42 protein-coding genes, 2 tRNA genes and 1 pseudogene (1 of these 45 only partly in view) are annotated in these 57,671 nt (G+C 66.9%); 20 read left to right on the forward strand and 25 right to left on the reverse strand.

From position 1 onward, the window contains the following. Nucleotides 1-225: 225 nt before the first annotated feature. A complete protein-coding gene (locus OC373_RS16040) occupies nt 226-576 on the forward strand; it encodes a helix-turn-helix transcriptional regulator (protein ID WP_257785241.1) in 351 nt (116 codons plus the stop codon). Between the two features lie 15 nt (nt 577-591). On the opposite strand, the gene ung is transcribed toward OC373_RS16040, so the two are convergent. From ung to rhlB, 5 genes are all read right to left on the reverse strand, one after another. Continuing rightward, the gene (ung, locus tag OC373_RS16045; protein ID WP_070426084.1) at nt 592-1,311 is read right to left on the reverse strand and encodes a uracil-DNA glycosylase; all 720 of its coding nucleotides are present in this window, start codon (nt 1,309-1,311) and stop codon (nt 592-594) included. Beyond that, nucleotides 1,308-2,150: a response regulator gene (locus OC373_RS16050; RefSeq protein WP_261998074.1), complete on the reverse strand. Its 843-nt coding sequence runs from the start codon at nt 2,148-2,150 to the stop codon at nt 1,308-1,310. The genes ung and OC373_RS16050 overlap by 4 nt, the downstream gene beginning before the upstream one ends. A 7-nt stretch (nt 2,151-2,157) precedes the next feature. Further along, nucleotides 2,158-3,108 (reverse strand): permease-like cell division protein FtsX, encoded by a 951-nt coding sequence (gene ftsX / locus OC373_RS16055; RefSeq protein ID WP_070426086.1) that lies wholly within the window; start codon nt 3,106-3,108, stop codon nt 2,158-2,160. Continuing rightward, nucleotides 3,105-3,791 (reverse strand): cell division ATP-binding protein FtsE, encoded by a 687-nt coding sequence (gene ftsE / locus OC373_RS16060; RefSeq protein ID WP_019183511.1) that lies wholly within the window; start codon nt 3,789-3,791, stop codon nt 3,105-3,107. The genes ftsX and ftsE overlap by 4 nt, the downstream gene beginning before the upstream one ends. A gap of 105 nt (nt 3,792-3,896) precedes the next feature. Further along, entirely contained in the window at nt 3,897-5,609 is a 1,713-nt protein-coding gene (gene rhlB, locus OC373_RS16065; RefSeq protein WP_070426087.1) for an ATP-dependent RNA helicase RhlB, read from the reverse strand. Between the two features lie 559 nt (nt 5,610-6,168). Between rhlB and trxA the strand changes: the two genes are divergently transcribed. Continuing rightward, nucleotides 6,169-6,498: a thioredoxin TrxA gene (gene trxA, locus OC373_RS16070; RefSeq protein WP_019183509.1), complete on the forward strand. Its 330-nt coding sequence runs from the start codon at nt 6,169-6,171 to the stop codon at nt 6,496-6,498. Between the two features lie 222 nt (nt 6,499-6,720). Then, nucleotides 6,721-8,517, forward strand: a complete 1,797-nt coding sequence (gene rho, locus OC373_RS16075; protein WP_261998075.1) for a transcription termination factor Rho — start codon at nt 6,721-6,723, stop codon at nt 8,515-8,517. Between the two features lie 81 nt (nt 8,518-8,598). On the opposite strand, the gene OC373_RS16080 is transcribed toward rho, so the two are convergent. Next, nucleotides 8,599-11,130: a glycoside hydrolase family 3 protein gene (locus OC373_RS16080; protein ID WP_261998076.1), complete on the reverse strand. Its 2,532-nt coding sequence runs from the start codon at nt 11,128-11,130 to the stop codon at nt 8,599-8,601. Nucleotides 11,131-11,473: 343 nt separating this feature from the next. Between OC373_RS16080 and OC373_RS16085 the strand changes: the two genes are divergently transcribed. Then, nucleotides 11,474-12,481 (forward strand): LacI family DNA-binding transcriptional regulator, encoded by a 1,008-nt coding sequence (locus tag OC373_RS16085; RefSeq protein WP_261998077.1) that lies wholly within the window; start codon nt 11,474-11,476, stop codon nt 12,479-12,481. A 9-nt stretch (nt 12,482-12,490) separates the two neighbouring features. Here OC373_RS16085 and OC373_RS16090 read toward each other — a convergent pair whose 3' ends face one another. Further along, nucleotides 12,491-13,768, reverse strand: a complete 1,278-nt coding sequence (locus OC373_RS16090; protein WP_046273074.1) for a sugar MFS transporter — start codon at nt 13,766-13,768, stop codon at nt 12,491-12,493. Nucleotides 13,769-14,189: 421 nt separating this feature from the next. On the opposite strand from OC373_RS16090, the gene OC373_RS16095 reads away from it, so the two are divergent. From OC373_RS16095 to OC373_RS16105, 3 genes are all read left to right on the forward strand, one after another. Next, entirely contained in the window at nt 14,190-17,201 is a 3,012-nt protein-coding gene (locus tag OC373_RS16095; protein ID WP_019183504.1) for a TonB-dependent receptor, read from the forward strand. A gap of 111 nt (nt 17,202-17,312) precedes the next feature. Then, on the forward strand, nt 17,313-18,329 hold the full coding sequence (locus tag OC373_RS16100) for a cupin-like domain-containing protein (RefSeq protein WP_261998078.1): 1,017 nt from the start codon (nt 17,313-17,315) through the stop codon (nt 18,327-18,329). A gap of 216 nt (nt 18,330-18,545) precedes the next feature. Next, entirely contained in the window at nt 18,546-20,132 is a 1,587-nt protein-coding gene (locus OC373_RS16105; RefSeq protein WP_261998079.1) for a sensor domain-containing diguanylate cyclase, read from the forward strand. A gap of 36 nt (nt 20,133-20,168) precedes the next feature. Here the strand turns inward: OC373_RS16105 and OC373_RS16110 are convergent, their stop codons facing one another. The 8 genes from OC373_RS16110 to OC373_RS16145 form a co-directional block, all read right to left on the reverse strand. Then, nucleotides 20,169-21,044, reverse strand: coding sequence for an energy transducer TonB (locus OC373_RS16110; protein ID WP_261998080.1), 876 nt, complete (start codon nt 21,042-21,044; stop codon nt 20,169-20,171). Nucleotides 21,045-21,101: 57 nt separating this feature from the next. Next, the gene (aceK, locus tag OC373_RS16115) at nt 21,102-22,814 is read right to left on the reverse strand and encodes a bifunctional isocitrate dehydrogenase kinase/phosphatase (protein ID WP_261998081.1); all 1,713 of its coding nucleotides are present in this window, start codon (nt 22,812-22,814) and stop codon (nt 21,102-21,104) included. A 183-nt stretch (nt 22,815-22,997) separates the two neighbouring features. Further along, nucleotides 22,998-25,223 (reverse strand): NADP-dependent isocitrate dehydrogenase, encoded by a 2,226-nt coding sequence (locus tag OC373_RS16120; RefSeq protein WP_261998082.1) that lies wholly within the window; start codon nt 25,221-25,223, stop codon nt 22,998-23,000. 1,005 nt (nt 25,224-26,228) lie between these two features. Continuing rightward, nucleotides 26,229-26,774, reverse strand: coding sequence for a hypothetical protein (locus OC373_RS16125; RefSeq protein WP_261998083.1), 546 nt, complete (start codon nt 26,772-26,774; stop codon nt 26,229-26,231). Between the two features lie 509 nt (nt 26,775-27,283). Continuing rightward, a complete protein-coding gene (locus OC373_RS16130; protein WP_019183498.1) occupies nt 27,284-27,787 on the reverse strand; it encodes a hypothetical protein in 504 nt (167 codons plus the stop codon). A 39-nt stretch (nt 27,788-27,826) separates the two neighbouring features. Next, nucleotides 27,827-28,120 (reverse strand): LysM peptidoglycan-binding domain-containing protein, encoded by a 294-nt coding sequence (locus tag OC373_RS16135; protein WP_070426094.1) that lies wholly within the window; start codon nt 28,118-28,120, stop codon nt 27,827-27,829. Nucleotides 28,121-28,214: 94 nt separating this feature from the next. Beyond that, entirely contained in the window at nt 28,215-29,033 is an 819-nt protein-coding gene (queF, locus tag OC373_RS16140; RefSeq protein ID WP_070426095.1) for an NADPH-dependent 7-cyano-7-deazaguanine reductase QueF, read from the reverse strand. A 169-nt stretch (nt 29,034-29,202) separates the two neighbouring features. After that, nucleotides 29,203-30,534 carry a M20 family metallopeptidase gene (locus tag OC373_RS16145; protein WP_070426096.1) on the reverse strand — a complete coding sequence of 444 codons (1,332 nt, stop codon included), beginning with the start codon at nt 30,532-30,534 and terminating at the stop codon, nt 29,203-29,205. Nucleotides 30,535-30,764: 230 nt separating this feature from the next. On the opposite strand from OC373_RS16145, the gene OC373_RS16150 reads away from it, so the two are divergent. The 8 genes from OC373_RS16150 (at nt 30,765) to OC373_RS16185 (ending at nt 46,181) form a co-directional block, all read left to right on the forward strand. Beyond that, the gene (locus OC373_RS16150; RefSeq protein WP_261998084.1) at nt 30,765-32,003 is read left to right on the forward strand and encodes an efflux RND transporter periplasmic adaptor subunit; all 1,239 of its coding nucleotides are present in this window, start codon (nt 30,765-30,767) and stop codon (nt 32,001-32,003) included. Nucleotides 32,004-32,091: 88 nt separating this feature from the next. Further along, nucleotides 32,092-35,331 carry an efflux RND transporter permease subunit gene (locus tag OC373_RS16155; protein WP_019183493.1) on the forward strand — a complete coding sequence of 1,080 codons (3,240 nt, stop codon included), beginning with the start codon at nt 32,092-32,094 and terminating at the stop codon, nt 35,329-35,331. A 34-nt stretch (nt 35,332-35,365) separates the two neighbouring features. Continuing rightward, the gene (locus tag OC373_RS16160) at nt 35,366-38,491 is read left to right on the forward strand and encodes an efflux RND transporter permease subunit (protein WP_019183492.1); all 3,126 of its coding nucleotides are present in this window, start codon (nt 35,366-35,368) and stop codon (nt 38,489-38,491) included. A gap of 243 nt (nt 38,492-38,734) precedes the next feature. Then, nucleotides 38,735-40,804 carry a TonB-dependent receptor gene (locus tag OC373_RS16165; protein ID WP_261998085.1) on the forward strand — a complete coding sequence of 690 codons (2,070 nt, stop codon included), beginning with the start codon at nt 38,735-38,737 and terminating at the stop codon, nt 40,802-40,804. Between the two features lie 146 nt (nt 40,805-40,950). Next, entirely contained in the window at nt 40,951-43,128 is a 2,178-nt protein-coding gene (yccS, locus tag OC373_RS16170; protein ID WP_070426101.1) for a YccS family putative transporter, read from the forward strand. Between the two features lie 170 nt (nt 43,129-43,298). Then, nucleotides 43,299-45,188: an MFS transporter gene (locus OC373_RS16175; protein WP_261998086.1), complete on the forward strand. Its 1,890-nt coding sequence runs from the start codon at nt 43,299-43,301 to the stop codon at nt 45,186-45,188. Between the two features lie 214 nt (nt 45,189-45,402). Beyond that, the gene (locus OC373_RS16180) at nt 45,403-45,762 is read left to right on the forward strand and encodes a CD225/dispanin family protein (protein WP_019185331.1); all 360 of its coding nucleotides are present in this window, start codon (nt 45,403-45,405) and stop codon (nt 45,760-45,762) included. Further along, a complete protein-coding gene (locus tag OC373_RS16185) occupies nt 45,762-46,181 on the forward strand; it encodes a DUF2752 domain-containing protein (protein WP_261998087.1) in 420 nt (139 codons plus the stop codon). The genes OC373_RS16180 and OC373_RS16185 overlap by 1 nt, the downstream gene beginning before the upstream one ends. Nucleotides 46,182-46,190: 9 nt before the next feature. Here OC373_RS16185 and ampE read toward each other — a convergent pair whose 3' ends face one another. The 5 genes and pseudogenes from ampE to OC373_RS16210 form a co-directional block, all read right to left on the reverse strand. Next, complete coding sequence (gene ampE, locus OC373_RS16190; RefSeq protein ID WP_019185329.1) at nt 46,191-47,084, reverse strand: regulatory signaling modulator protein AmpE; 894 nt, start codon at nt 47,082-47,084, stop codon at nt 46,191-46,193. A 120-nt stretch (nt 47,085-47,204) separates the two neighbouring features. Beyond that, nucleotides 47,205-48,110: an NAD(+) diphosphatase gene (gene nudC / locus OC373_RS16195; RefSeq protein WP_070426105.1), complete on the reverse strand. Its 906-nt coding sequence runs from the start codon at nt 48,108-48,110 to the stop codon at nt 47,205-47,207. Between the two features lie 69 nt (nt 48,111-48,179). Then, on the reverse strand, nt 48,180-48,569 hold the full coding sequence (gene erpA / locus OC373_RS16200; RefSeq protein WP_019185327.1) for an iron-sulfur cluster insertion protein ErpA: 390 nt from the start codon (nt 48,567-48,569) through the stop codon (nt 48,180-48,182). A gap of 150 nt (nt 48,570-48,719) precedes the next feature. Beyond that, nucleotides 48,720-49,085 (reverse strand): annotated as a pseudogene (locus OC373_RS16205) (polymer-forming cytoskeletal protein); the annotation flags it as partial. A gap of 4 nt (nt 49,086-49,089) precedes the next feature. Next, the gene (locus tag OC373_RS16210; protein WP_019185325.1) at nt 49,090-49,839 is read right to left on the reverse strand and encodes a DUF6776 family protein; all 750 of its coding nucleotides are present in this window, start codon (nt 49,837-49,839) and stop codon (nt 49,090-49,092) included. Nucleotides 49,840-50,020: 181 nt separating this feature from the next. Between OC373_RS16210 and OC373_RS16215 the strand changes: the two genes are divergently transcribed. The 3 genes from OC373_RS16215 to OC373_RS16225 are packed head-to-tail and all read left to right on the forward strand — an operon-like array spanning nt 50,021 to nt 54,882. After that, nucleotides 50,021-50,647: a DUF4126 domain-containing protein gene (locus OC373_RS16215; RefSeq protein ID WP_019185324.1), complete on the forward strand. Its 627-nt coding sequence runs from the start codon at nt 50,021-50,023 to the stop codon at nt 50,645-50,647. Nucleotides 50,648-50,704: 57 nt separating this feature from the next. Beyond that, on the forward strand, nt 50,705-52,564 hold the full coding sequence (locus OC373_RS16220; protein WP_261998088.1) for an EAL domain-containing response regulator: 1,860 nt from the start codon (nt 50,705-50,707) through the stop codon (nt 52,562-52,564). 2 nt (nt 52,565-52,566) lie between these two features. Beyond that, nucleotides 52,567-54,882: an ATP-binding protein gene (locus OC373_RS16225; RefSeq protein WP_261998089.1), complete on the forward strand. Its 2,316-nt coding sequence runs from the start codon at nt 52,567-52,569 to the stop codon at nt 54,880-54,882. A 1-nt stretch (nt 54,883) separates the two neighbouring features. On the opposite strand, the gene bfr is transcribed toward OC373_RS16225, so the two are convergent. From bfr to OC373_RS16240, 3 genes are all read right to left on the reverse strand, one after another. Then, the gene (bfr, locus tag OC373_RS16230; RefSeq protein WP_070426108.1) at nt 54,884-55,354 is read right to left on the reverse strand and encodes a bacterioferritin; all 471 of its coding nucleotides are present in this window, start codon (nt 55,352-55,354) and stop codon (nt 54,884-54,886) included. A 146-nt stretch (nt 55,355-55,500) separates the two neighbouring features. Next, nucleotides 55,501-55,707: a (2Fe-2S)-binding protein gene (locus tag OC373_RS16235; RefSeq protein WP_019185320.1), complete on the reverse strand. Its 207-nt coding sequence runs from the start codon at nt 55,705-55,707 to the stop codon at nt 55,501-55,503. Nucleotides 55,708-55,823: 116 nt separating this feature from the next. Continuing rightward, nucleotides 55,824-56,453 carry an RNA pyrophosphohydrolase gene (locus OC373_RS16240; RefSeq protein ID WP_019185319.1) on the reverse strand — a complete coding sequence of 210 codons (630 nt, stop codon included), beginning with the start codon at nt 56,451-56,453 and terminating at the stop codon, nt 55,824-55,826. A gap of 121 nt (nt 56,454-56,574) precedes the next feature. Between OC373_RS16240 and OC373_RS16245 the strand changes: the two genes are divergently transcribed. After that, nucleotides 56,575-56,651: transfer RNA gene (locus tag OC373_RS16245), tRNA-Met, on the forward strand. Between the two features lie 49 nt (nt 56,652-56,700). Then, a tRNA-Gln gene (locus OC373_RS16250) sits at nt 56,701-56,775 on the forward strand. Between the two features lie 256 nt (nt 56,776-57,031). Here OC373_RS16250 and rpsI read toward each other — a convergent pair. After that, nucleotides 57,032-57,424: a 30S ribosomal protein S9 gene (gene rpsI / locus OC373_RS16255; protein ID WP_019185318.1), complete on the reverse strand. Its 393-nt coding sequence runs from the start codon at nt 57,422-57,424 to the stop codon at nt 57,032-57,034. A 2-nt stretch (nt 57,425-57,426) separates the two neighbouring features. Then, a protein-coding gene (gene rplM / locus OC373_RS16260) for a 50S ribosomal protein L13 (protein WP_017354548.1) crosses the window boundary here: on the reverse strand, nt 57,427-57,671 show its 3' portion. Its footprint extends 184 nt past the window's final position; the window shows 245 of its 429 coding nt (coding positions 185-429); the start codon falls outside the window, past its right edge — the gene reads right to left on this strand; the stop codon is at nt 57,427-57,429.

Raw genomic sequence — 57,671 nt, forward strand, 5'->3', positions numbered from 1 at the left:
TGGCCGGCTTGAGGGATTAACTACGTGCACGCAGGTAAACCGTCAAACCGGCCGTGTCGCGTGCAGGGGGAAGTTTCACTGTCGCTCGTGGATTCATCGGCGGAGCGATTGCAACGGCAAGGGCGGCAAGCAGTTCTGTACAGACCGAAAAAAGAATCGCTGCCCGGTAAGTATCGATAACCATCCACTGTTCAAGGAACGAGAAAGGGGAAGGCCATGTTGGCGATGTCGGATCGAATTCGCGCAGCACGCACCAGCGCAGGGATGTCACAGACGCAGTTGGCAGTGGAAACCGGGGTCAAGCGCAGTGCCGTCGCGCAATGGGAGCGCCGGGGAGGAACGCATCCGAGTGTGTCGCACCTGGTGCACATCGCCGTCAGTACGCGGGTGCGATTCGAGTGGTTGGCCACCGGTCGCGGCGTGTGCAAGGCCAGCGGGGAGGAACTGATGTTGACCGCGCCCGCACAGGACTACGTGCGCGATGACCTGGAGGGCAACATCCTGTCGCTGCTGCGGCGGTTGCCACCGCGCAAGCGGCAGGTGGCGCAGTCCATCATCGAGATGCTGGCCGTGTAGGCCACGGCCGGGCGCTCAGGCCGGCAGTTCCAGCGCGGCACGCGGCGGCAGCGACCAGTCGATGCGCGCGTTGCCGCGGCGCTGCAGGTACTCATTGGCCATCGAAAAATGGCGGCAGCCCAGGAAGCCGCGATGCGCCGACAGCGGCGAAGGGTGCGGTGCCTTGAGCACGCGGTGCCGGCCGGTATCGATGACCTTGCCCTTCTGCTGGGCGTAGCTGCCCCACAACAGGAACACCAGGCCCTCTCGCTCGCGGTTGAGCGTATCCACCACATGGTCGGTGAAGCCCTCCCAGCCACGCCGCTGGTGAGAGCCGGCGTTGCCCGCCTCCACCGTCAGCACCGCATTGAGCAGCAGCACCCCGCGGTGCGCCCACGGCAGCAGGCAGCCGTGGTCCGGGCGCGGGATGCCCAGATCGGCCTCGATCTCTTTGTAGATGTTGAGCAGCGACGGCGGTACCGGCACGCCCGGCATCACCGAGAAGCTCAGGCCGTGCGCCTGGCCGTACCCGTGATACGGATCCTGGCCGAGGATGACCACCTTGACCTGGTCGAAGGGCGTGGCATCGAAGGCGGCAAAGATCTGCGGGCCCGGTGGGAACACCTGGGCTCCGGCCGCTTTGCGCTGGCGCAGAAAAGCGGACAACTCCCGCATGTCCGGCCGCAGCAGGTAATCACCGATACGCGTCTTCCAGCTCGGTTCGAGCTGGATGCTGGGTACTACATCGTCATTCATCGCACTGCAGGCTTGTCGTTGAGGCGGGACAGACGCAGCTGGAACAGCACCTTGGTGATGAGCAGCCGCTCTTCGATCGGCTTCTGCACCAGATCGTTGGCACCGGCCTGGAGCAGACCGGATTGATTGTGCGGGTTGCCGTCGCCGGTCATCACCAGCACCGGCAGGCGGCGTTTGCCGTAGCCGAAATCCACGCGGACGCGCTGCACCACGTCGCGACCACTGAGCTCGCCCTTGAGCGTGACATCGGTCAGCACCAGGTCGATGCGATGGCTGCTGCGGCCAAGCGACTCGGCGGTGAGCAGCGCGAACGCATCTTCGGCGGTCAGCACGTGCAGCACGTTCAGGCCCTGCCGTTCGAGCATGCGCTTGGTCGCCTCGGCGACGACGCGGCTGTCTTCAACGTACAGGATCGTCGCGCCGGGAATCGTCTCCGGCTGCACATAGCCGCGGATGAAGGTGGCCAGCGCTTCGTGACCGAGCGCCTTGTCGAAATAGTCGGTGACGTACTCGGTGAAGCGACGCTGCTCCAGATGCTGCTGCGCATCGCCGGAGACCACGATCACCGGTACGTAGGCCTGCCCCGCGGCGTCGCGCACGATGCGCGCCAGGTCGAGCCCGTCGCCATCGCTCAGCGTGAGCGAGGTGGTGACCAGGCTGACCGGGCCGGCATCCAGCGCCGCCCGCGCCTCGGCGATGCTCGCACAGCCCACCACCTCCACCGCCGGCAGTTCGCGTTGCAGCACATCGGCGATCAACTTGCGGACCAGCCGGGAGCCATCGACGACCATCACGCGCGGTGCGTCGTCGACGAGGTGCTTGAGGGCTTGCGGAAGCATGCGGGGCTCAGGTTTCGGTGGGACGGGTCTGGCGCAGGAAATGTCCCGTCACCAGCCAGGCGCCCAGCCAGCCCAGCACCACGGTGCCGAGCAGCACGAACGAGGAATGCAGCAGGTCCAGACCATGCAGCACGAACGGGCTGCCATAACTATGCGAGAGCGCGGCCAGCGGCGGGCGCAGCGCCAGCCCGGCGGCACCGATCAGGGCCAGCGCCACCGCGCCGGCGCCCAGGCCGTACCACGCGCCCAGGTACAGGAACGGGCGACGGATGAAGCCATCGCTGGCACCGAGCAGCTGCAGCACGCCGATCTCATCGCGGCGGGCCTGGATATCCAGGCGCACCGTGTTGCCGACCACCAGCGCGGCACCGAGCCCGAGCAGCACCGACAACACCTGCACCAGGCGCGTGCCGAAGCCCAGCCAGCCATCCAGCCGCTTGCGCCACAGTGCATCGTGCTGCACCAGGTCGGCCTGCGGCAGGGCTTCCAGCGACTGCGCCAGGCGCGCGTCATCGGCGCCCTCGCCCGGGGTCACGATCAGCAGCGTCGGCAGCGGGTTGTCGTGCAGCGCATCGATCGCTTCGCCGAGCCCGGCACTTTCGCGCAGCTCCTGCAGCCCCTGCTCCGGCGTCTGCACGGTCACCTTGGCCACGTCGGCGCGGGCGCGCAAAGTCTCGGCGACCTGGCCGGCCGCATCGGCCCCGGCATCGGTCTTGAGGAACAGATTGATGTCGCGCGACTGCTGCACGCTGCCGGCGAAGTGCTTGAGGTTGTCCAGCGCGATCGACAGGCCCAGCGGCAGGGCCAGCGCCAGCGCCATGACCATCACCGTGAGCAGGGTCGCCCACGGCTTGCGCCAGGCGCGGCCGAGGCTGAAGACCACGCTGTGGCCATGATGGTGCAGCCACACGCCCAGGCGCGAAGGCGCGGCGGTTTCCTTGGTCACCGGAGTATTCATTCGGCCAGGTCCTGCGGCGAGATGTCATCGACCAGGCGGCCGTGGTCCAGGATCAGCACGCGCTTGCGCATGCGCCGCAGCAGGGCCAGATCGTGGCTGACCACCAGCACGCTGGTGCCGCGGTCGGGCAGTTCGGCGAACAACGCCATGATTTCTGCCGCCAGGGTCGGATCGAGATTGCCGGTTGGTTCATCGGCGACCAGCAGCTTGGGCTCGCCGACAATCGCACGGGCGATGCCGACGCGCTGCTGCTCGCCGGCCGACAACTGCGAGGGGAGCGCTTTTTCGCGATGACCCAGGCCCATCCGTTCGAGCACCGAGCGCACGCGCTTGCCGATCTCGTTGCGGCGGGTGCCACGCAGGATCAGCGGCAGGGCGACATTCTCGGCGATGCTGCGGTCCATCAGCAGGCGGTGGTCCTGGTAGACCGCACCGACCTCGCGCCGATGCCGCGGAATACTGCCGCCGCGCACCTTCAGCAGGTTGCGCTCATCGAAGATCACCGCGCCGCGGCTGGGCCGCTCGTCGAGATGGATCAACTTGAGCAGGGTGCTCTTGCCCGCACCGGAATGACCGGTAACGAACAGCATCTCCCCGGGGGCGACATCGAAGCTGACGTCCACCAGTGCCTGGTGGCCGCCGGCATATTGTTTGCTGACATTGTCAAAACGCAGGACGCTCATCCCCTGATTATGCAGGACGAGCGTGGCGCGTAGGTAACGGCAACCTGATGGGGGGTCTGATCGGTAGCGCCGGCCAGCGGCCGGCACTGCCTCAGCCGTCAGGTCTTACGAACCGGAGAGCATCCGGCGGATCTTGCGGCCCAGGCGGGTCAGGAACGAGGCGCCCGGATCGGCGGCCGGCGTGCCGCGCATCGGCTTGGCGGTCACCTGCACCGGGGTCACCGGGCCGGTGGCTGCCGCGCCTTCGGCACCTTCGACCGGACGGCCGTGGCGGCGACGACGACGCTTGCGCGGGGCGCGCTCGCCTTCCACGGCGGGGCTGCCCTCGGCGGACGGGGCGGCGGTCGGTGCGAGCTGCGACTTGGCCACGGCATCGGCGGCGGCAGCCACCGGCTGCTCGCCTTCCACGCGCGGCTTGCGCTCACGGCGCGGCTTGCCATCGGCACTGCGCTCACCCGGGGCGCGGCGCTCGCCGCGGCCACCGGACGGCTTGCCGCCGCGGCTGCTGCCACCGCCACGACGCTGCTCTTCCGCCGCACGCGCTTCGCGCGCTTCACGGAAGATCTGGCCGACGCTCTCGTTCTCGTCGCCCTCGGCATCACCCTCGCCTTCGGGCGACGGTGCACGCGGCGCGCGCGGAATCGGGGTGAGGATTTCGCTGGTGACCGGCTCGACCGGAATCTTCTGGTCGATGTAGGCCTCGATATCCGGCAGGCCCATCGCGTAGCGCTCGCAGGCGAAGCTGATCGCATCACCCTCTTCGCCCAGCCGCGCGGTGCGGCCGATGCGGTGCACGTAGTCTTCCGCATCGAACGGCAGGTCGTAGTTGTAGACGTACTTGATGCCGTCGATGTGCAGGCCGCGGGCGGCCACATCGGTGGCCACCAGGATTTCCAGCTGGCCCTTCTGGAAGCGGTTGAGCAGGCTTTCGCGCTTCTTCTGCGGCACATCGCCGGACAGCACGCCGACGCGGTAGCCAGCCTTCTCCAGCGAACGCGCGACGCGCTCGACGAACACCTTGGTATTGACGAACACCATGGTGCGGGCGCCTTCGCTGCGCGAGAGCAGGCCCAGCAGCAGCGGGATCTTCTCTTCGTCGGCCGGGAAGTAGATGCGCTGGCGCACGCGGGCGGCGGTGATCGATTCGCTCTCCACCACCAGCTTCTGCGGCTCGTTCATGTGCTCATAGGCCAGCTCCAGCACGCGGTGGCTGAGCGTGGCGCTGAACAGCAGCGTCTGGCGCGTGGTGCGCTCGGGCATGCGGCGCAGCAGGAAGCGGATGTCCTTGATGAAGCCCAGGTCGAACATGCGGTCGGCTTCGTCGAGCACGCAGATCTCGCAGGCATGCAGCGAAACCACCTTGTGCTGCTTGACGTAATCGATCAGGCGGCCCGGGGTGGCGATGATCACGTCCACGCCCTGCTGCAGGATCTCGCGCTGCTTGTCGTAATCCACGCCACCGTAGACCAGCGCGAAGCGCAGGCCGAGGTCGGAGCCGAACTTCACGGCGTCCTTGTGGATCTGGATGGCCAGCTCGCGGGTCGGCGCCAGGATCAGCGCGCGCGGATCTTCCGGCTTGCGGTCGGCCAGCGCCGGGCGGGTCAGCAGGCGGTTCACCACGGCGACCAGGAAGGCCAGGGTTTTGCCGGTGCCGGTCTGGGCCTGGCCGGCGACGTCGCCGCCGGGCAGCGCGACCGGCAGGGTCAGCGCCTGGATGGGCGTGCAACGGGTGAATCCGGCTCCTTCAAGGCCGGCCTGCAGGGCCGGATGCAGCTCGAAGGAGGAGAAGGTCAAATCGGTCAGCGGTTTGTCGCTCATGAGTCCGTCTTGGTAAGGCCATCCCGGCAGAGGTGCGGGGTGGCTTGCAATCTTGGGGGGCACCGTCGCAAACGGCCCCTGCGCCGGGATTGGCAGGGCCGGACTCCAGGTCCAGGGCGCCGCACAATGCCCCAGTTTAGCGCAATGTCGGCGTCAAACCGGGATCACCCGTCGCGCAGCGCCATGAGAATGCCCGCCCGGCGTGCTTTTTGCGGCAGGTTTCAGGCCTTGGAAGGCTCTCCACCTCGCATTCACCGGCCCTGCCGCCGGTTGAACGGGGTGGCGGGAAGGGCTGGAAGCGTCGTGCCGGCCCCCGCATATCAACCAGGATCGTCGCGATAACGCAGGTGGGCGATCACGGGACGCTTCTTTCCAACCAGCGTCTGTCCGGTCACGGCGATAGCGGTACACTGCGCCCCGTGAGCGTCCAGGCATCCGCCGAACGCACCGCTGGCCGCCCGCGGCCACGAGGCACCAGACGAGGGTGACGCCCGGTTGGCGTTGCCCAAATTCAACTTCCTCCGGCCCTGCCGGGTGCATTACCAGACGAGAAACCAAGATGAGCGACAAGGTTGTACATGTCGGCGACGCCGACTTTGATAGCGCAGTGCTGAATTCCAAGGAACCGGTGCTGGTCGATTTCTGGGCCGAATGGTGTGGTCCCTGCAAGATGATCGCCCCGGCCCTGGACGAACTGGCCGACGCCTACAACGGCCGCGCCAAGATCGCCAAGGTCAACGTGGACCAGAACCGTGCCCTGGCCGCCAAGTACCACGTGCGCTCGATCCCGATGCTGCTGGTGTTCAAGGACGGCGAAGTCCAGGCCCAGCAGATCGGTGCCGTCGGCAAGGCCCAGCTGGCCGGCATGCTCGACAAGGCCCTGGCCTGATCGCTGCAGGCAGCCGGCCCCGCCCGGCTGCCACGCGGGCCCATCGCCCGCATGAATGACCCCGCCCCACCCGGCTTGCGCGCTGCCGCGAGCCGGTGTTAGTGTCGGCATATCCGGCCGCATTCGCGCGCCGCATCTTCTGGACGCAGTTTCCTTCCAGATCCTTTCCCAACGTTCGCCGCCCTGCCGGGCGCTCGCACCTTCTAGCGAGGAATCCAGCACTTGTCCGATATCACTACTTCCGAACCCGGGAGCGCCGACGCGCCCGCCGAGAAGCGCGTGCGCAAGCCGCGCGTCGCCAAGGCCGCCGCCAACACCGCTGCCGAGGCAGGTTCCCCCCCCTCACAACCCGCTCTGCCTCTGGCTGCCGCGTCTGACGCGCCGGCGCCGGCTGCTGCTCCTTCGGCAGCCCCGCAGGCATCGGCGCCGGCAGCTCCTGCCGGTGGCGACGCATCGCCCTCCCAGGGCGGTGGTCAGCAGGACACCGGCGACGGTGGCCAGCGCAACCAGAATGGCCGGCACCAGAACCAGAACCAGCAGGGCGGGCAGAACCCGTACCAGCAGGGTCAGGGCCAGAACCAGGGCCAGGGCCAGGGCCAGGGTCAGGGCCAAGGCAACCGCCGCGACCGTTTCCGCAATCGCCGTGACCGCAACCGCGGTGGCGATCGCTACAACGATGACGGCATGCCGCAGGACAACGGCGAACAGCAGCCGTTCGTGCGCAGCCAGCAGGCCAACGTGCCCGAAGGCTTCCCGGTCTATTCGCTGAGCGACCTCAAGCGCATGCCGGCGCAGAAGCTGCTGGAAATCGCCGAGCAGCTGCAGATCTCCGAAGGCGTGGCCCGTGCCCGCAAGCAGGACGTGATCTTCGCCCTGCTCAAGGTGCTGACCCGTCATGGCGACGGCGTCGCCGCCGACGGCGTGCTGGAAATCCTGCCCGACGGCTTCGGCTTCCTGCGTGCGGCCGAAGCCAGCTACCTGGCCGGCCCGGACGATACCTACATTTCGCCCAGCCAGATCCGCCGCTTCAACCTGCGCACCGGCGACCACCTGTCCGGCCGCATCCGCTTCCCGAAGGACGGCGAACGCTACTTCGCGCTGTCGATCGTGGACACCATCAACGGTGAGCCGCTGGAAGCATCCAAGAACAAGGTGCTGTTCGAGAACCTGACCCCGCTGTTCCCGCGCAAGCGCTTCACCCTGGAACGCGGCAACGGTTCGTCCGAAGACATCACCGGCCGCATCCTCGATCTGATGGCACCGCAGGGCAAGGGTCAGCGTTCGCTGATCGTCTCCCAGCCCAAGGCCGGCAAGACGATGATGATGCAGCAGGTGGCCACGGCGATCACCACCAATCATCCGGACGTGCACCTGATCGTGCTGCTGATCGATGAGCGCCCGGAAGAAGTGACGGAAATGCAGCGCACCGTGCGCGGCGAAGTCATCAGCTCCACCTTCGACGAGCCGGCCGCCCGTCACGTGCAGGTCGCCGAAATGGTGATCGAGCGTGCCAAGCGCCTGGTCGAGCACAAGAAGGACGTGGTGATCCTGCTCGACTCGATCACCCGCCTGGCGCGCGCCTACAACAACGTGGTACCCAGCTCCGGCAAGGTGCTCACCGGTGGTGTGGATGCCAACGCACTGCACCGTCCGAAGCGCTTCTTCGGCGCCGCGCGCAACGTGGAGGAAGGCGGCAGCCTGACCATCATCGCCACCGCGCTGGTCGATACCGGCAGCAAGATGGACGAGGTGATCTACGAAGAGTTCAAGGGCACCGGCAACAGCGAAGTGCACCTGAGCCGCCGCATCTCTGAAAAGCGCGTGTTCCCGGCGATCGACATCAACCGCTCGGGCACCCGTCGCGAAGACCTGCTGATCGAACCGGAACTGCTGCAGAAGATCTGGATCCTGCGCAAGCTGCTGCATCCGATGGATGAAATGGCCGCGATGGAATTCCTGCTCGACAAGATGAAGAACACCAAGTCCAACGACGAGTTCTTCGGTTCAATGAAGCGCTGATACGCGTTTCAGGCGAACAGACAAAGGCCCCGCATCGCGGGGCCTTTTTCGTTGAGGGGGATGTCCGGGCAGAGCCCGGCGCTACGGGCAGCGCACCCCGCCCGCCGCGTTGTCTGCATCCACCGATACGCGCACCTGGGTGAACGCCGCCGCGAAGGGCGTGTCGGCGCTCACCACGAACGGTGCTTCCACCGCACCCAGGTCCACGCCCTGCTTGGCAAAGCACGCCAGCGGCACGGTCACGGTCTGCTTCTGCCCCGGCGAAAGCCTGGCCAGGACCGGCGCGATATCCACGCCGCCCTCGCAGCCGGTACCGCACTGCATGGTCACCTTCACCGGCGACACCGGGCGCTGCACCAGCTGCACATCGAACTGCAGCGCGCCGTGGTTGCGTGCCAGCGCACCCAGGTTGCGCCGCGAGGAACTGCGTGCGATCAACTGCGCCGGCGCCAGCCAGGTCACTTCCTTGGCATCCTGCTGGGTATTGATCTGCACGGTGCGTACCTGCACTACCGGCGCGGCGGCCGGCCAGCGCAACGTGGCGTTGAGATCGTTGCCCAGCGGCTGGGTGGCACCAGCGGCCGCCACATGCAGCGCGAACGGCGGCGTGTCGGCCCGGTTGAAGATCGGCAGCGTGGTGACCTCGCCGCAGTTGTCCGGGTTGGCTTCGGGCAGGCGGTCGACCTTGCCCGGGGTGCGGTAACTCAGGCCGTGGCCAAGCGCGAACAGCGGCGGCTGCTTCGGATCCGGACGGTCGATCGGCGCCGGGCACGGCACGCCCGGCCACGGGAAGCTCAGGCGCCCGCGGAAATCACGCGCGGGCTTGCCGTCCTTGCCAGCCACCAGCACGTCGGTGATGCCCTTGCCTTCGGTACCCGGCAGCCACGCCGCCACGAAGGCCTGGGAGTGGTTGAGCAGGTCGTTGGTGTACATCGGGCGCCCGGAGAAGTACACGGTCACCACCGGCTTGCCACTGGCCTGGGCCGCGCGCAGCACGGCCAGATCCTGCGGATAGGCACGGCTGTGGCTGACCGGATCGGACGCGAGGATGTCGCCGTTGGTTTCGGCATATGGCGTCTCGCCGATCACGGCCACCACGACGTCGAACTGCGCGGGATCCAGCGCCGTCGCATCGGCGCTGTAGGCAACCTTCTGTGCGCCAAGTTCGGCACGCAGCGCCCCCAGCACCGAATCGCCAGTGGGGAAATCGGCATTGCGGTTCTCGGTGCCCTGCCAGGTCAGCGACCAGCCACCGGACTGATCGGACAGGTTGTCGGCACTCTTGCCGACCACCATCACCCGCGCATCGCGGCGCAGTGGCAACACCTTGGCCTCGTTCTTGAGCAGCACCAGCGACTCGCGCACGGCCTGGCGCGCCAGCTCACGGTGCTGCACGGCGGCGACGTCACCGGCATGACGGCTGTCGGACGGCTTGTGATCGAACAGGCCCGCGCGCAGCTTCACGCGCAGGATGCGGGTGACCGCATCATCGATGCGCGCCATCGGGATCTCCCCGCTCTCCACCTGGGCGATGGTGTTGGCGATGAAGGCCTTCCAGTCGTCGGGCACCATCACCATGTCGATGCCGGCGTTGATCGCCTGCGCACAGCTGTCGTTGCGGCAGCCCGGCACCTGGGCGATGCCGTTCCAGTCGGAGACGACGAAACCGTCGAAGCCCATCTTCTCCTTCAGCGCGCCGGTCAGCAGCGCTTTGTTGCCGTGCATCTTGCCGTAGTCGACGCCACCGCTGCGGTCGTTCCAGCTGTTGAACGAGGCCATCACCGTCTGCACGCCTTCGCCAAGCGCACCGTAGTAGCCCTGCCCGTGCACGTTGATCATGGTGGCCTTGTCGACCAGCGCTTCGCCCTGGTCGCGGCCGCTGTCGGTCGCGCCATCGCCGATGTAGTGCTTGGCGGTGGCAACGACATTGCCGTCGTCGCCGAAGCGCCCCTGCGCACCCCTGACGTAGGCCTGGGCGAATTCGCGTACCACGTGCGGGTCGGAGGAATAGCTTTCGTAGGTGCGCCCCCAACGTGGATCGTGCGCCACTGCCAGCGTCGGCGCGAACACCCAGTCGATGCCGGTGGCGCGCACCGCGTGTGCGGTGGCCCGGCCGATCCGCTCGATCAGCGCGGCGTCGCCGGCCGCGCCCAGCCCGATGTTGTGCGGGAACAGCGTGGCACCGTAGACGTTGTTGTGGCCGTGCACCGCATCGGTGCCCCAGATCACCGGGATCGGCGTGCGCGCATCGGTGGCCAGCGAGGCCGCCCGATACGCATCGGCCAACTGCAGCCACTGCGCGACCGTGGCGTGCTTGTCCATGCCCGGCCAGGAGCCGCCGCCATTGAGGACCGAGCCGATGTAGTACTGGCGGACCTGGTCGGGCGTGATCATCTTGATCTCGGGCTGGGTCATCTGGCCCACCTTCTGCGCCAGCGTCATCTGCGCCACGATCTGCTGCACCCGCGCCTCCAGCGCAGCATCCGGCCCGATCGCGCTGGTCACATGGGGCCAGTCCTTCAGGCGTTCACCGGTGGCCGGTGCGGCACCGGCCGTCGAGGCCAGCGCAGCCAGCAGGCAGGTAGCGAGAATCGTCTTGTTGGAGCTGGTCACTGGACATCTTCCTCTGATGAAATACGCGCGAACGGAACGGGCGGGACTGCAGCCGGGCGGCGGTCAGCGCCCCGCTCTGACAGCGCTGTCATATAAGCCCATGGCAACGCTGTCAACCGCCCGCGGCCACGCTTGCGACCGGCGTCCCGCTGCAGCGGGGGATCACCACCGGAGATGATGTCCAGGCCGTACTTGAACTGCTGCATCGCGACATGGAAAACCCGAACCCGCCACGCACGTCGCCGGCATGGCAACATCCGCCTGCATCGGCAACATCGATGTGACACACGCGCACTACCATCGGCACCTGGCCGCCCGCCCCTCCGAGAGGAACCCCCGCACCATGCGTAGTCGTATCGAGGATGTCGCCGCCGTTGCGGGTGTATCGATCAAGACGGTCTCCCGCGTGCTCAACAACGAGCCCAACGTACGCGCGGAAACCCGCGAGCGGGTGCTGGCCGCCGTGACGCGCCTGGGCTACAAGCCCAACCTCTCCGCGCGCAGCCTGGCCGGGCAGCGCTCGTATGCACTGGCGCTGGTCTACAACAATCCCTCGCGCAACTACCTGATGGAAATCCAGAACGGGATGCTGGAGGCGTGCCATGCGCACCATTACAACCTGATCCTGGGCCCGGTCGGCACGGCGCGCCGCACCCTGCCCGACCTGGCCGCGTTGTTCGAGAATTCGCGCCCGGACGGGGTGGTGCTGATCCCGCCGCTGACCGACGACGCGGTGGTGCTGGCCTACCTGGAAGAGCATGAGATTCCGTATGCGTCCATCGCACCGCGGCATCCGGACGGCTGCATCGGCGTGCGCATGGATGAGACCACCGCAGTGGTTGAACTGATCGGTCACCTGGTCGCGCAGGGGCATCGCCGCATCGGCCATATCAAGGGCCCGCGCGCGCACGGCGCCTGCCAGTGGCGTCTGGCCGGCTACCGCCAGGCGTTGCGCCAGTACGGCATCGCCTACGAGCCGGCGCTGGTGGTCAACGGGCAGTTCTCGTTCGAATCCGGCATCGAGGCGGCCAATGCACTGCTGGACCTGCCGGAGCCACCGAGCGCGATCTTCGCCGCCAACGATGACATGGCCGCCGCGGTGTTCCGCGTCGCCGGGCAGCGCGGCCTGCGCATTCCCCGCGACCTGTCGGTCTGCGGCTTCGATGACACGCCGATCGCCGGGCACATCTACCCGGCGCTGACCACCGTGCGCCAGCCGACCGCCTCCATGGGCAGGCTGGCCACCGAGCAGTTGATCGACCGCATCCGCTCCCCGGAGGCCGGGGTCATGGTCACCGTCGACCATGCGGTGCTGGTGCGCGAATCCACGCACCCCCCGCGTCGCCGCTGAGCGCCTGCCTCAGTGGCTGTGGCGTGAACCGCGCCAGGCGTAGAAGGCAATGAACAGGTAGCACAGCATCGGCAGCAGGAAGGACACCTGCAGCCCGTGATGGTCGGCCAGCCAGCCCATCGCCAGCGGGATCACCGCGCCGCCCACGATCGCCATCACCAGCAGGCTGGAGGCCTGCCCGGTCAACGTGCCCAGGCGGGCGATGGCCAGCGCGAAGATCGTCGGGAACATGATCGAGTTGAACAGGCCGATGCTGACCACGCTCCACTTGGCCAGGTTGCCGCTGCCGAGCATCGTCACCGTCAGCAGGGCGATCACGATCAACGCGAAGACCCCCAGCATGCGGCGCGGGTCCAGCCGGGTCAGCAACGCTGCACCCAGCAGACGGCCAACCAGCGCCCCCCCCCAATACAGCGACACGTAGCGCGTGGCTTCCTGCTCGGTCAGCCCCTCACCGATACCGGGCATCGAAAGGAAATTGACCAGCACGCTGCCGATCGAGACCTCCGCGCCCACGTAGAAGAAGATGGCCAGCACGCCATAGCGCAGGTGGCGATGGCGCAGCGCATCGCGCAGGCGGCCACTGCCGGTGGCGGCCGCGCCTTCCACGCCGGGAATGGCCGGCAGGCGGAACATCCAGATCGCCACCGCCAGCACGAACAGTGCGACGGCCAGGCCGAAGTACGGCAGCTGCACCGATTGCGCCTCGGCGGCGCGGTAAGCCAGTGCCTCGGCCTGCGGCAGCAGGGCCAGTTCATCGGCGGTGCGCGGCGCGGCCGAGAGAATCAGCAAGCCGCCGAACAACGGCGCGATCGTGGTGCCCAGCGCGTTCATCGACTGCGCCAGGGTCAGCCGGCTGGAGCTGGTCTGCTCCGGACCAAGCAGCGCAACATAGGGATTGGCAGCGACCTGCAGCACGGTGATGCCGGTGGCCAGCACGAACAGCGCGCCGAGGAACAGGCCATACACATGCGCCTGTGCTGCCGGCCAGAACAACAGCGCGCCCACACCGGCGATGGCCAGGCCGGCAACGATGCCGCGCTTGTAGCCCACCGCCGCGACCAGGCGCCCGGCGGGCAGCGACATCAGGAAGTACGCGCCGAAGAAGGTGAACTGGACCAGCATCGCCTGCACCCAGGTGAGCGCGAACGCCGCCTTCAGGTGCGGAATCAGGATGTCGTTGAGGCAGGTGAGGAAACCCCACATGAAAAAGATGGCGGTGACCACGGCCAGTGCAACGCCATTGCTTTGCACATGTTGTCCGCGGACGGCAGCAGGAGTGTCCATTGCATGTCCTTCCAGATTGGGAGAGCCGGCCAGTCGGCGGCCAGACATGGAACCTGCTTGGACCGCGATTGTCCAGCGCTGTCAGCCATCCGCTGCCCGTGGCCCGCGATGCTGCGGTGCGTGCACGCGAATCACTTCGCGCAGTTTCGTTCTGCACTGCACAACGCGTGTGCATCCTCCTTCCGGTGGCCGACGTCCCGGTGAAATCGGGCCACAACGCCTGCGTTGTAGTGCTTCCGCCGCGCAGGTGCCCGATGTGCAGGCAACGTGGAACGCGTGACGATGGCCAGGGAAAGCGCAGCGGGGACGTCGTTTGTTGACAACGCTGTCAACCATGGCTCCAATCCGGGCCGTGCGCACTGGAACCCGCGCCGACACAACGCAGAACCGCCACGATCGAATTCCCTGGGGAGGGATCATCATGAAGACGTACAAGGCCGTACCCCGCAAGGCGATGCTCACCTCCGCACTTCTCGCTGTCCTGGCCGGCCCGGCCTGGGCGCAGGATCCCGCGGCCCGGGAAACCTCCACGACAGCCCCGAATGGCGTCGACCCCACCACGCTGGATGCGGTGCAGGTCACCGGCATCCGTGGCAGCCTCACCTCGTCGATGAACCTCAAGCGCGACAGCCAGGGCGTGGTCGACGGCATCGTTGCCGAGGACATCGGCAAGTTCCCGGATACCAACCTGGCCGAATCGCTGCAGCGCATCAGCGGCGTGTCGATCGACCGTACCTCCAGCGGCGAGGGCTCCAAGGTGACCGTCCGCGGCATCGGCCCGGACTACAACCTGGTGCTCCTGAACGGCCGGCAGATGCCGGCGTCCAACCTCGGCAACGGCGGTGCCGGCCTGAACGGCTCGCGATCGTTCGACTTTGCGAACATCGCCTCCGAATCGATTTCGGCCGTCGAGGTCTACAAGACCACCCGCGCCGACAATCCGACCGGCGGCATCGGTGCCACCATCAACATCAAGACGCTGCGTCCACTGGAGGCGGCGCCGGTCGTCAGCCTGGGCCTGAAGGCGGTGCACGACACCTCCAACGACAACGTGCCGCGCACGCTGCAAGGGTCCAACATCACCGGTGAGCTGTCGGGCATCTTCAGCCAGACCTACGCCGACGGACGCTTCGGCGTTGCACTCAGTGCCAGCCACCAGGAACGCGATTCCGGCTTCAACCAGGCGACCGTGGCCGAAGGCTGGGCGACGCTTCGTGGCAGCGACACCACCGACTGGCGTGCATTGCCACAACCCGGCACGGGCTATGCCGACCGGATCACCAACCGCCCGGGCCCCGATGATATCTATGGCCGCCCGCAGAACTCGGCCTACAACGTCAATGCGGTACAGCGGCAGCGCACCAACGGGCAGGCCACGTTCCAGTGGAAGCCGCTGGACAACGTGACCACCACGCTGGACTACACCTATGTCGAGAACAAGGTCCAGCAGCAGCGCAGCGAACTGTCGGTGTGGTTCAACTACGGCCCCGGCGACAGCACCTGGACCAACGGCCCGGTTGCCGCGCCGATCGTCTACAGCGAAGACGTGGTCAACGGCGACGTGGCCATGGGCGGCATGAAGCTGGCGACCAAGAACAACATGGAAGCGGTGGGCTTCAACGTCGAGTGGGAGGTCAACGATGCGCTGGACATGACCTTCGACTACAACCGCGCCAGTGCCGAATCGCAGCCCGATGGCCCCTACGGCTCGGCGGGCGTGCTGGGCGTCGCCGCTTACGTGCGTGGCAAGACCACGGTCGATTACAGCGGCGACCTCCCCATCATCAACATCGCACTGCCTCCTGGTGGCATCCAGGCATCGGATGCCCTGGTGACCGGCTCGGTCTTCCAGAACAGCTACAACAAGTCTGAAGTGGAGCAGCTGCAGGCCAAGGGCGTGTTCCGCTTTGCCGACTACTCCGCGCTGGATTTCGGCGTGGGCCACACCAAGGTGGACAACCGCTCGGCGGCGGCCATCATGCAGCGAGACAGCTGGGGCGGTGTCGGTACGCCTGCGGACTACGATGACAGCATCTGGTACGCCGATGACATGGCCAAGTACTTCAAGGCGTTCTCCGGCCACAACGATCCGCGCCTGACGGGCCAGTTCCTGGTGTTCGATTTCGACCGCCTGCGCGATCGTGCCGCCCAGGTGGCCAATGGCGTGGAACCGGCCTGCCCCACCTGCTATGTCGCCCCGACGGAATACTCCGAGGACATCCGCACCACGGAAACGTCCAAGAGTGCCTACCTGCAATACCGCACTACCTTTGACTGGAACATGCCGCTGCATATCGCCGCGGGTGTGCGCTACGAAGAAACCGAAGTGGAATCGCAGGCGCTGGTGCGCGTCCCGACCTCCATCAGCTGGAATTCGCTCAACGAGTTCAACATCACCTACGCCGACGAAGGCGCCTTCGTGGGTGGCAAGGGCAAGTACGACTACATCCTGCCCAATCTCGACCTGAAGCTGGACCTGAGCGAATCGTTGGCGCTGCGCGGCAGCTACAGCCGCAGTCTCGGCCGTCCGGGCTGGACGCAGATCGAAAGCGGGCAGCGTCTGGACAACATCGTGCGCACCCAGGGCGGCACCGGCTCGCGTGGCAACCCGGCACTGGAGCCGTTGCTCTCGGACAACTTCGATCTCTCGCTGGAGTGGTACTACGGAGAGGCCAGCTACGCCTCGGTCGGCTTCTTCCGCAAGAACATCAAGAACTTCATCAGCAACACGATCGCGCGGGAGGATGCAGGCAGCCTGCACACCCCGGTGGGCGGCGCCTACTGGAACGAGGCACTGGCATCGGGCTGCGTGGCCACCGATACGGTGTGCATCCGCAACTACATCTTCACCAACCATGCCGGCGACCCGGGCGTGACCTCCACCGGCGTCAATTCCGCAGGGCAGCAGACCGGCAGCATCGTCGGCCAGCCGGGTGATCCGATTGCCGGGTTTGACGTCACCCTGCCGGCCAACCAGCGTTCGGACCACCTCCAGGGTTGGGAAGTGGCCGTGCAGCATCTGTTCGGCCAGTCCGGCTTTGGCGTGGCGGCAAACTACACCAAGGTGAAGTCCGGCCTGACCTTCGACAACCTCAGCCTGGGCGATCAGTATCCGATGATCGGCCTCAGCGACTCTGCCAATGCGGTGCTGTTCTACGACAAGAACGCCTGGCAGGTGCGTGCGGCCTACAACTGGCGCGACAAGTTCCTCAACGGCATCGGCGGCCAGGGCCCCAACCCGAACTACACCGAAGCCTACGGCCAGCTGGATCTCAACATCAGCTACGCGGTCAGCGAGCAGCTGACCCTGAGCCTGGAAGCGATCAACCTGACCGACGAGACCATGCGCACCTACTCGCGCCACACCAACATGCTGCGCTACGCCACCCAGACCGGCCCGCGGTACATGTTCGGCGTCCGTTACAAGTTCTGAGTCGGCACTGCCGAGCTGCAGCACCGGAAGGCCGCGCTCATCCCGCGGCCTTCCGCTTCCCTCACCTGCGCGCTACCGTGGGCGCCACCCGCCCCTGCCATCAGGATGCCGATGTCCGCCATGCCCGGCCCGATCGAGGAACTGCATGATCTGGATCCGGCGCAGCTGCACGCGCAGTTGCCCGGCTGGACCACGCCGAAGGTGATCCGCGGGCTGGTGGCCAGGTGGCCGCTGGTCGCCGCAGCGACCCGGTCCGCGCAGGCGGCGGTTGACCATCTCAAGCAGTTCGATCACGGCGCGCTGCCAGTCACTGCCACCACGGCGCCACCGGAGGCCCGGGGACGGGTGTTCTACAACGCGGACATGAGCGGCTTCAATTTCCGCCGCGAGCAGATCCCGTTGAAGGTCGTGCTCGATACCCTGCTCAAGTACGCGCCGGCACCGGCACCGCCGTCGATCTATGTGGCATCGACCACGCTGGACAGCTTCCTGCCTGGCTTCCGCCAGACCAATGCGCTGGAACTGGGGGTGGACGATCCGCTGGCCAGCATCTGGATCGGCAACCGCTCGCGCATCGCCGCCCACCAGGACGTGCCGGACAACCTGGCCTGCGTAGCCGCCGGCCGCCGCCGCGTCACCCTGTTCCCCCCATCGCAGGTGGGCAATCTGTATATCGGGCCACTGGATTTCACGCCGGCCGGGCAGGCGGTCAGCCTGGTCGATTTCGCCGCACCGGACCTGGTGCGGTTTCCACGCTTCAGCGCGGCACTGGCGCACGCACAGGTGGCCGAGCTGGGGCCGGGCGATGCCGTGTTCATTCCATCGCTGTGGTGGCACCACATGGAAGGGCTGGAGGCGTTCAACGTGCTGGTGAATTACTGGTGGCGGCCGGTGCCGGCGTGGATGGATGCGCCGATGAACGCATTGATGCTCTCGCTGCTGGCGATCCGCGATCTGCCGCCGGCGCAGCGCGCGCATTGGCAGGCGATGTTCCAGCATTACGTCTTCCAGGCCGATGAACACACCACCGCGCACATCCCCGAGGCCGTACGCGGTGTGCTCGGACCACTGGACCAGGCCGGCGCCGATCACCTGCGCGGCGTACTGCGCAGGCGCCTGGAACGCTGAAGGCCGCCACCGCGGTGCCCACTTCACCCACGTGGGGGTGTAATCCGCAATAATCGCCGCCCAAAGAGTTGTTGACCGCCCGGGGGCGGGGTCGTCGAAAGGCGGGCGCGGCACGCGCACCGGTTCGGCACTGTGTCGTGCGCTCCTGACTGCTTCGCTGCTGCCGTTCCATCCGCGTGTTCCGGTTGGTGCTGCACCCTGCTGCCCGTGAACCGCATGCGCCCGTTGTCCGCCCGCCTCAACCTCGGCACGTTGATCCTTGCCCTGGCCCTGCTCAGCGCGATCATCGCCCTGGCCAACACCCTGCATGCCAGCTACCGCGTGCAGCGCGAACAGTTGATCGGCAACACGCTGGAAGCCAACCGCGTGTACGCCAGCAAGCTCGCCGAATCGACCCAGAACTTCGTGCTCTCCGCTCAGCAGCAGGTGGCCTACAGCGCCACCCTGCTCGGCCAGCGCCGGCATGATCGCCAGGCGCTGGAGGCCGAGGCCGCCCGCCTGCAACTGCAGACCAACAGCTTCAACTCGGTGTTGATCGTCGATGCCGGTGGCACCGTGCTGGCCACCTCACCGCAGAGTCTTGCCCTGCAGGGCGTGCTGCTCAACAGTGCCGGCAACCGCGACGCCCTCGCCCGGCGTGCGCCGTTCATCAGCGATCCGTACCAGTCGGCCACCGGCCGGCTGCTGGTGGCGATCTCGCACCCGATCTTCTCCGCGCAGGGCCAGTACCAGGGCTACGTCAGCGGCACCATCTACCTGCGCCAGCGCAGCATCCTGCAGTCGTTGCTGGGCAAGCACTACTACCGCGATGGCTCCTACCTGTACGTGGTCGACCGCAACGGCCGCATCCTGTACCACATCGAGCAGGACCGGGTCGGCCAGTTCGCGCTGCAGAACCCGGCCGTGCAGGCAGTCACCCAGGGCCACTCGGGCGCCCAACAGGTGCGCAATACCCATGGCGTGCAGATGCTGGCCGGCTACGCCCCGGTACCGAGTGTCGGCTGGGGCGTGGTGGCCCAGCGCCCGACCACGGCCACCCTGGCATCCTTGTCGCAGCTGATGTCCTCGGTGATCTGGAATGCGATCCCGCTGGGCATCCTGTCGCTGCTGATCACCTGGTGGTTTGCGCGGCGCATCTCGCTGCCCCTGTGGCAGCTGGCGCGCAACGTGCAGAACCGCGACACCGGCATCGCGATCCGCCACGTCACCGGCATCCGCGCCTGGTACTACGAGGTCGCCCAGCTCAAGACCGCCCTGCTGTACAGCTTCAACCTGCTCCAGGACCGCATCGGCAAGCTCAACCGCGCCAGCATGACCGACCCGCTCACCGGCCTGCAGAACCGGCGTGGCCTGCAGCAGGGCCTGGAAGACTGGCAGGCGCGCGGCCAGCCGTTCGGGATCATCGCGCTGGATATCGACCGCTTCAAAACCATCAACGACCGCTTCGGGCACGCTGTCGGCGATGCGGTGATCCTGCGCATCGCGCAGCTGATGCGCAACGACGCGCGCGATACCGACCTGCTCTGCCGCAACGGTGGCGAGGAATTCCTGATCCTGCTGCCGGGCATCGATGCCGCCAAGGCTGCCCAGGTTGCCGAGCGCCTGCGCGTGCAGGTCGCCGCCGAAGTTTTCGAGCAGGTCGGCACAGTCACCGTATCGCTGGGCGTGGCCCACTACCCGACCTACCACGACGATCCGCAGCAGGCGCTGCGGCTGGCCGACAAGGCGCTGTACATGGCCAAGGAACAGGGCCGCAATCGCACCGTGGTGTACCCGCAGCCCGGCAGTCCGGGCGTTGGTTGAGGGACCGCGGGCGCGACGCCCGCGCTCCTGGCAGCCTCAGCCGCCGAGCGGCGTCAGCAGCTTCGGCGCCTTGCTGGCGGCGTCGGCCATGAACACGCCGCCGGCGGGCAGCAGGTCGGCATTGGCATCGGCGCTCAGTGCCTTGTCGCTGCGCCACGGGGCCTGCTGGTGCGGGCCGGGAATGTAGGCATCCCAGCGGCCGTAGCGCTCCACCTCATCGCTGAACGAGAATCGCACCGGCACCCGGATGGTCCAGCTCGCCTCGTCCTTCTGATCTCCGGTAGAGGGCGCCTTGAAGATCCACTTACGTGCGGCGCCCATCGACACGCGGGCCAGCTTGTCGCGCATTTTCCGCATGTTCGCCTCGTTGGCGATCACACGAAGATTGACCTGCTCGGTGGCCACATCCAGCACCTTCCCGTCGCGCCCGACCTGTATCAACAGCAGTACATCGCCACGCCCGCGCGCATTGAAGACATCCTCGGGATACACCGGCGGCGTCATCTTCACCTTGGTGACGTTGTCGGTCGAGGTTTCGTCGTACGTTTCGAAATTCGCCGCCAGCAGCGTGATCAGGCCGGTGCCATCGGGGTTGTTCTTCGCACCCAGGCGGATGGTGGCCGGGGTACGTGCCTTGACGGCCTGGCCATTCACAAGCACCGGGGCGAAACGCCACGTCTTCACGGCATTTTCGACGAAGGTGACGATGGTCTCGTCGACCTGCGCGCGCTTGTCCAGACGGAACGCTTCGACCTGCCCTTCGGTGCCGATATCGATCTCGCCGGTAAGCACCATGCTGGCTTCGGCCTGCTCGCGCACCTCGCGCTTGGTCTGTGCGTCCGCATCGGGGACCACGACCATGCCCACGCCGCTTAAGGCCAATGCCAGGGCAAGAATAGGGGAACAACGCATCGCACTCTCTCCTTGTGGATGCCTGACAGCGTAGCGCAGTGGGAATCGGGTGGACAATCAGGCCAGCCGCAGCGCCCCGGCGTACGGCGGGGTATCCGGAAAATCACCGGCCGCGAAACCGGCCTGCAGCCGCTGCCACCACGCCGGATCGAACAGATGCCCGAAGTGCTCGCGCACCGCCGCCAGCTCGGGCGCCGGCAGCCCCATGAACATCCAGAAGCGCTCGGGAAACACGTCCTGGGGGCCGATCTGGAACCATGGCTCGTCGGCCAGCGCTTCCTCTTCGTTGCGCGGCGCCGGCCAGGCGCGGAAGGCACACTCGGTGACCAGGCACAGCTCATCGTAGTCGTAGAACACGGCACGCCCATGCCGCGACACGCCGAAGTTCTTCGGCAGCATGTCGCCGGGAAAGATGTTGTTGCGCGCCATGTCGGTGATCGCCTGCGCGTAGTCGAGCGCGGCAATGCGACGCGCCTCGGCGGTCTGCTCGCGCAGGTACAGATTGAGCGGACGGAAGCGTCGCTGCACGTAGCACAGCGCGATCACCAGTTCCTCGCCCTCCTCACGCACGCTGCCGGCGCACTGGGTCAGAAGTTCCTCGCGCAGCGCCGCGGAGAAACGCGACCGCGGGAAGCGCAGGTGCCGATAGGGCTGCGCGTCGAGCAGCCGGCCGACACGGTCCAGGTTGAATACCAGCGCATACTTCTCTTCGACCTGGTGCCGGGTCATGGTCTTGGGCCAGGCGAAACGGTCGCGGATCAGCTTGAACACCAGCGGATAGCTGGGCAGGGTGAACACCGCCATGACCATGCCGGGCGTGCCATCGGCATGCACCAGCTGCTCGCCGGGCTGGTCCTGGAAGTGACGGAAGAACGTGCGATAGCGCTCGGTCTTGCCCTGCTTGGCGCGCCCGAGCACGGTGTAGATCTCATCGACCGGCTTGCCCGGCAGCAGGCTGCGCAGGAACACCACCGCATCGCCAACGGTCGCCAGGTCGGCCTGGAAGTAGCTGCGCGAGACACCGAACAGATGCGCGAGATCGCGGCGCCGGCTCAGCACCGCATCGACGCGCAGGCCGCGCTCGTCATGGACCAGTGCGATCACGCAGGGCGAGAAGCGATGCTCGCCGAAGACGCGCCCCACCAGATAGGCGCGGCGCTCACGGTAGAACACCGTATCGAGCAGTTCGATGCTGCGCACCGGGTAATCCCCCCAATGTGCCAGATCGTCCTGCAGGCGCACGGCCACCGCCGCGGCGCAGCGCAGCTGGTGTGCATACGGCACATCGAACCGATAGTCGCCGAGCACGCGCATGAACGCGTCCGCCGGGCGCGTGGGAGAGAGCGTATAGCTGTGTCGCGCGACCGGATGGGTAATGGCATCGGACGGCTCCACGTCCATCGCCATGAACTCGATCGCACCGTCCACACCGCGGGTGGCGAACAACCGCCGCGCCAGTGTGTTGTAGAAGGTCTTGTAGAGCTCGGCGTCGATCAAGCCGGCCAGCAGTGCAGCGTAGGCGGGGCGTATGCGCAGCCACAGCGCGCGCTCACCGATGTCCGCGCCCGCTGCGCGGCGCAGGGCATCGACGGTCCCGGCGATGCACAGGTCGTACAGCCCGATGCGCTCCACGGCGTCCTGCCGGGCTCCGGCCCAGTCCCTCTGTTCGAAACGCTGGCGCGCGCGCCGGCTGATCGCCGCGAAGCGCGCATGGTAGTCCTCGAAGCCATCGCGGATCAGCCGCGCCAGCGCGTCCGGCGTCGCGTTCATGCGACGCCCCGGACGGAGCAATGATGGAACCGGCAGGAACAGCGAGCGCGCATGCAGCCACTTCCAGGGAACCTGTTGCCACCATACGGCAGCGACGGGGCGCTTGCCCAGCGGGCGCGCATGAAAAAACCCGCGCCGGAGCGCGGGTTCTTCATCGATCACCGCAATGGCGGGACCGTTGCCTTACAGCGCAGCCAGCGCGCTGTTGAAGGTGCTGCTGGGGCGCATCGCGGCGCTGGCCTTGGCCACGTCCGGGCGGTAGTAGCCACCGATATCGACCGCCTTGCCCTGCACCGCGGCCAGCTCACCGACGATGGCCTGCTCGTTGTCGGCCAGTGCCTTGGCCAGCGGCGCGAAACGGGCCTTCAGCGCGGCATCGTCGTCCTGCGCGGCCAGGGCCTGGGCCCAGTACAGCGCGATGTAGAAGTGACTGCCGCGGTTGTCGATGCCACCGAGCTTGCGCGACGGCGACTTGTCGTTGTCCAGGAACTGGCCGTTGGCCTGGTCCAGGGTCTTGGCCAGCACGGTGGCACCGGCGTTGTCGTAACGGTTGCCCAGGTGTTCCAGCGAAGCGGCCAGGGCGAGGAACTCACCGAGCGAATCCCAGCGCAGGTAATCCTCTTCCACGAACTGCTGCACGTGCTTGGGGGCCGAACCACCGGCACCGGTCTCGAACAGGCCACCACCGGCCATCAACGGCACGATGGAGAGCATCTTGGCGCTGGTGCCCAGCTCCATGATCGGGAACAGGTCGGTCAGGTAATCGCGCAGCACGTTGCCGGTCACCGAGATGGTGTCCTCACCCTTGCGGATGCGGTCCAGCGAGAAGGCGGTCGCCTCCACCGGCGCCAGGATGCGGATGTCCAGGCCGTTGGTGTCGTGGTCCTTCAGATAGGTCTCGACCTTGGCGATCACCTGTGCGTCGTGCGCGCGGTTCGCATCCAGCCAGAACACCGCAGGGGTGTTGCTCAGGCGGGCGCGGTTGACGGCCAGCTTCACCCAGTCCTGGATCGGGGCGTCCTTGGTCTGGCACATGCGCCAGATATCGCCGGTCTGCACGGCGTGCTCGAACACCACGGTGCCCGCCTCATCGGTGACGCGCACGGTGCCGTCGGCCGGAATCTGGAAGGTCTTGTCGTGCGAGCCGTATTCCTCGGCCTTCTGCGCCATCAGACCGACGTTCGGCACCGAGCCCATGGTGGCCGGGTCGAACGCGCCGTGGGTGCGGCAATCATCGATCACGGCCTGGTACACACCGGCGTAGCAACGGTCCGGAATGACGGCCTTGGTGTCCTGCAGCTTGCCGTCGGCATTCCACATGCCACCGGAGTCGCGGATCATCGCCGGCATCGAGGCGTCGACGATCACGTCGCTGGGCACGTGCAGGTTGGTGATGCCCTTGTCCGAATTGACCATGGCCAGGCCCGGGCGCTTGCCGTACTCGGCAGCCAGGTCGGCCTTGATCGCCTCCTGGGTTGCTTCCGGCAGCTGCGGCAGGCGCGCGAACAGATCGCCGATGCCGTTGTTCGGATCGAACCCGGCCTGCTTGAGCACGTCGGCGTGCTTGGCCAGCACGTCCTTGTAGAACTCTTCGACCACCACGCCGAACATGATCGGGTCGGAGACCTTCATCATGGTGGCCTTGAGGTGCAGCGAGAACAGCACGCCCTTGGCCTTGGCATCGGCGATCTGCGCCTGCACGAACGAGGCCAGCGCATTGCGGCTCATCACCGCGGCATCGACGATTTCACCGGCCTTGACCGCGGTCTTTTCCTTGAGCACGACGCTGCTGCCGTCGGCCTTGAACAGTTCGATCTTCAGGCTGCCGGCGTTGGCCAGCGTGGCCGACTTCTCGCTGCCGTAGAAGTCACCGCCATCCATGTGCGCAACGTGCGACTTGGAGTCCTTGGACCACTTGCCCATGCGGTGCGGGTGCTTGCGCGCGTAGTTCTTGACCGACAGCGGCGCGCGGCGATCGGAATTGCCTTCGCGCAGCACCGGGTTCACCGCACTGCCCTTGACCTTGTCGTAGCGCGCCTTGATGTCGCGCGAGACGTCGTCGGTCGGCACGTCCGGGTAGTTCGGCAGCGCGAAGCCCTGGTCCTGCAGTTCCTTGATCGCGGCCTTGAGCTGCGGCACCGAGGCGCTGATGTTGGGCAGCTTGATGATGTTCGCATCCGGGGTGGTCGCCAGCTGGCCCAGTTCGGCCAGGTGGTCGGCCTCTTTCTGGTCATCCTTCAGGTAATCCGGGAACAGGGCCAGGATGCGGCCGGACAGCGAGATGTCGCGGGTTTCCACGGCGATGCCGGCGGTGGCGGTGTAGGCCTCGACGATCGGCAGCAGCGACTGCGTGGCCAGGAACGGGGCTTCATCGGTGAGCGTGTAGAGAATCTTGGGCGTGTTCGACATGGGGGATCAGGGCTCTCTTGCAGATCTCGTGAATGATGGCCGACGGCAATGCCGGGCCGCGTGCAACCGTGTCGCGTGCAGGGCCTGGCGCAGCGGGCCCGCACTTTCCCCGGGGACCGCGCCGACCAACGGCGCGCACGGCGGGAAACCCCCGCATTGTCGCGTTTTCAGCCCCCCGGAGCAAAGCCATCCCATACGCAAACGTACTGGAACGGTGTGATGCGTTGGCGCGCAGCAACGGCCAAGGCGGCCTTCAGGCACAGAACCGCTCACTCGGGAACCGATGCAGCCTTCTGGACACCGTCCACCCGTTCCGTGAGCGGCATTCTCCAGAGGCTTTGGTGGGGGCAGCTAACTGTCTAGGTGCTGTGGTTGCGGTTGAAACTACACACACGGAAACCGCTGATTGCTGCCGCCAACTATTTGCGCTCTGAGACGCCGGACGCCTCGGCGATCAGATGCAGTGGCATGGCACCCGATCGGTCAGCCTTCACGAAGATCTCTTGCCGAGTGAATCGACCTCAGGTGTTCTGTCACAGACGCAGTGATGAATGCCTGTTGTGCGCCGGCCCTGTTCGATCGGATGGTTTCAACGATAAAAATTGCCGTGCGACACACTGGCAGTCACGCTGGGCCCGCGGGCATTTCCATTCCGTCCAGAGCGACGGGGATGCGTTGACTCGGTAGGCGGCACTGCCTTCAATCTCTCTTGCAGAGCGGGCAAAACACCACATTGCCTTCTTCGGCAACACGTCTGTCATTGAGGTCTGCTGCGCAGCCCAGGCAGTAAAGTATCCGTTGACTGCTGTTGCCTCTGCCAGCGGATCCGCCAGTAATGAATGTAAAGGGCATTTCCAAGCCCTGTACGAAAAGTCTGGAGACGCTGGTCAAGCGATTCGAAAACAGCCGAATAAGCAGAGTGTGCGGGAGTCCATGCGCATTCAGAGGCTGTTTTCATCGCAGCATGAACAAGTGTCAAGGTGTTCCCTACATAGCCTGGGATGTTCATGAAGGTTTTGCCAGGTCGTACTCTTGAGGCGCCTTCGCACTGCTTGTCAATCTTCCTCCTTTGGCTAGTATCTGCATTGCCTCTGGCCCAATGTAGTACGACTTGATTTTCTTGAAATTGGCTTCAATAATTTTTTTGATGTGGGCGAATAAGGTTTTTGCCGCTTTGGCTTCGCTTGTTGACGATAGCTCGCCGGCGATTAGAATTTGAGGCGCGTATCGGCCCCCAGGCTGGAGCAGGATTGCGTCAGGGTTATTGGTCGGATCGGCGATGTATCTGACTTCCCCACTGGCCGTTTCTAGCTTTCTGTAACTTATGTTGCACGATTCCATCCATACAAGATAACGCGGTGCCTGGGCCGAATCTGCTGGACACGGATCATTGAAGCCTTTGATTTCTCGGAGATGGCGCGTGATCTGCACTTCGTTACTGGAATGAGAACCTGCTCTAAGCCCGAATAGTTCATTTTTAATCTGAGCTTCGCGTAAGATTTCATGTAGATCATGGCTTGTTGCGTAAAAATTCACTCGCTTGGCTTTCATACTTTTAGCCCCTGGGTTTTGGGATTAAAAAAAGGGGGGGACAGACGGAAAGCTGGTCGCTGTGAACTGTCATTTTTGTATCGATAGAGGATCTTGGACGGGGCTGTTGCGGTGTCCATATGCGTGGACCTGACTAAAAGGCAGACGCGAGGAAGCCCCGCAAACGCCCCCTCCATGCACAATTCTACTTGCGCAGCATCCCGGCGCCAGTCTATATCGCCATTCTGCGACGATATGGCGGCCGCCATATACCAAGCCTCTCGGCTTCCTCAAGAGGCTCCAGAAAAAATATGCTTTTCCACAACAGACGGGAACGTCTCACTGCAAGGGCCGCAGGGGTTCGCGCCCGGGCGCACGGGTGTGCGCGCAGCGCTCGCCTGACAACGGCCGACGCGCTTGGAATTGCTCAGGGCTCACACCATCCCGACGAAAAAGAACCATAAAAAAGACGCAGCCTCGCGGCTGCGTCCATCGTGAGCCTGTTGCCGGGAGAGAGTCGGCGTCTAGGCTTACTTGACCTCGAACTCCTGCGGCGATCCAGCCGCCTTACCATCTACCGTGACTTCCGCGCGGTACTTGCCCGCCGGCCAGCCATTGGCATTCTTGAAGGAGATGTTGGTGGTCTCGGCACCGGTGGTATTGACCACCTGGTTCTGCTCGCCGGCGACCTGCCCGTTCTGGAAGGTCAGCTTGGCCGCGACGTTGGCGTTGTTGGCGCTGCCGTCCGTGCGGATCGAGACGATGATGTCGTCCTTCGGCGCGAACAATGCGGCCGAGGTGACGGTCTTGTCCGCCGCAGCGGTCTTGCCCACGGTGACGGTCGAAACGGTCACGCCGGTGGCAGCGGTCATCGGCTGCGGCGCGGCTTCGGTCATCGGAGCCGGTGCGGCAGGCGCGGTCGCCGCCGGCTGTGCGTTGTTATCGGCGGTGTCTTCTTTCTTCTTGCAGCCAGCCAGGGCCACGGTGGCCAGAAGCGCAGCGAGAACGGCAGTACTGATGGACGACTTCTTCATGGAGGTTGCTCCCTGTGTGATGGTGGGCAGTAAAGTGGATCAGGCTTTGGGCGGCAGTTTCAGGGTCTGGCCGGGCTGGATCTTGTCCGGGTCGTCCAGCACGTCGCGGTTGGCCTCGAAGATGCGCTTCCACGCATTGGCATCGCCCAGTTCCTGCTTGGCGATCTTCGAGAGCGAATCGCCCTTCTGCACCGTGTAGGTGCCTCCGACCTTCTCCGCGGTGGTATCCACCGAGGCGGTCACACCCGAGAAATCGACCTGATCGACTTTCTGCGCGGTGGTGTCAACGCTGGCGCTGACACCGGAAAAGTCGACTTTCTTATCGGTACTCATCCATACACTCCCGTCTTGATTGACGACATGGGAGGCACGGTGTCACAGCCCTTGTTAATGGGGCATGGCGTGGATGTGAAGACGTGCGGAACGCCTACTGGCGCAGGTCGCGGACCGTCCGCGCCGGGGCAGCGATGCCCGGGCTGGCCCGCCACGGGTTGATGTCCAGCCCGCCGCGGCGGGTGTAGCGCGCTTCCACTTCCAGCCACTGTGGCTGGCAGCGCTGGGTGATCTCGCTGAAGATCCGCTCCACGCACTGCTCATGGAACTCGGCGTGTTCGCGGTAGCTGATCAGGTACTTCAGCAGGCCGTCGCGGTCGATCTTCGGGCCGCGGTAGCGCACGCTGACACTGGCCCAGTCCGGCTGGCCGGTGACCGGGCAGTTGGACTTGAGCAGCGCCGAACTCAATGTCTCGGTGACCACGTCATCGGCATCGGCGAACAGGAATTCCGGCGCCGGTGGGCCGTAGCGCTCGATGGCCACGTCGCGCTCGTCCAGCGATTCGCCCTCGGCTTCTTCCACCAGCGGTGGCACCCCGAACACGACCGTCACCACCGCCCCCGCACAGGCCGACAGATCGCGCGTGATGCACAGGCGCGCAGCCGCGTCATCGTCGAAGCGCGTGCTGTTGAGCGAGTTGAGGTACAGCTTGAATGACTTGGATTCGATCAGGTTCGGCGAGGTGCACGGCACGCTGACCGTGGCCACCGCCACGCGCGGCTTGCCGCGCCCGTCCAGCCAGCTCAGCTCATAGGCCTGCCAGCGGTCATGGCCGACGAACGGCAGCGCCGCCTCGTCCAGGCCGATTTCTTCGCGGGCGCCGCGGCGCGGGATGGGGAAAAGCAGGCCGGGATCGTACTGCGACGGGTAAGCCACCTCGCGACCGAGGCTGGAGTCCTGGGGGGTATTCATGCCGCCATTTTACGCCGGTAGGCGCGCGGCGTCCGGCGGCGAAAACGAGAGGCCGCGGCGACCGGGTGATTGCCTCCCGGCCAACGGGAGGGTCGGAACCCTCCCGCCCGTGCCGGTTCTCGCCCCGGCCAGCGGCCGGGACCTACCGTCTACCAGCCGTCGTCTGACGTCAGCCCGCGCCAGGCGCCGCAGCCGGCGTCCCATTGAGGTAATCCAGGCTCACCTGCAGCAGCGCGCGCAGGCCTACATCCAGTGCTTTCTCATCGAGCAGGAACTTCGGCGAATGGTTGGCCGGCGCCGTGGCCGGATCGATCCCCTCGCCGGTCGAGCCGACGAAGAAGAACATGCCCGGCACCTGCTGGGCATACAGCGAGAAGTCCTCGGCGCCCATCTGCAGCGGCGGCTCGTAGACATTGCCTTCGCCCACCACGGCCTGCAGGCTCGGCAGCATCCGCGCGGTCAGGGCCGGGTCGTTGACCGTGGCCGGGTTGCCTTCGGATTCGTAGATCTCGGTTTCCGCCTTGGCCCCGTGCGCGGCCGCGGTGTGCTCGGCCACGTTGCGCAGGTCGGCGAAGATCTGCTGGCGCATGCCCTCGTCGAAGGTACGGATGGTGCCGACCATCTCCACTTCATCGGGGATGATGTTGTAGCGGATGCCGCCCTTGATCGCGCCGAAGGTCACCACCGCCGGCTGCTTGGAGAGGTTGGCGCGGCGGCTGACGATGGTCTGCGCGGTGCCGACCAGGTCGGCCGTGGCCACGATCGGGTCCACCCCGTTCCACGGCGCCGAGCCATGGGTCTGGCGGCCGATCACCTTGATCCCGAACCGGTCCGAGGCCGCCATCAGCGGGCCGCCGCGCACCGCGATCTGGCCCGCGGGCACGCTGGAGAACACGTGCAGGCCGAACACCGCCTCGGGCTTGAAGTCCTTGAACAGCCCTTCCTTGAGCATCAGCGCCGCACCGCCCTCTTCCGGCGGCGGCGCGCCCTCTTCGGCGGGCTGGAAGATCAGCATCACTTCGCCGGGCAGGTTCGCGCGCATCTTCACCAGCGCGTCGGCCACGCCCAGCAGGGTGGCGGTGTGGGCATCGTGGCCGCAGGCGTGCATCACCCCGACGGTCTCGCCGCGGTAGGTGCTGGTGGCCTTGGAGGCGAACGGCAGGCCGGTCTGTTCGGTCACCGGCAGGGCGTCCATGTCCGCGCGCAGGGCGATCCGCGGGCCGGGCTTGCCGCCCTTGATGATGGCCACCACGCCATGGTGGGCGATACCGGTCTGCGGCTTCAGGCCCATCGCGCGCAGGCGCTCGGCGACCTTGGCCGAGGTGCGTTCCTCGCGGTTGGACAGCTCCGGGTGCTGGTGGAAATCGCGGCGCCAGTCGATGACCTGGGCCTTGAGGCGGGTCGCGGCGGCCGCCACTTCGGGGCGTTCGGCGGGGGCGGCGGCGGCCAGGCCGGGGGTGGCCAACAGCAGGGCGGACATCAGCAGCGACAGACGGGGCATTGCAGGTCTCCACGGGGCAGGACAACGGTCGAACCTGAATGTAGGGCATCCGGAACCGCCGCGGTGTAACTTTCTGCCCCGGCGAACGTTCATGGGGGAACCTCACCCGTCACATCCGGTCTGATCGCCCGTCCCATCCGTCATGCATGAAAGGCCACGGGCGACGAGTATGCTTTGCGCCTAGCCAACCGGGGCCCCCGCCCTCCGCCAGCCCCCTCAGGAGTTATTGAATGTCGCGTTTCTGGAAGATCGTGCTGCTGGTGGTCGCAGTGCTGGTGGTTGCCGTCATGGGTGTGCGCCTGATGGGCGGCAAGAAGGGAGACGCGGCAGGTCCGGCAGCCGAAGGGCGCCAGGGCGGTGATCCGGCCAATGCAGGCCCGGTGCCGGTCACGGTGATCGAGGCGGCGCGCCAGGACGTGCCGGTCTATGCAAGCGCACTGGGTACGGTCGCGGCGATGAACACCGTCACCGTGAGCCCGCAGGTCGGCGGCCAGCTGATCAGCCTGAACTTCAAGGAAGGCCAGGAAGTGAAGAAGGGCGACCTGCTCGCCCAGATCGATCCGCGCACCCTGCAGGCCAGCTACGACGAGGCCGCGGCGGCCAAGCGCCAGAACCAGGCCCAGCTCGCCACCGCCCGCTCCAACTACCAGCGCTCGAACTCGGCCGAGTACCGCCAGTACGTGGCCAAGACCGACCTGGATACCCAGCGCAACCAGGTGGCCCAGTTTGAAAGTGCCGTGGCGGCCAACGAAGCCAGCATGCGCGCCGCCCAGGTGCAGCTGCAGTACACCCGCGTGACGGCGCCGATCTCGGGCATCGCCGGTATCCGTGCAGTCGATGCCGGCAACATCGTCAGCGCCGGCACCGCGCTGGTGACCCTGACCCAGATCCACCCGATCCACGTCGTGTTCAATCTGCCCGAGCGTCAGCTGCCCGCCGTCCGCCAGGCCCAGGCCGCCGGCGCGGTGGCCATCGCCGCGCTGGACCGCAACGATGCGCACGTACTGACCGATGGCGGCAAGCTGGACGTGGTCGACAACCAGATCAGCAGCGACAGCGGCACCTTCCGCGCGCGCGCCCTGTTCGACAACGAAGACAATTCGCTGTGGCCGGGCCAGTTCGTCAACGTCCGCATGCAGCTGCGCACCATCGCAGGCGGCGTCGTCATCCCGACCCAGGCCGTGATGCGTGGCCCGGACGGCGAGTACGTCTATATCGTCAAGCCGGACAGCACCGTGGCCATGCAGACGGTCAAGAGCGGCGTGGAAGTCGGCGACAGCCAGGTGCAGATCACCGAGGGCCTGAAGGGCGGCGAACGGGTCGTGAGCGAAGGCCAGTTCCGGCTCAAGCCGGGCGCCAAGGTCACTGCGCTCAAGCCCGGCGAACCCCCCGCCGCACCGACCGAAGCCGAGCTCAAGGCCGCCCAGCAGCAGGGTGGCGGTGGACGCCGCGGTGGCGGTCCGCGCTGATCGCGCCCGCCCTGTGTACCTGACGCCGGCCCAAGCGCCGGCGTTCGCCTGATCCAACGCAGCACGACGCACCAGCAAGGACCCGCCCGTGGGCTTTTCGACGATTTTCATCCGCCGCCCGATCGCCACCTCGCTGCTGATGGCAGGCCTGCTGCTGCTCGGCATCCTCGGTTACCGCCAGCTGCCGGTGTCGGCGCTGCCCGAGATCGATGCGCCCAGCCTGGTGGTGACCACCCAGTACCCCGGCGCCAACGCGGTCACCATGGCCTCGCTGGTGACCACGCCGCTGGAGCGCCAGTTCGGGCAGATTTCCGGGCTGGAGATCATGACCTCCGATTCGTCGGCGGGGCTGTCCACGATCATCCTGCAGTTCTCGATGGACCGCGACATCGACATCGCCGCGCAGGACGTGCAGGCTGCGATCCGCCAGGCCACCCTGCCCTCCTCGCTGCCCTACCAGCCGGTCTACAACCGGGTGAACCCGGCCGACGCGGCCATCGTCACCCTCAAGCTCACCTCCGATACGCGCCCGCTGCGCGACGTCAACAATTACGCCGACTCCATCCTCGCCCAGCGCCTGTCGCAGGTGCAGGGCGTAGGCCTGGTCTCGATCGCCGGCAACGTGCGCCCGGCCGTGCGCATCCAGGTCAACCCGGCGCAGCTGTCCAACATGGGCCTGACCCTGGAAGACCTGCGCAGCGCGCTGACCCAGGCCAACGTCAACGCGCCCAAGGGCTCGCTCAACGGCAAGACCCAGTCCTACTCGATCGGCACCAATGACCAGCTGACCAGTGCCGCCGAGTACCGCGACACCATCATCAGCTACAAGAACGGCCGCCCGGTGCGCCTGTCCGATGTCGCCAACGTGGTCGACGGCGTGGAGAACGACCAGCTGGCCGCGTGGGCCGATGGCAAGCCGGCGGTGCTGCTGGAAGTGCGCCGCCAGCCCGGTGCCAACATCGTGCAGACCGTCGAGCGCATCCGTACGCTGCTGCCGCAGCTGCAGAACGTGCTGCCGGCCGACGTGCACCTGGAGATCTTCAACGACCGGACCGAGACCATCCGCGCCTCGGTGCATGAAGTGCAGTTCACCCTGATTCTGACCATCGGCCTGGTGGTGGCGGTGATCTTCGTGTTCCTGCGCCGCCTGTGGGCCACCATCATTCCCTCGGTGGCGGTGCCGCTGTCGCTGGCCGGCACCTTCGGGGTGATGGCGTTCGCCGGCATGTCGCTGGACAACCTCTCGCTGATGGCGCTGGTGGTGGCCACCGGCTTCGTGGTCGACGATGCGATCGTGATGATCGAGAACATCGTGCGTTACATCGAACAGGGCAAGAGCGGCCCCGAAGCAGCCGAGATCGGCGCACAGCAGATCGGCTTCACGGTGCTCTCGCTGACCATCTCGCTGGTGGCGGTGTTCCTGCCGCTGCTGCTGATGCCCGGCGTCACCGGCCGCCTGTTCCATGAGTTCGCCTGGGTGCTGAGCATCGCGGTGACGCTGTCGATGCTGATCTCGCTGACGCTCACCCCGATGATGTGCGCCTACCTGCTCAAGCCGGACGCGCTGCCTGAAGGCGAGGATGCGCACGAGCGTGCCGCCGCGGCCGGCAAGACCACCGTGTGGTCGCGCACCGTCGGCCTGTACGAGCGCAGCCTGGACTGGGTGCTCGATCACCAGCCGCTGACCCTGGCCGTCGCCGCCGGTGCGCTGGTGCTGACCGTGGTGCTGTACATCGTGATCCCCAAGGGCCTGCTGCCCGAACAGGACACCGGCCTGATCACCGGCGTGGTCCAGGCCGACCAGAACATCGCCTTCCCGCAGATGGAGCAGCGCACCAAGGCTGTGGCCGAAGCCCTGCGCAGCGATCCGGCGGTGACCGGCGTGTCCGCCTTCATCGGCGCCGGCACGATGAACCCCACGCTCAACCAGGGCCAGCTGTCGATCGTGCTCAAGGAGCGCGGCGACCGCGATGGCCTGGATGAGATCCTGCCGCGCCTGCAGAAGGCCGTGGCCGGCATCCCCGGCGTGGCGCTGTACCTCAAGCCGGTGCAGGACGTCACCCTGGATACCCGCGTGGCGGCCACCGAGTACCAGTACTCGCTGTCGGACGTGGACAGCGCGCAGGTCGCGCTGCAGGCCACCCGGCTGACCGAAGCGCTGCGCCAGCGCCCGGAACTGGCCGACGTGGACAACAACCTGTCCAACCAGGGCCGCGCGCTGGAACTGACCATCGACCGCGACAAGGCCAGCGTGCTCGGCGTGCCGATGCAGACCATCGACGACACCCTGTACGACGCCTTCGGCCAGCGCCAGATCTCCACCATCTTCACCGAGCTCAACCAGTACCGCGTGGTGCTCGAAGTGGCGCCGGAATTCCGCACCAGCACCGCGCTGATGAACCAGCTGGCGGTGGCCTCCAACGGAGCCGGTGCATTGACCGGCAGCAACGCCACCAACTTCGGCCAGGTCACCTCGTCCAACTCGTCCACGGCCACCGGCATCGGCGCGCAGAACACCGGTATCCCGGTCGGTGCGGGCAACATCATTCCGCTGGCCGCGCTGGCCGAAGGCAAGGTCACCAGCACCCCGCTGGTGGTCAGCCACCAGCAGCAGCTGCCGGCGGTCACGGTGTCGTTCAACATCGCGCCGGGCTACTCGCTGTCCGATGCGGTCAAGGCGATCGAGGAAACCAAGGCCGGCCTGGACATGCCCTCGCAGGTGCATGCGCAGTTCATCGGCAAGGCGGCAGAGTTCACCGGCAGCCAGACCGACGTGGTGTGGCTGCTGCTGGCCTCGCTGGTGCTGATCTACATCGTGCTGGGGGTGCTGTATGAAAGCTACATCCACCCCTTCACCATCATCTCCACCCTGCCGCCGGCCGGTGTCGGCGCGCTGCTGGCGCTGATGGTGTGCGGGCTGCCGCTGTCGGTGGATGGCATCGTCGGCATCGTGCTGCTGATCGGCATCGTCAAGAAGAACGGCATCATGATGGTCGACTTCGCGATCGAGGCACGCCGCACTGGGGCCAACGCGCATGAAGCGATCCGCCGCGCCTGCCTGCTGCGCTTCCGCCCGATCATGATGACCACCGCTGCCGCGATGCTCGGTGCATTGCCGCTGGCGCTGGGCACCGGCATCGGCTCGGAGCTGCGCCGCCCGCTGGGCATCGCCATCGTCGGCGGCCTGCTGCTCTCGCAGCTGGTCACGCTGTACACCACCCCGGTGATCTACCTGTACATGGAGCGATTCTCCGAGCGCCTGCGCCAGCGCCGCGAACAGCGCGCGCTGCGTCACGGCCATGGCCCGGTGCAGGAGCCGCAGGCGTGATGACGAGCACCGCAGACTGCCGCCGGGGCGTTCGATGAACATCTCCGGCCCGTTCATCCGCCGCCCGATCGGCACCGCCCTGCTGGCCATCGGCCTGTTCGTGGTGGGCGTGATCTGCTACCTGCAGCTGGGCGTGTCGGCACTGCCGAACATCCAGATCCCGGTGATCTTCGTGCACGCCAACCAGGCCGGCGCGGACGCCACGACGATGGCCTCCACGGTGACCGCGCCGCTGGAGCGCCACCTCGGCCAGCTGCCCGGCATCGACCGCATGCGCTCGTCCAGCTCCGAAGGCAGCTCGCTGGTCTTCATGATCTTCCAGAGCGACCGCGACATCGACTCGGCCGCGCTGGACGTGCAGACCGCGATCAACTCGGCCCAGTCCGACCTGCCCGCCGGGCTGGGCACGCCAATGTTCCAGAAGGCGAACCCGAACGACGACCCGGTCATCGCGATCGCACTGACCTCCGAAACGCAGTCGGCCGACGACCTCTACAACGTGGCCGATTCGCTGCTGGCCCAGCGCCTGCGCCAGATCACCGGCGTTTCCTCGGTGGATATCGCCGGCGCCTCCACGCCGGCGGTGCGGGTGGACGTCAACCTGCGCCTGATGAATGCCCTCGGCCTGACCGCCGATGACCTGCGCAATGCGGTGCGCGCGGCCAACGTGACCTCGCCGACCGGCTTCCTCACCGATGGCAACACCACCACCGCGATCATCGCCAACGATTCGGTCGCGCGCGCCGCCGATTTCGCCCAGCTGGTGATCAAGACCGCCGACGATGGCCGCGTGATCCGCCTGCAGGACATCGCCAACGTCTACGACGGGCAGCAGGACGCTTACCAGGCCGCGTGGTTCAACCACAAACCGGCGGTGGTGATGTATGTGTTCACCCGCGCCGGCGCCAACATCGTGGAGACCGTGGACCGGGTGAAGGCGCAGATCCCGACCCTGCGCGACTACCTCGAACCGGGTACCACGCTCACCCCGTATTTCGACCGCACCCCGACCATCCGCTCCTCGCTGCATGAAGTGCAGATCACCCTGCTGATCGCGCTGGCCATGGTGGTGCTGACCATGGCGCTGTTCCTGCGCCGGCTGGCCCCGACCCTGATCGCGGCGGTGACCGTGCCGCTTTCACTGGCCGGCGCGGCGCTGGTCATGTACGTGCTGGGCTTCACCCTGAACAACCTGAGCCTGCTGGCGCTGGTGATCGCGATCGGCTTCGTGGTCGACGATGCGATCGTGGTAATCGAGAACATCATGCGCCACCTCGACGAAGGCATGCCGCGCATGCAGGCCGCCCTGACCGGCGCGCGCGAGATCGGCTTCACCATCGTCTCGATCACCGCCTCGCTGGTGGCGGTGTTCATTCCGCTGCTGTTCGCCGAAGGCATGATGGGCGCGTTCTTCCGCGAGTTCACCGTCACCCTGGTCGCGGCCATCGTGGTCTCGATGATCATCTCGCTGACGCTGACCCCGGCGCTGTGCAGCCGCTTCCTGAGCGCACATGCCGACGCCGGTGCGCCGAGCCGCTTCGGCCGCCTGCTCGATGCCGGCCACGACCGCATGCTGCGGATCTACGTGAAGCTGCTGGATTTCTCGCTGCGCCACGCGCTGCTGCTGTCGCTGACGCCGCTGCTGCTGATCGGCGCGACGGTGTTCCTGTTCGGTGCGGTCAAGAAGGGCGCCTTCCCGCCGCAGGACACCGGCCTGATCTGGGGCCGTGCGAATTCCAGCGCCACGGTCTCGTTCGAAGACATGGTCAACCGCCAGCGCCGCATCACCGACATGCTGATGGCCGACCCGGCGGTGAAGACCGTGGGCGTGCGCCTGGGCAGTGGCCGCCAGGGCTCGAGCGCGCAGTTCAATGTTGAACTGAAGTCGCGCAAGGACGGCCGCCGCGAGACCACCGCCCAGGCCTTGGCCCGCCTCAGCGCCAAGGCCGATCGCTACCCCGACCTGCAGCTGCGCCTGCGCGCCATCCAGGATCTGCCCAGCAATGACGGCGGTGGTGCCAGCCAGGGCGCGCAGTACCGTGTCTCGCTGCAGGGCAACGACCTGGCCCAGCTGCAGGAGTGGCTGCCCAAGCTGCAGGCCGCGCTGAAGAAGAACCCGAAGCTGGCCGACGTCGGCACCGACGTGGACGCCGCCGGCCTGCGCCAGAACATCGTGATCGACCGAGCCAAGGCCGCCCGCCTGGGCGTGTCGGTCGGTGCCATCGACGGCGCGCTGTACGGCGCCTTCGGCCAGCGCCAGATCTCCACGATCTACTCGGACATCAACCAGTACAGCGTGGTGGTCAACGCCCTGCCGGAGCAGACCGCGACACCCGGCGCGCTGGACCAGATCTACGTACGCGCCGGCAATGGCGAGATGGTGCCGATCACCGCGGTGGCCGAACAGGTACCGGGGCTGGCACCGTCGCAGATCACCCACGAGAACCAGTACACCACGATGGACCTGAGCTACAACCTCGCCCCCGGCACCAGCATGGGCGAGGCCAAGGCCATCATCGACAGCACCGTCAACGGCATGCGCATGCCCGGCGACATCCGCCTGGCCGACGACGCCGGGTTCGGCTTCGATTCGGACCCGATGGCGATGCTGATCCTGGTGATGGCGGCGATCATCACCGTGTACCTGGTGCTGGGCATGCTGTACGAGAGCCTGATCCACCCGGTCACCATCCTCTCCACGCTGCCGGCGGCAGGCGTCGGCGCGCTGCTGGCGCTGTACGGCACCAACACCGAACTGTCGGTGATCTCGATGATCGCGCTGGTGCTGCTGATCGGCATCGTCAAGAAGAACGCGATCATGATGATCGACTTCGCGGTGGTGGCGCAGCGCGAGCATGGCAAGACACCGCTGGAAGCCGCCCGCGAAGCCAGCATCGTGCGCTTCCGCCCGATCATGATGACCAGCATGGTGGCGATCCTGGCTGCGGTACCGCTGGCCATCGGTCTGGGCGAAGGCTCCGAACTGCGCCGCCCGCTCGGCATCGCGATGATCGGCGGCCTGCTGTTCTCGCAGAGCCTGACCCTGCTCAGCACGCCCGCGCTGTACGTGATCTTCTCGTGCCTGCGCGAGCGCTGGGTGGCCCGCCGGGCGCGGCGCCGTGAGAAGCGCGCGTTGAAGCGGGCCGCCGCCGCGCGGTAGGCATTGCATCGGTAGGTACCGACCGTTGGTCGGTGCGCCCCTGTCGGTATCCCCGGCCGGTGCGCACCGGTTTGACGCGACGTAACAAAACGACAACAATTCTCATCCAGCCACGGTCCTGCGTCGCCCACTGCGATGCCCCCGCTGCCGGTTCCCGGCCAGCCTGCGCGATCCAGCCATCGACCCTCCCCCGCCCTCTGTAGATCGCGGACGGCGTTGTGCTGTCCGCCAAGGAACCCATCGATGCTGTCGTCCTCCCTGCCCCGCCTGGCCACGTTGGCCGTTGCACTGTCGCTGGCCTGCGCCGCCCATGCCCAGTCCGTACCGGACGGCACCGCGCGGGCGCGCTCGGCCACCGACCTGGACGCGATCAAGGTCACCGCCGAACGTACCCACACCGATACCGGCGCCCTCGGCGACCGCGCCGTGCGCGATACCCCGTTTGCGATCTCGGTGGTCGGCCGCGAGGACATCGAAAAGCGCCAGGTGGTCTCGCTGGGCGAGGCCTTCCTCACCGATCCTTCGGTGGTCACCCAGGTCAGCGCCTACGCCAGCGGCTGGAGTTCGCCGATCCGCAACCGCGGCATCGATCTCAGCTACGACAGCTACCGCGTCAACGGCCTGCAGGTGTCCTCGTGGGGCACCGAATGGCCGCTGGAAGTGATGGAACAGGTGGAACTGCTCAAAGGTCCCGGCGGCTTCATGTACGGCTTCGGCCAGCCCGGCGGCATCGTCAACTACGTCACCAAGAAGCCGACCGAGATCACCACGCTGTCGGCACAGCTCGGCTGGCGCGAGGCGGGCATCGTCAGTGGGCAGCTCGATGTGGGCGGACGCTTCGGCAACGAGGACATGTTCGGCTACCGCTTCAACGCGTACCAGGAGAAAGGTGAAACCTTCAACGGCGGGGAGGTGAACCGCAAGGTCGGCGCCCTGTCGCTGGATGCACGCCTGACCGACCGGCTGACCTGGACCTTCGATGGCGTGTTCCAGTCGCGCGATCTCAGCAACGAGTCGCCGCAGTATTACTTCATCGGCCTGACCGAGCTGCCGCGCCCGCTCGCGGGCGACATCGACAACAGCATCGATGGCAGCTACTACGACACCCGTTCCAGCCTGCTCTCCACGGCGTTGAACTGGCAGATCAACAGTGACTGGAAGGCCAGCCTGAGCTATGGCGTGACCACCTCATGGAACGACGTCAACAAGATCTTCGCCTATATCGATGACGTCAACGGCGATTACAACGTCAACACCTACGAGCTCGGCGGCAAGAGTGAGTGGAAGCTGGCCCAGGCGATCGTGCAGGGCCGCTTCCAGACCGGCCCGCTGTCGCACCAGGTGGTCGCCGGCGTCTCCCATCAGACCGGGCTGGGCTGGGACCGTCCCTACGAGTGGAACACCATCGGCCGCGGCAACCTCTACCAGCGCCCGACACTGCGTCATGATGCGGTCGGCTCGCGCGTGCTCAGCCGCGGCAGCGAAACGGTGCAGCAGGCGGCGTTTGTCAGCGATACCGTCAGCTTCGCCGATGGCTGGTCGCTGCTGGCCGGCGCGCGCTACAACGACTTCGAGAACAAGGGCGCGTACCACACCTATCCCGTCACCCCGACCTACGCCCTGATGTACAAGCCGGCCGATGCAGTGACGCTGTATGCCAGCTACGTGGAATCCCTGGAAGCCGGCAGCCGCGTGGGCAGCGATTACATCAACGCCGGTGACGTGCTCGACCCGACCATCAGCAAGCAGTACGAGATCGGCGCCAAGATCGAGTACCCGCGCTGGAATGCCAACGCCGCCGCCTTCCGGCTGGAGCGTGGCGCGAACATCGACCTGCTCACGCCCACCGGCAAGCTGCTGGTGCAGGACGGCATCACGCTGTACGAAGGCGTGGAAGTCAGCGGCGACGTACGCCTGACCGATGCCTTCACGCTCGGTGGCGGCGTGACCTGGCTGGACCCCACCTACGACAAGCTCTCCCCCGACAGCGTCGCCCAGGAAGGCAACCGCACCGCCGGCGCCGCCCGCTGGCAGGGCGTCCTGCACGCCGACTACAGCGTCCCGCAGGTCGAGGGCCTGAGCGTGTATGCACTGGCCCGTTACTACGGTGACGTCTATTACGACGCCGACAACACGCTCAAGCTGCCCGACTACACGCTGGTCAACGCCGGTGTCGGCTACCGGATGCAGGCCGCCGGCCATCCCGTCACCTGGCGCGCCGGCGTGGAGAACCTGGCCAACAAGAAGTACTGGTCCAACGCAGGCGTCGGCCTGCCGCGCACCTTCGCGGTAAGCGTGCGCTGGGACATGTAACCGGAAGCACACAGGTAGTGCCGGCCGCTGGCCGGCTCCTCGGCATTGTCGGGAGCCGGCCAACGGCCGGCACTACCGTCGGCGGTAGAGGTGTCCCCTTCACTCCGCACCGGCAATAATGGCGGCCTCTCTTCCGCCGAGTCGCCATGCCCTCGTTCGAAACCCGCGTCAGCCGCCTGTGGGCACATGAAAAGGCCAGCTATGGCCTGCGGGTATTCATCGCGTTGTCGGCGGCCATGGGGCTGTGCTGGTACCTGGACCAGCTGCCCGCCCTGCCCGGCGTGTTCCTGGGCATCATCGCCAGCGCGATCGCCGAGACCGACGACAACTGGTGGGGCCGGATCAAATCGGTGGCGCTGTCGCTGCTGTGCTTCGTGGCGGCCGCCGCGGCGGTGGTGGTGCTGTTCCCGCATCCGTGGTGGTTCATCACCGCCCTGGCCGCGGCCACCTTCGGGCTGACCCTGCTCGGCGCGCTCGGCGAGCGCTATGCCTCGATCGCGCAGGCCACGGTAACCCTGGCCATCTACACGATGATCGGGCTGGAACAGCACGGTGCCGCCGATCTGCCCCAGGCGATCAATGCCGTGAGCCACCTGCTGGCCGGCGCGGTCTGGTACGCCCTGCTCTCGATTCTGTGGACGGCGTTGTTCGCCAATCGCCCCGTGCGCGAGCGCGTGGCACGCTTGTATCTGGAGCTGGGCCGCTACCTCAAGCTCAAGGCCGATCTGTTCGAACCGGTCCGCGATGCGGACGTGCAGAAGCGCCAGCTCGCCCTGGCCGAGCAGAACCGGCGCGTGGTTGAAGCCCTCAACATCGCCAAGACCGCGATCCTGGCGCGCTTTGGCCGCTCCGGCCGGCCCGGCGTGCAGTCCGGCCTGTACCTGCGCCTGTATTACATGGCCCAGGACTTCCACGAGCGCGCCAGCTCCTCGCATTACCCCTACGGCGCGCTGACCGAAGCGTTCTTCCACAGCGACGTGCTGTACCGCTGCCAGCGCCTGCTCGCGCTGCAGGGCGAAGCCTGCGCCAATCTCGGCCAGGCGATCCGCCTGCGCCAGCCGTTCCAGTACGGCGAGCGCACCAAGCAGGCCACCGCCGACCTGACCGATTCACTGAGCTGGCTGCGCGCCCAGCACAATCCCCAGTGGCAGCGCCTGCTGGCCTCGCTGGAACTGCTGGGCCACAACCTGCAGAGCATCGAACGCCGCCTGTCCGAAGCCGAGAAGTCCGAATCCACGCTGGACAACGTGGACACCCGCCTGCGCGATACCAACCCGCACACCCTGCGCGAGATGGGCGTGCGTATCCGCCAGCAGCTCACCCCCGGCTCGGTGCTGTTCCGGCATGGCCTGCGCATGGCGCTGGCGCTGATCGTCGGCTTCGCGGCGATCCGCCTGTTCAACGCCCAGAACGGCTCCTGGGTGCTGCTGACCATCGTGTTCGTGTGCCGCCCGCACTTCGGTGCCACCCGCCAGCGGCTGGCGCAGCGGATCGCCGGCACCCTGATCGGCCTGGTGCTGACCTGGGCGCTGATGCAGTTGTTCCAGGACCTGCGCATCGAGCTGCTGATCGCCCTGCTTTCGGCGCTGCTGTTCTTCTTCACCCGCAGCGATCGCTACCTGGTGGCCTCGGCGGCAATCACGGTGATGGCGTTGACCTGCTTCAACCTGATCGGCGATGGCTTCCTGCTGATCTGGCCGCGGCTGGTGGATACGCTGCTGGGCTGTGCGATCGCCGCGGCGGCCGCCTTCCTGATCCTGCCCGACTGGCAGGGCCGCCGCCTGAACCTGGTGATGGCGCGGGTGCTCGACAACTGCGCCAGGTACCTGCACGCCGTGCTCGGCCAGTACGGCAGTGGCATGCGGGACGATCTGGCCTACCGTATCGCACGTCGCGACATGCACAACGCCGATGCGGCGCTGTCCACGGCCCTGTCGAACATGCTGCGCGAGCCTGGCCACGTACGCCGCAACCTGGATGCGGGGTTCCGCTTCCTGGCGTTGTCCAACACGCTGCTCGGCCATCTCTCCGCGCTGGGTGCGCACCGCACCCAGCTGGACAGCTACGGCCAGGACCCACTCGCCTTGTCCGGCGGGGAACGCGTGGAGCAGGCGATGCAGCAGATCGCCAGCGCGCTGCAGCAGCGCGAGCCGGTGGCCGAAGACGCCAACGACGGCGACCGCGCCCTGGCCGAACAGCTGGAGCAGATCCCGGACGACATGCCGCCCCAGCTGCAGCTGATCCGGACCCAGATGGGCCTGATGCTGCGCCTGCTGCCCAAGCTGCGCGGTGCCGCCAACGAGGCCGCGCGCACGCTGCGGTAGGTATCGACCGTTGGTCGATACGGATGTTGAACGTCTCACGGCCTGTTGAACGTTCTCACGACCAACGGTCGTGAGCTACCCAGGACGGGGCTGCCTGCCCCGAACCGCGGCGCTGCCATGCTGCGCCAACAGGGAGAATGCTAGGCTGCGCCGGTTCGCAAGGAGTCTCCATGTCCGGCCATAGTCAGTTCGCCCTGCTCAGGCAACGCCGTTTCCTGCCGTTTTTCATCGTCCAGTCGCTGGGCGCGTTCAACGACAACGTCTACCGCCAGGCGATCATCGCGCTGCTGTTCTTCCTCGGCACGCCGATCGAAGAGCGCTCGCTGTACACCAACCTGGCACCGGCGATCTTCATCCTGCCGTACTTCCTGTTCTCGGCGCTGGCCGGGCAGATCGCGGAGAAGCTGGAGAAGTCGCGGCTGATCGTGATCACCACGACCATGGAAATCGCGATCATGTCGCTGGCCGCGGTCGGCTTCCTGAGCGAGAGCATGCCGGTGCTGCTGGTCGCGCTGTTCTGCACCGGCATGCAGTCCACCCTGTTCGGGCCGGTGAAGTACTCGGTGTTGCCCTCCATCCTCAAGCCCGAGGAGCTGACCGGCGGCAACGGCCTGGTCGAGATGGGCACCTCGCTGTCGATCCTGACCGGCATGATCGCTGGCGGTCTGATCTTCACCCTGGCGGGCAGCCATGGCCCGATCGTCGCCGCGACCGCGGTGATCGTACTGGCCGTGGCCGGCAACCTCACCGCGCGGATGATCCCGAAGGTCGATGCTGGCGCACCGGACCTGAAGATCAACTGGAACCCGCTGCCCGAGTCGCTGGCGGTGCTGCGCATGGCCAAGAAGCAGAAGGCGGTGCGCAACGCGATACTCGGCGTGTCCTGGTTCTGGTTCGTCGGCACCATGCTGACCTCGCAGCTGCCCACCTACGCCGAAATCAATCTAGGCGGTGGCTCCACGCTGTACATCTTCGCGCTGGCGCTGTTCTCGCTCGGCACCGGCACCGGCTCGCTGCTGTGCGAAAAACTGTCCGGGCGCACCGTGGAAATCGGCCTGGTGCCGCTGGGCGCGTTCGGCATGACCGCCTTCATGCTCGACCTGTACTTCGCACGTGCCGGGGAAGCCGCCGCCGCCGGGCTGTCGATCTGGCAGTTCGTACAGGCGCCGGGCAGCGTGCGCATCATCATCGACCTGATCGGCATCGGCCTGTTCACCGGCTTCTTCGTGGTGCCGCTGTTCGCGCTGATCCAGAGCCGCACGGCCAAGTCGGAGATGTCGCGCGTGTTCGCCGCGCTCAACATCCAGAACTCCGGTTTCATCGTGCTGGCCGCAGGCCTGGGCCTGCTCACCCAGCGGGTGCTGGACTGGACCATTCCGCAGCTGTTCCTGGCCCTGGCGATCGCCAACGCCGTGGTGTCGATCTACATCTTCACGATCGTCCCCGAATTCCTGATGCGCTTCCTCAGCTGGGTGATGGTGCGCGCGCTGTACCGCCTTCGCCCGCACGGGATCGAGGCCAACGTGCCGGACGAGGGCGCGGCGCTGATCGTGTGCAACCATGTGAGCTACATGGACGCGCTGATCCTCTCGGCCACGATCCCGCGCCCGGTGCGCTTCGTCATGTACTACAGGATCTTCAACATCCCGGTGATGCGCTGGATCTTCCGCACCGCCAAGGCGATCCCGATCGCCGGTGCACGCGAGGATCCGGCGCTGATGCAGGCTGCGTTCGACGAGGTGGACAAGGCATTGGCCGAAGGCGAGCTGGTCTGCATCTTCCCCGAGGGCGCATTGACCCGTGATGGCCAGATGGGCGCGTTCAAGTCGGGCGTGGAGAAGATTCTCGAGCGCCGCCCGGTGCCGGTGGTGCCGATGGCGCTGCGCGGCATGTGGTCGAGCATGTGGAGCCGGCGCGACACGCGCCTGGGCCGGATGCGCGTGCCACGTCGGTTCCGCGCGCATGTCGAGGTGGTCGCGTCGGCACCGATCGCCGGCGAGGTCGCCACGGCCCCGATGCTGGAGACACAGGTGCGGCAGCTGCGGGCTGACCAGGCGTGAGTCCTGCCCTGCCTGCATGTAACCGTATACATGGACGCGGGTACATCGGTTAGATTACCGCCCGGGGCACCTCGCCCGCGCTGGCCGGCGCGGGCGGACGCTCGATGCCGGACATTGCCGTCGTGTCACCTGTTGCCGATCGTGCCTCATCGCGTGTGTTGTTCGCCCCGGATCCATCCCGTACACACCCACCCAAGCAAATGGAGCTTCGCTGATGAATGCCACCGCCCCCCTGCCGCCCGCCCCGGGCAGCATTCCGAACCACCTGATCTGGTCGATCGTCGTCACCATCCTGGCGTTCTTCGTGTGCTGCCTGTCGTGCCTGAGCTTCCCGGGCATCGTCACCGGCGTGGTCGCGATCGTGTTCGCCAGCAAGGTCAACGGCCTGCTCAACCAGGGCGACCTGGAAGGCGCACGTCGTGCCTCCAAGAACGCCAAGATCTGGGCGTGGGTCACCACCGGTTTCCTGATCGCCGGCGTCGTGCTGTTCGTGATCTCGCTGGCCTTCATGGGCGTTGACGGTTACATGCAGCAGATGCAGCAGTTCCAGCAGCAGATCGAAAGCGCCAGCTGATGATCGCGCTGCACGGCAAGCGCTGGTTGCTGGCGACCCTGCCGCCGGCCGCCTTGGCCGCCGGCGCGGGGTTCTGGGTGCTGCGGCACTACGACCCCAACAGCGCCAGCAGTCCGTTCCCGCCGTGCAGCTTCCTGGCCGTTACCGGCTACTACTGCATCGGCTGCGGGCTGACGCGTGCACTGCACGCGCTGGCCCACGGCGATGTGGTCGCCGCGTTCTCGATGAATCCCCTGGCGATGCTGATGCTGGCCGTCGCCCCGCTGGTGATCGGCTGGGCACTGGGCTGGCGCCCACGCGTGCTGCAGCCGCTGATCACGCTGTTGATGAAACCGGCGTTCTGGCTGATCCTGCTGCCGGCCTACTGGATCGCACGCAACCTGCCATGGGTGCCGTTCACCTGGTTGGCACCGGGCTGATCCCAACCGCTAGGTGACCCAGCCGGCGATCACCAGCAGCGCCAGCACCGCCATCCACAGCAGCAGCATGCGCCACACCAGGCTCATCGCATCGCGCAGTTCCGGCAGCCGACGCCATACCGGCACCATGCCCGCATCGCTGTAATCGTGCGCATCCTCGCGCAGCTCGGCACTGACGCTCGCCCGCGCGACCGCGCCAAGGAAGTGCGTGGAGGCGGCCCACTGGTTGCCATGCGCCTCGCGCCACGCCTTGAATGCGGTATCGAAGTTGCCGACCAGCGCCATCGACAGCGACATCAGCTGCGCCACCGGCCATTCGAGCCAGGACAGCACCACGCGTGCACCGGCGACCGCTTCCACGCTGGCCAGCGAGCGCATCGGGCCGACCGCCAGCAACGCCAGCAGGCGATACAGCAGCGCGCCGACCGGGCCCAGCAGCAGGAACCAGAACAGCACCGCGAACCAGCGCCGCAGCGCGTTGAGCACCGTTGCTTCGACGAGCGAGGGGACGTCTTCGTGCAGGCTGCCACCGGCGGACTGCAGCTGCGCGATCGCCAGATGACGCGCATGGGCGTCATCGGCATCGATCACCGCCTCGACATCGCGGTCCAGGTCGCGCGGGCCCCAGCACATCACCAGCACCAGCACGCCCAGCAGCAGTGACGGCAGGCCGTACACCCGATCATCGAAGAGCCACTGGATCAGGCCCAGCACCACGACGAACGGCAGCACCGCCAGCCAGGCACCCTTGCGTCCGCGCCAGGCGCCGTCTTCGGCGGCATGCCGGTCCAGCCACTGCAGCCAGCGCCGGTAGAGGCCGAACCGCCGCAGCGCGACGGCCGCGCCCGGCGCGACATGGCCCAGGGCCAAGGCAACCAGCACGGCGACCAGGGTGGTGAACATGTAAGCCTCCGGCTCGGGACGTGGAACGCGCCGCTACTATGCCTTGCGGCCCGGCAATTCCCCGGGCCGTAGGTAATGTAACGCGCCGCGTGTTCAGCCCGCGGCAACGGCAGGCGACGGTCAGGCGACCTGCTGGCGGTACCAGTGCTCGATCAGGCTGCGCGAGATCGAGATCGGCGGGGACAGGCGGATGCCTTCGCCGTCGTCCTCGACATCCCGGGCCAGGGCAGCGCCCACTTCCTGGGCGGTGAACCAGCGGGCATCTTCCAGCTCGCCGTTCACGGTCGGCACGTCGTCTTCGGCCGTCGCGGCGAAGCCGAGCATCAGCGCGCCGGGGAACGGCCACGGCTGGGTGCCGAGGTAGCGGCACTCGCGCACGCGCACCCGGCTTTCCTCGAACACCTCACGGACCACGGTCTGCTCCAGCGATTCACCGGGCTCGACGAAGCCGGCCAGCACCGAATAGCGACGCGGGGCCCAGTTGGCCTGGCGGCCCAGTAGCAGCCGACCCTGGTTTTCCACGGCCACGATCACGGCCGGATCCACCCGCGGGTAATGTTCGGTTGCGCACTGGCCGCAGCGGCCGACGAAGCCGCCGCGGCTGAAGGTCACCGCGCCGCCACACACCCCGCAGAAGCGGGTGCGCGACTGCCAGTAGGACATGCCACGGGCGTAGCAGAAGGCGGTGGAATCGGCGATGGACCAGGTCGCGGCGGACTGCCGCAGGTCGACCCGCTGCGGGGCCGTCACCGACAGGCCGGCGGCCTCCATCGAGAACCACGCCTGCTCGCCGCGCAGGCCGAGGAAGATCGCGGTACCCGGGCCACCGCCCAGCTCGGCGCCGGTCAGTGGCAGGGGCTGGCCGTCGTTGCCCGCCAGTGCGGTACCGTCCTGGTCGAGCACCAATACGCGCGCGTCCGGCCACAGCCGCAACAACGCATCGGCGTCATCGCGCAGGGTATCGGCGCGCTCCAACGGCTCGCTGACGAAGGCGAAACCGGAAAGCTGCGAAGAGAATTTGGACATCGCAAGAGCCTGCCCACATTCGGCGGGACTGGCAAGCGTCAACCGAGCCTCAGGCCGGTTGCGCGCGCATCACATGCTGAAACTGCTGCCGCAGCCGCAGGTGGTCTTCGCGTTCGGATTGCGGATCACGAACTGCGCGCCGGTCAGGCTCTCGGTGTAATCCACCTCGGCGCCCATCAGGTACTGCAGGCTCAGCGGATCCACCAGCAGGGTGACGCCGGCGGTATCCACCGCCAGATCGTCCTCGGCCCGGTTCTCATCGAACTCGAACCCGTACTGGAAGCCGGAACAGCCACCGCCTTCGATGTAGACGCGCAGGGCGAGGGCAGCGTTGCCCTCATCCTGGATCAGCTCCTTGACCTTGGCCGCAGCGGCCTCGGTGAAGTTCAGCGGACGGTCCAGGGACTGGTAGTTCGGCGCGGCGGCGGGTGCGCCGGGCAGGGAAACAAGCGTGCTCATGCCCCCAGCATGGGGCTGCATGAGCACGGTTTCAAGGTGTGGCGCCGGCGCGATTCAGGCCATCGCCTCGGCCAGCTTCCTGCGGGCGGCGGTGTCCTTGCCCTTGCCCTCGTCCGCATCCCCGGACGGCGGCGGCAGGGCCATCTGCGCCGAGGTGTGGATCAGGCGGCCGGTCAGCTGGGCACCGGCGTGCATTTCCACCACCTGGTAGTGGATGTTGCCGGTGACCCGGGCGCTGGGGGTCAGTTCGACCCGCTCGGTGGCGTGCACATCCCCATCCAGGCGGCCGCTGATGACCACCACCTGGGCGCGGATCTCGCCCTCGATGGCGCCGTGCTCGGCCACCGTCAGGGTGGCGTTGCTGGCGCCGTCCTGGGCAATCACCTTGCCCAGGATGGTGCCTTCCACATACAGGCCACCGCTGAATTCCACGTCCCCGCGGATCACCACCTGCGCGCCGATCAGCGCGTCCACGACCAGATGTCCGTCGCGGTTGGACTTGTTGCTGCCAAACATGGGCTTACTCCCCTTCTTTTGCCGATGCCGCCGGTGCCCCGGCCTGTTTCCAATCGAATACCTGGGTGGCGCCCCCCGCGCCCGATCCCAGCGTGACCCGCACACGTTGCGGGGTGAAGCCTTGGGGCAGCATCACGCTGCCGGTGAGCTGCTGGAAGTACCGGAAGGAATAGTCCTGGCCCGGTACCTTGGTGCGCTGGTGCAGCTCGTCCCAGCTGACCGAAGTCAGCTTGCCGTCCTTGACGCCTTCCACGGTGAAGCGCATCTGCCCCTGGCTGATCGCCCCGCGGTTCAGGTTCTGGGTCAGCACCACGGCGTACTGCCAGGTGCCGCCGGTTTCCGGCGAAAACTCCACCGAATGGGTGTTCAGGCCCTTGCGCTGGCTGGTCGCCCCGACCAGGCGCTCGTAGAAGGCCACGTCGGCGCGCAGGCCGGCGATCTCTTCATCGCGCTCACCCAGCGAGGCCTGGACCTCGGTATTGGCAGCACGGCTGATGCGGTCGGAGGCCTGCAGGGTCGCCTGGCGCTGCTGCAGTTCGATGAGCTGCTGCTGGAGGCGCTCGTTGCGGGTCTCGGCGGCCTTGAGCTGGGTGCCGACGTCGCCGCCGGGCGAGCCCAGCCAGGCGCCGAGCAGCGCGGCCAGGATCAGCGACAGCAGCCAGGCACCGCCCAGCACCAGCAGGCGCTTGCGGTCCTGCACGGGCGGCGTGCCCGGCCGACGGATCTGGATGCGGGAAGGTGTGGGCTTATTCATGGCAGTCCTGGGCGACCGCGCCTGCCGGCGCTGTCGCAACGGCCCCTGTCTGGAACGACGGGCTAGTGTAAGTCAGGGGAAAGGCCTTGTCCGCGCAGGCTCGGGATCCGGGCAGTAGCGTTCATGGACGTCATCCACGATAGTGTGCGCCTGTGCACATTCTGCCACCGGAGCGCGTGCCATGACCGAAGCCCACCTGTTCGTGATCGGCATCCTGCTGGCCTGGCTGGCCGGTATCCGCGTGTACCTGACCGTGTTCGGCGTGGGGCTGGCCGGCCTGCTCGGCTGGGTCGACCTGCCGCCCGCGCTGCAGGCCACCGAATCGTGGTGGGTGCTGGGCACCTCGGCCGCGCTGGCCATCGCCGAGTTCTTCGCCGACAAGATCCCCGGGGTCGATTCAGTCTGGGACCTGGTCCAGACCCTGGCCCGGGTACCGGCAGGTGCGTTCCTGGCCGCGGCCACGCTCTCGCCCAGCGGTGAACTCAGCGGTACCGCCCTGGTGGCCGGGGCCGGCGTGGCGCTGGCCAGCCACGGGCTGAAGTCCGGCACCCGTGCCCTGCTCAACACCTCGCCCGAACCGGCCAGCAACTGGGTCGCCTCGGCGGCCGAAGACACCGTGGTGGTCGGCGGGCTGGCGCTCGCACTGGCGCACCCGTGGCTGGCGCTGATCCTGGTGGTGGCATGCAGCCTGATCGGCGCGTTGATCGTGTGGATGATCTGGCGGACGCTGTGGAAGGGGATGCGCTGGCTGATGCGCCAGGCCGACAGTGGGCAGACGCAGGTGAAACCGGGCACCCTGCCCCGGTAAGGCGCGCCCTGCCTCCGGGCGTTCATCGCATAATTGCGGCGCAGACTGGGAGTACGGATGGCCGTTCACGACAACGTTGTTGCACCCGCCCGCGCCGTGCGCGCTGAAACGCCGCCGGCCGAGCACTGGCAGCGCTGGCAACGCCAGGCCACGCCCGCCGCGTTGCCGCACAGCAATGTCGTCGCGCTCAATCCCGTGCCGGCCAGCCCGCCGCCGTTGCTGCCGCCAATGACCACCGATGCCAGCGACCTGGTGCCGCCAGGCATCGATTCGCCATACCGCGTCCTGATCGTCGAAGACGACCGCTCGCAGGCGCTGTTCGCACAGAGCGTACTGCACGGCGCCGGCATGCAGGCGCTGGTGCACGGCGATGCCGAAGGCGTGCAGCAGGCCATCGCCGAGCATCGCCCCGACCTGATCCTGATGGACCTGCACCTGCCCGGCCTGGACGGCATGCGCCTGACCGCGTTGATCCGCCAGCAGCCTGGCCAGCAGCTGCTGCCGATCGTGTTCCTCAGTGGCGACCCGGATCCGGAGCGCCAGTTCGAGGTACTCGACAGCGGTGCCGATGATTTCCTCAGCAAGCCGATCCGCCCGCGCCACCTGATCGCGGCCGTCTCCAACCGGATCCGCCGCGCCCGTGCGCAGGCCGCCTCGCAGGCGGGCAACGCGGGTGCGCCGGCGATGAACAATCCCGAGACCGGCCTGCCCACCCGCCATCACGTGATGCAGGAGCTGGGCACCTCGCTCGCGCACCGCGATCGCGGCGGCCTGTTCTTCATCGAGATCGCCAGTGCGCTCGGCCTGCGCGAACGCTATGGCTATGCCGCCTTCGAACGGCTGATGACCCAGGCCGGCCAACGCTTGGCCGATGCCGCGCAACCGCACCTGCTGGCGCGCTTGAACGACAACAGCTTCCTGGTCCTGGCCCGCGATGCCGACGAGGACACGCTGGATACGATGGCGCACGCGCTGCGCGAACAGTTGTCCACGCGCGCGTTCGTGATCCGCGATGACGAATCGGTGCACCTGCGCGGCGTGGTCGGCCATGCCCAGCTCTCGCCGGGCTTCTCCGATGCGGGCAGCGCGCTGGAAGCGGTCGAACGCACGACGCTGCAGGCGCGCCTGCTGACCGCCGGCGTGGCCGCCTATGTGCGTCGCGAAGATGTGGCCGCACAGGAACATCTTGCGTTGCTGGAAGGGCAACTGGAACTGGCCTATCAACCCATCGTCGCCGTCGCCGGCGGCAACACCGCGCAGTACCAGGTGCTGCTGCGGCTGCGCCAGGCCGATGGCAGTGTGCTGGCCGCCGGCCAGGTGATTCCGGCGGCCGAAGCGGCCGGGCGCATCGCCGATCTTGACCAGCAGGTGCTCGACCACGCACTGGGCCTGCTGGATCTGTATCGCCACGCCGCACAACCGCTGCACCTGTTCGTCTCGCAGTCGCTGCGCACGCTGGCCCGCGATGCGTTCGGCGATTGGCTGCTGGAGTCGCTGGCCAGCCGCCAGATCGACGGCAGCGCGCTGGTCATCGACGTGCGCCTGCCTGATGCCCTGATCCACACCGTCACCCTGCAGCAGTTCTGCACGCGCATGCATGCGGCCGGCGTGCGCTTCTGCCTGAGCCAGTTCGAGCCGGGCGATGAGGCCAACGCCTTGATGGCGCAGCTGCCGCTGGCGTATGTGCGCATGGCCGCGCGCTTCTCCCACAGCCATGCCAACCAGCAGACCCGCGACGAACTGCGCGCAGCGATCGACCGGGCGCACGGCGCCGGGCTGCGCATCATCGGCCAGCAGATCGAAGATCCGCAGGCCGCGGCCGCGATGTGGATCAGCGGCGTTGATTTCATCCAGGGCAACATGGTCCAGTCCGCCGGCAGCGAACTGAACTTCGACTTCCAGAACTCGGTGCTCTGAGCATGGGACGCCACGGACGGCCAGCCCCCTCGCCCCCCCCGGCCTCGCTGTGGATCGCCGCCGGGTCGGCCGCGGCCTGCGCGACCGCCGGCGTGATGGCGCGGATCGGCGCCAATGGCCCCTGGATCGACATCGCCGCGGGCACCGGCGTGCTGGCGCTGCTGGCTGCGCTGCAGGTGGTGCGCCGCTGGCGGGAGACGCAGGATCAGCTCCACACCCTGCAGCAGCGCAGCGAGTCGCTGCTGCTGGAGCGCGATCACCTTCAACAACGCCGGCAGCAGCAGAACCAGCTCGAACAGGAACTGCTCAGCGCCAAGCAGGCCGCCGAAGCCGCGGCGCTGGCCAAGGGTGAGTTCCTGGCCACGATGAGCCATGAGATCCGCACGCCGCTCAACGGCATCCTGCCGATGCTGGACCTGATCGCGCGCGGCCAGCTCGGCAGCGACCAGCGGCAGATGCTGCAGACCGCCGCGACCAGCTCGCAGCAGCTGCTTCGCATCGTCGATGACATCCTCGATTACTCCCGGCTCGAAGCCAGGGGCCTGAACCTGGAGATCACCACGTTCAACCTGCGCGAGCTGCTGGAAGGACTGGTGCAGCTCATGCAGCGTGCCGCCGATCCCAAGGGCCTGCAGCTGTCGCTCGAGCTGGACCCGGCGGTGCGGCTGTCGGTTCGCGGCGATCCGGTGCGGCTGCGCCAGGTGCTCAGCAACCTGCTGGTCAACGCGATCAAGTTCACCGAGCGCGGCCAGATCCGGCTGCGCGTGCAGCGCCAGGGCGAGACCAACGCACAGCACCAGCTGCGGTTCGAGATCGCCGACAGCGGCATCGGCATCGATGACGCCCTGCAGGCGCGCCTGTTCCAGTCCTTCAGCCAGGCCGATGCCTCGACCACGCGCCTGTATGGCGGCACCGGCCTGGGGCTGGCGATCTGCAAGCGCATCATCGATCTCATGCACGGCCGCATCGGCGTGCATTCCACGCCCGGGCGGGGCGCCACGTTCTGGTTCGAGATCCCGTTGCTCAAGGTGATCGGCGACCTGCCCGCCATCGGCACCGTGCGCCGCGCCCTGCTGATCACGCGCGATGCGTTGCTGGCCCAGCGCATCGAGCGCGTGGCCCAGCACCATGACCTGCGACTGCACACGGTGGAGACCGCCGCCGAAGCGATCGACGCCCTGCGCGCGCCGCAGCGCCCCGGCATCGACCCGGTGCTGGCCTGGGTCATCGCCGACACTGACGGCCTGCGTCACGGCACCCAGGCGCTGCAGAAGGCGCTGGTCGGCAACGAGCGGCATGCCGGAGCGCAGCTGTTGTGGCTGTACGGCGAGGAGGCACCCGCGCCCGAGGCCCTCGGCCCGGGACCGGCGCTGCCGCGGCAGGTTGCAGACAGCGAGCTGCATGCACTGCTGAGGCCGGTGGTCGCCAGCGCCCGGCCGGCCGCGCTGCTGGCCGAGGTGGAGTACGCCGGCTCGCCCATGGCCCTGCCGCAGTTCCCATTGCGCGTGCTGCTGGTGGAGGACAACAGCGTGAACCTGCTGGTCGCCCAACGCCTGCTGCAGGTATTGGGCTGCGAGGTGGAGACCGCCACGCAGGGCGAGCAGGCGCTGGCGGCGCTGCACGCGCGGCCATTCGATGTGGTGTTGATGGATTGCCAGATGCCGGTGCTGGATGGCTACGACACCACCCGCCGCTGGCGTGCGCACGAGGCCCCGCGCGGCACCGCACGGTTGCCGATCGTGGCGATGACCGCCAACGCGATGGCCGGCGACCGCGAACGCTGCCTGCAGGCCGGCATGGATGACTACCTGTCCAAGCCGATCAACCGCGAAACGCTGCAGGCCGTACTGGCGCGCTGGGGCAGTGCGATGGCCGATGACCCGGCAGTGCAGCCACCGTCCCTGCCTCAGCACGCGCCGGCTCCGCCCGCCGCTTCGCCAACCCGCGACGAGTCACCGGCCCCGGTGCTCGATCAGGAGGTGCTGGATGAACTGCTGGAGGTGATCGGCGCCGACACCGCGCGCATCATCGGCGTGTTCCTGGATGACACGCCACCGTTGATCCGGCAGCTGCAGGACGCCTCGGTCGCCGCGGATCTGGACCAGCTGCGCGCGTTGGCGCACAGCCTCAAATCCGCCAGTGCGAATGTGGGTGCGATGGCCTTGTCGGCCGCGGCCTGGCGGATCGAGCACGATGCCCGCGCCGGCACGCTGGAGCGCCCCGCGGTCGCGGTGGCGCTGTTGATCGCCGAGTTCGCGCGTGCACGGATCGCGCTGGGCGGCTATCACGCCCGCCTGCGCGCCCCGTTGCAGGGCTGACTCAGTCTTCGATCTTGGTCAGCAGGTAGTTCGGTTCGCCGATGCGCTCGATCAGATCCAGCTGGGTTTCCAGCCAGTCGATATGCTCTTCCTCGGACTCGAGGATCTTCACGAACAGCTGGCGGCTGACGTAGTCACCGATCGAATCGGCATAGGCCACCGCTTCGCGCAGGGTCACCACGCCATCGCGTTCCAGGGCGAGGTCGCACTGCAGGATCTCGGCCGGGTTCTCGCCGATGCGCAGCTTGCCCAGTGCCTGGAAGTTCGGCAGGCCTTCGAGGAAGAGAATGCGGTCGGACAGGATGTCCGCATGCTTCATCTCTTCGATCGATTCCTTGTACTCGTGATCGGCGAGCTCCTTCAGGCCCCAGTTCTTCAGCATCTTGGCGTGCAGGAAGTACTGGTTGATGGCGGTCAGCTCGTTGTAGAGGACCTTGTTGAGGAATTCGATGACTTTCGCGTCGCCCTTCATGAGCGTGCTCCTGCTGCGTGGAATCGCGGGCACTGTAGCGCGTCGCGCGGGAGCATGAAGGAACGCGAATCGTGCTCAGTTGCGACCCGGCAGAAGGGTGGCAAGCCCACCCTGGGCGGCCGGCGGCTCGCGGGCACGCCGCCCGGTCAGGCGGCCTGGAGGCCCAGGACCGGCAGGGGCAGATCGTGGGTGGCGCTGAACTTGGCCAGCAGGTCCGCCGCCATGTCCAGGCAGGAGCCGCAGGTGGCGCCGCAGCCGGTCCGCATCGTCAACTCGGACACGCTCGCGACACCGCTCTGGGCGGCTTCACGGATCTGATGGTCGGTAACCCCGTTGCAGATGCAGACGTACACGTGCGGACTCGGCAGGCAGGCCCGGATCGGCCTGCTGCTATTCCAATCGAAACGAGAATGGTTGTCAATTTCGAACCTGAATCATTCTCGATACGGTTCACGGCCACCGGGATCGCTCAGACCGCGCCCGGCTCGCCCTTGGTCTTGCGCGGCCAGTAGCCGCCGCCCCGCTTGGGCGTGGTGCGCTTGCGTGGCCGGTCGTGGCCGGCCGCATTGCCGGGCATCCAGGCTTCCTGGGCGGATTTCGGCATCGATTCCACCCCCGTCCCGGCCACTCCCCGGGCCAGCGGCGCCAGATGGCGCAGGGCGCGTGCGTAGACGCCCCGCTTGAACATCACCACGTGCTCCACCGGGTACCAGAAGTCGACCCAACGCCACTGGTCGAATTCGGGGCTGTCGGTATGGTCCAGGGTGACGTGGGATTCGTCCCCGGCCAGCCGCAGCAGGAACCACACCTGCTTCTGGCCGATGCAGACCTGCCGTTCATTGCGGCGGATGGCCCGTGCCGGCAGCCGATAGCGAAGCCAACCCGGCGTCGCCCCGAGCACTTCAACGTGCTCCGGCAACAGCCCGGTCTCTTCCTGCAACTCGCGATACATGGCTTCGACAGGCGTCTCGTCGGTGTTCATGCCGCCCTGCGGGAACTGCCAGCCATCCCGGCGCACGCGTCGTGCCCAGAAAACCTGCCCATCCTGCCGCATCAGCACAATACCGACGTTCGGTCGATAGCCGTCCGGATCGATCACGATGCGGACTCCTAGAAAAATCTACTGATCGGGACTGTGCCACGCCCGCTGCCCACTCACAAGCGCGGTGAAAAAGTGTTGACAGATTCCAGATACATCTCCAGAATTACCGGCTCCCTGAGGCTATGTAGCTCAGCCGGTTAGAGCACAGCACTCATAATGCTGGGGTCGGTGGTTCGAGTCCACCCATAGCCACCAAGTTCGCTTGGTTTTTCAGGGAGAAAGTGCAATAATTGCACGCACATTTTGCCCCGTCGCCAAGCGGTAAGGCACCTGACTCTGACTCAGGCATTCGGTGGTTCGAATCCATCCGGGGCAGCCAAACAAACAGAAAAGGCCGATCGAAAGATCGGCCTTTTCTGTTTGTTGGCGCGTTTGTCCGGGCGCGAAGCGCCCGGACCCCACACTTTGCGCAGCAAGGTATGGGGTCCGGCCCTCCCCTGCCACATCCCCGCGCCTGACGGCGCGCGCCCCTGGAGGGGACACCCACCCCCGAAAACGACAAAAGCCCGGCCGAAGCCGGGCTTTTGCGTACCTCCCAGGGGGATCCCGAAGGATCCCACGCCAGGCGCGATGGATCAGCGCTTGGAGAACTGGGTGGCGCGACGTGCCTTGTGCAGGCCGACCTTCTTACGCTCGACTTCACGGGCGTCACGGGTCATGAAGCCAGCCTTGCGCAGCTCGGACTTCAGGGTTTCGTCGTACTCGATCAGCGCGCGGGCGATGCCCAGACGGATCGCACCGGCCTGACCGGTGGTACCACCGCCAGCAGCGGTGACCATGATGTCGAAGGTTTCGGTGTTCTTGGTCAGTTCCAGCGGCTGACGCACGATCATGCGTGCAGTCTCACGGCCAAAGAACTCGTCCAGCGGACGGCCATTGACGGTGATGTTGCCGGCGCCCTTGCGCAGGAACACGCGGGCGGTGGAGGACTTGCGGCGGCCGGTGCCGTAGTTTTGCGTGATAGCCATGATTAGATATCCAGAACCTGGGGCTGCTGAGCGGCGTGCGGGTGCTCGGAACCCGAGTACACCTTGAGCTTGCGGTACATGGCGCGGCCCAGCGGGCCCTTCGGCAGCATGCCCTTGACGGCGGTCTCGATGACGCGCTCCGGGTGGCGCTCAAGCGCCTGGGCCAGAGTTTCGGTCTTCAGGTTGCCGATGTAGCCAGTGAAGCGGTGGTACAGCTTGTCCTGCAGCTTGTTGCCGGTGACGGCAA

It is taken from the genome of Stenotrophomonas sp. Ste96, assembly GCF_024519495.1.
GTDB lineage: Bacteria > Pseudomonadota > Gammaproteobacteria > Xanthomonadales > Xanthomonadaceae > Stenotrophomonas > Stenotrophomonas bentonitica_A.

Excerpts from the sequence above, each read along its gene's own strand:
- OC373_RS16185 (WP_261998087.1), top strand. The coding sequence starts at position 45,762 with ATGATCGCGCTGCACGGCAAGCGCTGGTTGCTGGCGACCCTGCCGCCG.
- OC373_RS16180 (WP_019185331.1), top strand. The coding sequence starts at position 45,403 with ATGAATGCCACCGCCCCCCTGCCGCCCGCCCCGGGCAGCATTCCGAAC.
- OC373_RS16175 (WP_261998086.1), top strand. The coding sequence starts at position 43,299 with ATGTCCGGCCATAGTCAGTTCGCCCTGCTCAGGCAACGCCGTTTCCTG.
- OC373_RS16085 (WP_261998077.1), top strand. The coding sequence starts at position 11,474 with ATGCGTAGTCGTATCGAGGATGTCGCCGCCGTTGCGGGTGTATCGATC.
- erpA (WP_019185327.1), bottom strand. The coding sequence starts at position 48,569 with ATGAGCACGCTTGTTTCCCTGCCCGGCGCACCCGCCGCCGCGCCGAAC.
- nudC (WP_070426105.1), bottom strand. The coding sequence starts at position 48,110 with ATGTCCAAATTCTCTTCGCAGCTTTCCGGTTTCGCCTTCGTCAGCGAG.
- OC373_RS16220 (WP_261998088.1), top strand. The coding sequence starts at position 50,705 with ATGGCCGTTCACGACAACGTTGTTGCACCCGCCCGCGCCGTGCGCGCT.
- OC373_RS16040 (WP_257785241.1), top strand. The coding sequence starts at position 226 with ATGTCGGATCGAATTCGCGCAGCACGCACCAGCGCAGGGATGTCACAG.
- ftsE (WP_019183511.1), bottom strand. The coding sequence starts at position 3,791 with ATGAGCGTCCTGCGTTTTGACAATGTCAGCAAACAATATGCCGGCGGC.
- rhlB (WP_070426087.1), bottom strand. The coding sequence starts at position 5,609 with ATGAGCGACAAACCGCTGACCGATTTGACCTTCTCCTCCTTCGAGCTG.
- OC373_RS16225 (WP_261998089.1), top strand. The coding sequence starts at position 52,567 with ATGGGACGCCACGGACGGCCAGCCCCCTCGCCCCCCCCGGCCTCGCTG.
- OC373_RS16105 (WP_261998079.1), top strand. The coding sequence starts at position 18,546 with ATGCGCCCGTTGTCCGCCCGCCTCAACCTCGGCACGTTGATCCTTGCC.
- OC373_RS16120 (WP_261998082.1), bottom strand. The coding sequence starts at position 25,223 with ATGTCGAACACGCCCAAGATTCTCTACACGCTCACCGATGAAGCCCCG.
- trxA (WP_019183509.1), top strand. The coding sequence starts at position 6,169 with ATGAGCGACAAGGTTGTACATGTCGGCGACGCCGACTTTGATAGCGCA.
- ung (WP_070426084.1), bottom strand. The coding sequence starts at position 1,311 with ATGAATGACGATGTAGTACCCAGCATCCAGCTCGAACCGAGCTGGAAG.
- OC373_RS16215 (WP_019185324.1), top strand. The coding sequence starts at position 50,021 with ATGACCGAAGCCCACCTGTTCGTGATCGGCATCCTGCTGGCCTGGCTG.
- queF (WP_070426095.1), bottom strand. The coding sequence starts at position 29,033 with ATGAATACCCCCCAGGACTCCAGCCTCGGTCGCGAGGTGGCTTACCCG.
- bfr (WP_070426108.1), bottom strand. The coding sequence starts at position 55,354 with ATGAAGGGCGACGCGAAAGTCATCGAATTCCTCAACAAGGTCCTCTAC.
- OC373_RS16100 (WP_261998078.1), top strand. The coding sequence starts at position 17,313 with ATGTCCGCCATGCCCGGCCCGATCGAGGAACTGCATGATCTGGATCCG.
- OC373_RS16150 (WP_261998084.1), top strand. The coding sequence starts at position 30,765 with ATGTCGCGTTTCTGGAAGATCGTGCTGCTGGTGGTCGCAGTGCTGGTG.
- OC373_RS16130 (WP_019183498.1), bottom strand. The coding sequence starts at position 27,787 with ATGAAGAAGTCGTCCATCAGTACTGCCGTTCTCGCTGCGCTTCTGGCC.
- yccS (WP_070426101.1), top strand. The coding sequence starts at position 40,951 with ATGCCCTCGTTCGAAACCCGCGTCAGCCGCCTGTGGGCACATGAAAAG.
- OC373_RS16090 (WP_046273074.1), bottom strand. The coding sequence starts at position 13,768 with ATGGACACTCCTGCTGCCGTCCGCGGACAACATGTGCAAAGCAATGGC.
- ampE (WP_019185329.1), bottom strand. The coding sequence starts at position 47,084 with ATGTTCACCACCCTGGTCGCCGTGCTGGTTGCCTTGGCCCTGGGCCAT.
- OC373_RS16210 (WP_019185325.1), bottom strand. The coding sequence starts at position 49,839 with ATGAATAAGCCCACACCTTCCCGCATCCAGATCCGTCGGCCGGGCACG.
- OC373_RS16110 (WP_261998080.1), bottom strand. The coding sequence starts at position 21,044 with ATGCGTTGTTCCCCTATTCTTGCCCTGGCATTGGCCTTAAGCGGCGTG.
- OC373_RS16050 (WP_261998074.1), bottom strand. The coding sequence starts at position 2,150 with ATGCTTCCGCAAGCCCTCAAGCACCTCGTCGACGACGCACCGCGCGTG.
- OC373_RS16160 (WP_019183492.1), top strand. The coding sequence starts at position 35,366 with ATGAACATCTCCGGCCCGTTCATCCGCCGCCCGATCGGCACCGCCCTG.
- OC373_RS16095 (WP_019183504.1), top strand. The coding sequence starts at position 14,190 with ATGAAGACGTACAAGGCCGTACCCCGCAAGGCGATGCTCACCTCCGCA.
- OC373_RS16145 (WP_070426096.1), bottom strand. The coding sequence starts at position 30,534 with ATGCCCCGTCTGTCGCTGCTGATGTCCGCCCTGCTGTTGGCCACCCCC.
- OC373_RS16135 (WP_070426094.1), bottom strand. The coding sequence starts at position 28,120 with ATGAGTACCGATAAGAAAGTCGACTTTTCCGGTGTCAGCGCCAGCGTT.
- OC373_RS16125 (WP_261998083.1), bottom strand. The coding sequence starts at position 26,774 with ATGAAAGCCAAGCGAGTGAATTTTTACGCAACAAGCCATGATCTACAT.
- ftsX (WP_070426086.1), bottom strand. The coding sequence starts at position 3,108 with ATGAATACTCCGGTGACCAAGGAAACCGCCGCGCCTTCGCGCCTGGGC.
- aceK (WP_261998081.1), bottom strand. The coding sequence starts at position 22,814 with ATGAACGCGACGCCGGACGCGCTGGCGCGGCTGATCCGCGATGGCTTC.
- rpsI (WP_019185318.1), bottom strand. The coding sequence starts at position 57,424 with ATGGCTATCACGCAAAACTACGGCACCGGCCGCCGCAAGTCCTCCACC.
- OC373_RS16165 (WP_261998085.1), top strand. The coding sequence starts at position 38,735 with ATGCTGTCGTCCTCCCTGCCCCGCCTGGCCACGTTGGCCGTTGCACTG.